At 45.2% G+C, this 56503-nt stretch carries 62 protein-coding genes and 1 riboswitch (1 of these 63 running past the window's edge); of the genes, 28 read left to right on the top strand and 34 right to left on the bottom strand.

What is annotated here, in order from left to right; all coding sequences use genetic code 11:
• From AC50YO_RS07505 to AC50YO_RS07495, 3 genes are all read right to left on the bottom strand, one after another.
• The coding region (locus tag AC50YO_RS07505; RefSeq protein WP_494845331.1) for a Rha family transcriptional regulator at positions 1 to 135 on the bottom strand (135 nt) is incomplete at its 3' end.
• Between the two features lie 29 nt (positions 136 to 164).
• Positions 165 to 473 carry a helix-turn-helix domain-containing protein gene (locus AC50YO_RS07500; protein WP_494845270.1) on the bottom strand — a complete coding sequence of 103 codons (309 nt, stop codon included), beginning with the start codon at positions 471 to 473 and terminating at the stop codon, positions 165 to 167.
• Between the two features lie 138 nt (positions 474 to 611).
• Positions 612 to 830 carry a helix-turn-helix transcriptional regulator gene (locus AC50YO_RS07495; protein ID WP_494845268.1) on the bottom strand — a complete coding sequence of 73 codons (219 nt, stop codon included), beginning with the start codon at positions 828 to 830 and terminating at the stop codon, positions 612 to 614.
• A gap of 94 nt (positions 831 to 924) precedes the next feature.
• On the opposite strand from AC50YO_RS07495, the gene AC50YO_RS07490 reads away from it, so the two are divergent.
• The 4 genes from AC50YO_RS07490 (at position 925) to AC50YO_RS07475 (ending at position 4267) form a co-directional block, all read left to right on the top strand.
• Complete coding sequence (locus tag AC50YO_RS07490; RefSeq protein WP_494845266.1) at positions 925 to 1323, top strand: helix-turn-helix domain-containing protein; 399 nt, start codon at positions 925 to 927, stop codon at positions 1321 to 1323.
• A gap of 23 nt (positions 1324 to 1346) precedes the next feature.
• The gene (locus tag AC50YO_RS07485; RefSeq protein ID WP_494845264.1) at positions 1347 to 1781 is read left to right on the top strand and encodes an ImmA/IrrE family metallo-endopeptidase; all 435 of its coding nucleotides are present in this window, start codon (positions 1347 to 1349) and stop codon (positions 1779 to 1781) included.
• A gap of 52 nt (positions 1782 to 1833) precedes the next feature.
• Positions 1834 to 3027, top strand: coding sequence for a tyrosine-type recombinase/integrase (locus tag AC50YO_RS07480; RefSeq protein WP_494845262.1), 1194 nt, complete (start codon positions 1834 to 1836; stop codon positions 3025 to 3027).
• 637 nt (positions 3028 to 3664) lie between these two features.
• Positions 3665 to 4267, top strand: coding sequence for a DUF4358 domain-containing protein (locus AC50YO_RS07475; protein ID WP_494845260.1), 603 nt, complete (start codon positions 3665 to 3667; stop codon positions 4265 to 4267).
• Between the two features lie 75 nt (positions 4268 to 4342).
• On the opposite strand, the gene AC50YO_RS07470 is transcribed toward AC50YO_RS07475, so the two are convergent.
• From AC50YO_RS07470 to AC50YO_RS07460, 3 genes are all read right to left on the bottom strand, one after another.
• Complete coding sequence (locus AC50YO_RS07470; protein ID WP_494845257.1) at positions 4343 to 5830, bottom strand: cohesin domain-containing protein; 1488 nt, start codon at positions 5828 to 5830, stop codon at positions 4343 to 4345.
• A 215-nt stretch (positions 5831 to 6045) separates the two neighbouring features.
• Complete coding sequence (locus AC50YO_RS07465; RefSeq protein ID WP_494845255.1) at positions 6046 to 6264, bottom strand: hypothetical protein; 219 nt, start codon at positions 6262 to 6264, stop codon at positions 6046 to 6048.
• A gap of 125 nt (positions 6265 to 6389) precedes the next feature.
• Positions 6390 to 6833 (bottom strand): DUF5412 family protein, encoded by a 444-nt coding sequence (locus AC50YO_RS07460; RefSeq protein WP_494845253.1) that lies wholly within the window; start codon positions 6831 to 6833, stop codon positions 6390 to 6392.
• 207 nt (positions 6834 to 7040) lie between these two features.
• On the opposite strand from AC50YO_RS07460, the gene AC50YO_RS07455 reads away from it, so the two are divergent.
• The gene (locus tag AC50YO_RS07455) at positions 7041 to 7271 is read left to right on the top strand and encodes a hypothetical protein (RefSeq protein ID WP_494845249.1); all 231 of its coding nucleotides are present in this window, start codon (positions 7041 to 7043) and stop codon (positions 7269 to 7271) included.
• 132 nt (positions 7272 to 7403) lie between these two features.
• On the opposite strand, the gene AC50YO_RS07450 is transcribed toward AC50YO_RS07455, so the two are convergent.
• Positions 7404 to 7955 (bottom strand): hypothetical protein, encoded by a 552-nt coding sequence (locus AC50YO_RS07450; RefSeq protein ID WP_494845245.1) that lies wholly within the window; start codon positions 7953 to 7955, stop codon positions 7404 to 7406.
• A gap of 187 nt (positions 7956 to 8142) precedes the next feature.
• Here AC50YO_RS07450 and AC50YO_RS07445 point away from each other — a divergent pair, with 187 nt between their 5' ends.
• Positions 8143 to 8481, top strand: a complete 339-nt coding sequence (locus AC50YO_RS07445) for a L,D-transpeptidase (RefSeq protein WP_494845242.1) — start codon at positions 8143 to 8145, stop codon at positions 8479 to 8481.
• Positions 8482 to 8586: 105 nt separating this feature from the next.
• Complete coding sequence (locus AC50YO_RS07440) at positions 8587 to 8745, top strand: hypothetical protein (protein WP_494845238.1); 159 nt, start codon at positions 8587 to 8589, stop codon at positions 8743 to 8745.
• A gap of 46 nt (positions 8746 to 8791) precedes the next feature.
• On the opposite strand, the gene AC50YO_RS07435 is transcribed toward AC50YO_RS07440, so the two are convergent.
• The gene (locus AC50YO_RS07435) at positions 8792 to 9562 is read right to left on the bottom strand and encodes a glucosaminidase domain-containing protein (RefSeq protein WP_494845235.1); all 771 of its coding nucleotides are present in this window, start codon (positions 9560 to 9562) and stop codon (positions 8792 to 8794) included.
• A gap of 12 nt (positions 9563 to 9574) precedes the next feature.
• The gene (locus AC50YO_RS07430; RefSeq protein ID WP_494845233.1) at positions 9575 to 10750 is read right to left on the bottom strand and encodes a glycosyltransferase; all 1176 of its coding nucleotides are present in this window, start codon (positions 10748 to 10750) and stop codon (positions 9575 to 9577) included.
• Positions 10751 to 10990: 240 nt separating this feature from the next.
• Between AC50YO_RS07430 and AC50YO_RS07425 the strand changes: the two genes are divergently transcribed.
• Positions 10991 to 11269, top strand: coding sequence for a hypothetical protein (locus AC50YO_RS07425; RefSeq protein ID WP_494845230.1), 279 nt, complete (start codon positions 10991 to 10993; stop codon positions 11267 to 11269).
• Between the two features lie 177 nt (positions 11270 to 11446).
• Here the strand turns inward: AC50YO_RS07425 and AC50YO_RS07420 are convergent, their stop codons facing one another.
• Genes AC50YO_RS07420 through AC50YO_RS07400 form a run of 5 tightly spaced genes read right to left on the bottom strand, consistent with a single transcriptional unit; the run spans position 11447 to position 15176 of the window.
• Positions 11447 to 12250 carry a TatD family hydrolase gene (locus AC50YO_RS07420; protein ID WP_494845226.1) on the bottom strand — a complete coding sequence of 268 codons (804 nt, stop codon included), beginning with the start codon at positions 12248 to 12250 and terminating at the stop codon, positions 11447 to 11449.
• Between the two features lie 4 nt (positions 12251 to 12254).
• Positions 12255 to 13046: an ABC transporter ATP-binding protein gene (locus AC50YO_RS07415; RefSeq protein WP_494845223.1), complete on the bottom strand. Its 792-nt coding sequence runs from the start codon at positions 13044 to 13046 to the stop codon at positions 12255 to 12257.
• Complete coding sequence (locus AC50YO_RS07410) at positions 13043 to 13825, bottom strand: ABC transporter permease (protein WP_494845220.1); 783 nt, start codon at positions 13823 to 13825, stop codon at positions 13043 to 13045. Before AC50YO_RS07410 ends, AC50YO_RS07415 begins: the two co-directional genes overlap by 4 nt.
• Positions 13815 to 14117 carry an MTH1187 family thiamine-binding protein gene (locus tag AC50YO_RS07405; protein WP_494845217.1) on the bottom strand — a complete coding sequence of 101 codons (303 nt, stop codon included), beginning with the start codon at positions 14115 to 14117 and terminating at the stop codon, positions 13815 to 13817. Before AC50YO_RS07405 ends, AC50YO_RS07410 begins: the two co-directional genes overlap by 11 nt.
• A gap of 27 nt (positions 14118 to 14144) precedes the next feature.
• Complete coding sequence (locus tag AC50YO_RS07400) at positions 14145 to 15176, bottom strand: ABC transporter substrate-binding protein (RefSeq protein ID WP_494845213.1); 1032 nt, start codon at positions 15174 to 15176, stop codon at positions 14145 to 14147.
• Positions 15177 to 15330: 154 nt separating this feature from the next.
• A riboswitch (TPP riboswitch) is annotated at positions 15331 to 15441 on the bottom strand.
• 224 nt (positions 15442 to 15665) lie between these two features.
• Between AC50YO_RS07400 and AC50YO_RS07395 the strand changes: the two genes are divergently transcribed.
• Positions 15666 to 16988 (top strand): glycosyltransferase, encoded by a 1323-nt coding sequence (locus tag AC50YO_RS07395; protein WP_494845211.1) that lies wholly within the window; start codon positions 15666 to 15668, stop codon positions 16986 to 16988.
• A gap of 40 nt (positions 16989 to 17028) precedes the next feature.
• On the opposite strand, the gene AC50YO_RS07390 is transcribed toward AC50YO_RS07395, so the two are convergent.
• Both AC50YO_RS07390 and AC50YO_RS07385 read right to left on the bottom strand, forming a co-directional pair.
• Positions 17029 to 17994, bottom strand: coding sequence for a GDP-mannose 4,6-dehydratase (locus AC50YO_RS07390; RefSeq protein ID WP_494845209.1), 966 nt, complete (start codon positions 17992 to 17994; stop codon positions 17029 to 17031).
• The gene (locus tag AC50YO_RS07385) at positions 17991 to 19031 is read right to left on the bottom strand and encodes a mannose-1-phosphate guanylyltransferase (RefSeq protein WP_494845203.1); all 1041 of its coding nucleotides are present in this window, start codon (positions 19029 to 19031) and stop codon (positions 17991 to 17993) included. Before AC50YO_RS07385 ends, AC50YO_RS07390 begins: the two co-directional genes overlap by 4 nt.
• 368 nt (positions 19032 to 19399) lie before the next feature.
• Between AC50YO_RS07385 and AC50YO_RS07380 the strand changes: the two genes are divergently transcribed.
• Positions 19400 to 19969, top strand: coding sequence for a hypothetical protein (locus AC50YO_RS07380; protein WP_494845200.1), 570 nt, complete (start codon positions 19400 to 19402; stop codon positions 19967 to 19969).
• 70 nt (positions 19970 to 20039) lie between these two features.
• Here the strand turns inward: AC50YO_RS07380 and AC50YO_RS07375 are convergent, their stop codons facing one another.
• From AC50YO_RS07375 to AC50YO_RS07365, 3 genes are read right to left on the bottom strand one after another with little or no spacing between them, the layout of a single operon-like run.
• On the bottom strand, positions 20040 to 21155 hold the full coding sequence (locus tag AC50YO_RS07375) for a GT-D fold domain-containing protein (protein WP_494845196.1): 1116 nt from the start codon (positions 21153 to 21155) through the stop codon (positions 20040 to 20042).
• Positions 21133 to 21855 (bottom strand): glycosyltransferase family 2 protein, encoded by a 723-nt coding sequence (locus AC50YO_RS07370; RefSeq protein ID WP_494845192.1) that lies wholly within the window; start codon positions 21853 to 21855, stop codon positions 21133 to 21135. Before AC50YO_RS07370 ends, AC50YO_RS07375 begins: the two co-directional genes overlap by 23 nt.
• Before the next feature lie 3 nt (positions 21856 to 21858).
• Entirely contained in the window at positions 21859 to 22917 is a 1059-nt protein-coding gene (locus AC50YO_RS07365) for a glycosyltransferase family 2 protein (RefSeq protein ID WP_494845187.1), read from the bottom strand.
• 281 nt (positions 22918 to 23198) lie between these two features.
• Here AC50YO_RS07365 and AC50YO_RS07360 point away from each other — a divergent pair, with 281 nt between their 5' ends.
• The 3 genes from AC50YO_RS07360 (at position 23199) to AC50YO_RS07350 (ending at position 26289) form a co-directional block, all read left to right on the top strand.
• Positions 23199 to 23879, top strand: coding sequence for a class I SAM-dependent methyltransferase (locus tag AC50YO_RS07360; protein ID WP_494845182.1), 681 nt, complete (start codon positions 23199 to 23201; stop codon positions 23877 to 23879).
• On the top strand, positions 23880 to 25010 hold the full coding sequence (locus tag AC50YO_RS07355; RefSeq protein WP_494845179.1) for a glycosyltransferase family 61 protein: 1131 nt from the start codon (positions 23880 to 23882) through the stop codon (positions 25008 to 25010).
• Positions 25011 to 25116: 106 nt separating this feature from the next.
• On the top strand, positions 25117 to 26289 hold the full coding sequence (locus tag AC50YO_RS07350; protein WP_494845175.1) for a glycosyltransferase family 4 protein: 1173 nt from the start codon (positions 25117 to 25119) through the stop codon (positions 26287 to 26289).
• On the opposite strand, the gene AC50YO_RS07345 is transcribed toward AC50YO_RS07350, so the two are convergent.
• Positions 26286 to 28196, bottom strand: a complete 1911-nt coding sequence (locus tag AC50YO_RS07345; RefSeq protein WP_494845170.1) for a DUF4214 domain-containing protein — start codon at positions 28194 to 28196, stop codon at positions 26286 to 26288. The two genes, AC50YO_RS07350 and AC50YO_RS07345, sit on opposite strands and share 4 nt — an antisense overlap.
• A 208-nt stretch (positions 28197 to 28404) precedes the next feature.
• Here AC50YO_RS07345 and AC50YO_RS07340 point away from each other — a divergent pair, with 208 nt between their 5' ends.
• Complete coding sequence (locus AC50YO_RS07340; RefSeq protein ID WP_494845166.1) at positions 28405 to 29070, top strand: acetyltransferase; 666 nt, start codon at positions 28405 to 28407, stop codon at positions 29068 to 29070.
• Between the two features lie 16 nt (positions 29071 to 29086).
• The gene (locus tag AC50YO_RS07335; RefSeq protein WP_494845165.1) at positions 29087 to 30208 is read left to right on the top strand and encodes a DegT/DnrJ/EryC1/StrS family aminotransferase; all 1122 of its coding nucleotides are present in this window, start codon (positions 29087 to 29089) and stop codon (positions 30206 to 30208) included.
• Between the two features lie 593 nt (positions 30209 to 30801).
• On the opposite strand, the gene gmd is transcribed toward AC50YO_RS07335, so the two are convergent.
• Together gmd and AC50YO_RS07325 are read right to left on the bottom strand one after the other, a co-directional pair.
• Positions 30802 to 31917: a GDP-mannose 4,6-dehydratase gene (gene gmd / locus AC50YO_RS07330; RefSeq protein ID WP_494845329.1), complete on the bottom strand. Its 1116-nt coding sequence runs from the start codon at positions 31915 to 31917 to the stop codon at positions 30802 to 30804.
• 112 nt (positions 31918 to 32029) lie between these two features.
• The gene (locus tag AC50YO_RS07325; RefSeq protein WP_494845164.1) at positions 32030 to 32356 is read right to left on the bottom strand and encodes an antibiotic biosynthesis monooxygenase; all 327 of its coding nucleotides are present in this window, start codon (positions 32354 to 32356) and stop codon (positions 32030 to 32032) included.
• A gap of 206 nt (positions 32357 to 32562) precedes the next feature.
• On the opposite strand from AC50YO_RS07325, the gene AC50YO_RS07320 reads away from it, so the two are divergent.
• Positions 32563 to 33084, top strand: coding sequence for a Crp/Fnr family transcriptional regulator (locus AC50YO_RS07320; RefSeq protein ID WP_494845160.1), 522 nt, complete (start codon positions 32563 to 32565; stop codon positions 33082 to 33084).
• Here the strand turns inward: AC50YO_RS07320 and hmpA are convergent.
• The 7 genes from hmpA to AC50YO_RS07285 all read right to left on the bottom strand — a co-directional run bounded on the left by hmpA (position 33051) and on the right by AC50YO_RS07285 (position 41186).
• Positions 33051 to 34265 (bottom strand): NO-inducible flavohemoprotein, encoded by a 1215-nt coding sequence (hmpA, locus tag AC50YO_RS07315; RefSeq protein WP_494845156.1) that lies wholly within the window; start codon positions 34263 to 34265, stop codon positions 33051 to 33053. The genes AC50YO_RS07320 and hmpA overlap by 34 nt on opposite strands.
• 1055 nt (positions 34266 to 35320) lie before the next feature.
• The gene (locus tag AC50YO_RS07310; RefSeq protein WP_494845153.1) at positions 35321 to 35959 is read right to left on the bottom strand and encodes an ABC transporter ATP-binding protein; all 639 of its coding nucleotides are present in this window, start codon (positions 35957 to 35959) and stop codon (positions 35321 to 35323) included.
• Position 35960: 1 nt separating this feature from the next.
• A complete protein-coding gene (locus tag AC50YO_RS07305; protein ID WP_494845148.1) occupies positions 35961 to 36839 on the bottom strand; it encodes a hypothetical protein in 879 nt (292 codons plus the stop codon).
• Positions 36832 to 37596: a hypothetical protein gene (locus AC50YO_RS07300; RefSeq protein ID WP_494845145.1), complete on the bottom strand. Its 765-nt coding sequence runs from the start codon at positions 37594 to 37596 to the stop codon at positions 36832 to 36834. Before AC50YO_RS07300 ends, AC50YO_RS07305 begins: the two co-directional genes overlap by 8 nt.
• A 7-nt stretch (positions 37597 to 37603) precedes the next feature.
• Complete coding sequence (locus AC50YO_RS07295; RefSeq protein WP_494845140.1) at positions 37604 to 38797, bottom strand: hypothetical protein; 1194 nt, start codon at positions 38795 to 38797, stop codon at positions 37604 to 37606.
• A 966-nt stretch (positions 38798 to 39763) separates the two neighbouring features.
• Positions 39764 to 40726 carry a bifunctional riboflavin kinase/FAD synthetase gene (locus AC50YO_RS07290; RefSeq protein ID WP_494845136.1) on the bottom strand — a complete coding sequence of 321 codons (963 nt, stop codon included), beginning with the start codon at positions 40724 to 40726 and terminating at the stop codon, positions 39764 to 39766.
• A 106-nt stretch (positions 40727 to 40832) separates the two neighbouring features.
• A complete protein-coding gene (locus AC50YO_RS07285) occupies positions 40833 to 41186 on the bottom strand; it encodes a HesB/IscA family protein (protein WP_494845132.1) in 354 nt (117 codons plus the stop codon).
• 306 nt (positions 41187 to 41492) lie between these two features.
• Here AC50YO_RS07285 and AC50YO_RS07280 point away from each other — a divergent pair, with 306 nt between their 5' ends.
• The 5 genes from AC50YO_RS07280 to AC50YO_RS07260 all read left to right on the top strand — a co-directional run bounded on the left by AC50YO_RS07280 (position 41493) and on the right by AC50YO_RS07260 (position 44701).
• Positions 41493 to 42125, top strand: coding sequence for a helix-turn-helix transcriptional regulator (locus AC50YO_RS07280; RefSeq protein WP_494845128.1), 633 nt, complete (start codon positions 41493 to 41495; stop codon positions 42123 to 42125).
• A 130-nt stretch (positions 42126 to 42255) separates the two neighbouring features.
• Entirely contained in the window at positions 42256 to 43254 is a 999-nt protein-coding gene (locus AC50YO_RS07275) for an NAD(P)/FAD-dependent oxidoreductase (RefSeq protein WP_494845124.1), read from the top strand.
• 207 nt (positions 43255 to 43461) lie between these two features.
• Positions 43462 to 43626, top strand: a complete 165-nt coding sequence (locus AC50YO_RS07270; protein ID WP_494845118.1) for a pirin-like C-terminal cupin domain-containing protein — start codon at positions 43462 to 43464, stop codon at positions 43624 to 43626.
• A gap of 36 nt (positions 43627 to 43662) precedes the next feature.
• The gene (locus AC50YO_RS07265) at positions 43663 to 44361 is read left to right on the top strand and encodes a pirin family protein (protein ID WP_494845114.1); all 699 of its coding nucleotides are present in this window, start codon (positions 43663 to 43665) and stop codon (positions 44359 to 44361) included.
• A gap of 13 nt (positions 44362 to 44374) precedes the next feature.
• Positions 44375 to 44701, top strand: coding sequence for a hypothetical protein (locus tag AC50YO_RS07260; RefSeq protein WP_494845110.1), 327 nt, complete (start codon positions 44375 to 44377; stop codon positions 44699 to 44701).
• A 159-nt stretch (positions 44702 to 44860) separates the two neighbouring features.
• On the opposite strand, the gene wrbA is transcribed toward AC50YO_RS07260, so the two are convergent.
• Positions 44861 to 45472 (bottom strand): NAD(P)H:quinone oxidoreductase, encoded by a 612-nt coding sequence (wrbA, locus tag AC50YO_RS07255; RefSeq protein WP_494845106.1) that lies wholly within the window; start codon positions 45470 to 45472, stop codon positions 44861 to 44863.
• 178 nt (positions 45473 to 45650) lie between these two features.
• On the opposite strand from wrbA, the gene AC50YO_RS07250 reads away from it, so the two are divergent.
• Both AC50YO_RS07250 and AC50YO_RS07245 read left to right on the top strand, forming a co-directional pair.
• A complete protein-coding gene (locus AC50YO_RS07250) occupies positions 45651 to 46106 on the top strand; it encodes a GNAT family N-acetyltransferase (protein WP_494845102.1) in 456 nt (151 codons plus the stop codon).
• Positions 46107 to 46192: 86 nt separating this feature from the next.
• Positions 46193 to 46702 carry a hypothetical protein gene (locus AC50YO_RS07245; RefSeq protein ID WP_494845098.1) on the top strand — a complete coding sequence of 170 codons (510 nt, stop codon included), beginning with the start codon at positions 46193 to 46195 and terminating at the stop codon, positions 46700 to 46702.
• Between the two features lie 57 nt (positions 46703 to 46759).
• Here AC50YO_RS07245 and AC50YO_RS07240 read toward each other — a convergent pair whose 3' ends face one another.
• The 4 genes from AC50YO_RS07240 to AC50YO_RS07225 form a co-directional block, all read right to left on the bottom strand.
• Positions 46760 to 48340 carry a SagB family peptide dehydrogenase gene (locus AC50YO_RS07240; RefSeq protein WP_494845327.1) on the bottom strand — a complete coding sequence of 527 codons (1581 nt, stop codon included), beginning with the start codon at positions 48338 to 48340 and terminating at the stop codon, positions 46760 to 46762.
• Between the two features lie 74 nt (positions 48341 to 48414).
• The gene (locus AC50YO_RS07235; RefSeq protein ID WP_494845093.1) at positions 48415 to 50355 is read right to left on the bottom strand and encodes a TOMM precursor leader peptide-binding protein; all 1941 of its coding nucleotides are present in this window, start codon (positions 50353 to 50355) and stop codon (positions 48415 to 48417) included.
• Positions 50352 to 52304, bottom strand: a complete 1953-nt coding sequence (locus AC50YO_RS07230; RefSeq protein WP_494845090.1) for a putative thiazole-containing bacteriocin maturation protein — start codon at positions 52302 to 52304, stop codon at positions 50352 to 50354. The genes AC50YO_RS07235 and AC50YO_RS07230 overlap by 4 nt, the downstream gene beginning before the upstream one ends.
• A 175-nt stretch (positions 52305 to 52479) precedes the next feature.
• A complete protein-coding gene (locus tag AC50YO_RS07225) occupies positions 52480 to 52671 on the bottom strand; it encodes a hypothetical protein (RefSeq protein WP_494845325.1) in 192 nt (63 codons plus the stop codon).
• Positions 52672 to 53061: 390 nt separating this feature from the next.
• Between AC50YO_RS07225 and AC50YO_RS07220 the strand changes: the two genes are divergently transcribed.
• From AC50YO_RS07220 to AC50YO_RS07200, 5 genes are all read left to right on the top strand, one after another.
• Positions 53062 to 53493, top strand: coding sequence for a hypothetical protein (locus AC50YO_RS07220; RefSeq protein WP_494845086.1), 432 nt, complete (start codon positions 53062 to 53064; stop codon positions 53491 to 53493).
• Between the two features lie 22 nt (positions 53494 to 53515).
• Entirely contained in the window at positions 53516 to 53845 is a 330-nt protein-coding gene (locus AC50YO_RS07215; RefSeq protein ID WP_494845322.1) for an alpha-helical endospore appendage domain-containing protein, read from the top strand.
• 14 nt (positions 53846 to 53859) lie between these two features.
• Positions 53860 to 54579 (top strand): hypothetical protein, encoded by a 720-nt coding sequence (locus AC50YO_RS07210; protein ID WP_494845082.1) that lies wholly within the window; start codon positions 53860 to 53862, stop codon positions 54577 to 54579.
• Positions 54580 to 54863: 284 nt separating this feature from the next.
• Positions 54864 to 56117 carry a DNA polymerase IV gene (locus AC50YO_RS07205; protein WP_494845079.1) on the top strand — a complete coding sequence of 418 codons (1254 nt, stop codon included), beginning with the start codon at positions 54864 to 54866 and terminating at the stop codon, positions 56115 to 56117.
• A protein-coding gene (locus tag AC50YO_RS07200) for a YhjD family protein (protein ID WP_494845075.1) crosses the window boundary here: on the top strand, positions 56114 to 56503 show its 5' portion. It continues 90 nt past the right edge of the window; 390 of the gene's 480 nt are visible here — the first part of the coding sequence; the start codon lies at positions 56114 to 56116; its stop codon lies off the right edge, out of view. Before AC50YO_RS07205 ends, AC50YO_RS07200 begins: the two co-directional genes overlap by 4 nt.

The raw sequence follows: 56503 nt of genomic DNA, 5'->3' as shown, positions 1-56503 counted from the left end.
GGCGTGTGAAAATTCCTCACTACATTCTAGTCCTCTTATGTCCCTAAGAACCTTATCGTGATCTTTCCCAAACACTTCCGATACTGTTAGACTGTCTGTTACTGCTTGTCCGTTTTCAATGCGCACTAAGTTCATGTTGCTTCATCCTTTCCAATTTTGATTCGTTATTCCCAATTCAAACAATTTACTATTTCCTGCTGAGTCATCCAGCGATCAAGACTTTCCATTCGAAACATTATTCTAGGTTTTTTAGAGTTTACTGACCCTGACCGATAATGAGGAATCTGTTTCTCGCGACATAACACATAGAGCGTATCATCAGAAATTCCAATGTACTCAGCTGCTTCTGAAATTGTAAGACGCCGTTGCGTTAAATCATTTTGTATTTTCAACATGACTTCCGCACTCACTTCTTCAATAAGTTGCTTTTTTATTGCTGCTAGAAAGTCTGTTGATTGTTGGTCAGTATTCATCTGCTTCCTCCTTCTCTTAAATCCGCCCTCTCTATCGGATAAATTAATTATCCAAAATGAGCAAAAAAATATCTGTAATTAGTTGACAGCACAAATTAAATTATCTATAATCAAGAGTAGATAAATTAATTATCGCTTTTATCCAGTTTCAGAGTTTGAAAATAGTTCTGGAAACAAATCTTCAAGTGGTTCTTCAAAATACTTAGAAAGACGGAACATTAAGTCTCTTCCCGGAGTGAATGTTCCATTTTCAATCATTCGCAGATAGACAGTAGATATTCCATTGTCTTTTGCCACAAATGCTTGAGTGCCTTTTTCTTTGCGTAGCTGCTTAAATGTAGTACGTTTATTATTCAAACTCGTTCACCCCCTTTTTGGATAATTTAATTATATCGGATAAAATACTTATCCGTCAATAGGGGTGGATAATTTAATTTTGGAGGAGTTTTAATTGGCTATTGGCAAAGTTTTGACTCGATTAAGAGAACAAAAAGGATTAAGTCAATATGAAATGGCAGAACGTCTCGGGATAAAAAGAGCTCGTTACAACTCATGGGAACAAGATATTGCAAATCCCAGAGCTGATATGCTAAATAAAATCGCTGAATACTTTGGAGTTTCGGTTGACTATCTTTTAGACCGTGACGAAATAAAAAATGATGGTACACCAATTCCTTCATGGGCCACCCCAAAGGACAAGAGAGATTTAAAAAAAATGCTGGAAGAGAAAGAAGAAATAATGTTCGATGGTGTTCCAATTGATAAAGAAGATAGAGAAAAGCTTAAACGTGTAATGGAAGCTATTTTTTGGGATGCAAAACAACAAAACAAACGTAAACCTATAAAATAGAATGGACAACCAGGAGGCGGCTAATGTCGATGGATAAACTTATTCGGCAAATTACAAGGAGGTATAAAACTAACTGCCCGTTCACTATTGCAGATAATTTGGGCATAAAAATAATGTACGCTGATTTAGGAAAGAATACCAACGGTTTTTTTCATCGTCGCTTAAGAAGAAATTTTATAGTTTTGCACAATAAACTCTCCTATCTTCAGCAAAGAGCTACTTGTGGTCATGAATTAGGTCATTATTATTATGATAGAGGTACATCTTACTTTAAACTCGAAAAAAACACCCTTCAACTCCCAGATAAATTTGAACGTCGAGCTAACCGCTTTGCAGCAAAGCTACTTTGTGCTGGGAGTGAAGTTAATCAAGGAGAATCAATTGGTGAGTATTGCATTCGTAATGGTCTGCCTGAATATCTACACGAATATTATGACCCCCCAGTATTCGTTAAGTAATTTTTTTTGCCGTTAAAAAGAACATACGTTCGCGAAAGGGTGATCAATTAGTATGCCAAGTTATCAACAGCGTGGGAAAAATTCATGGTATATGTATGTTGAAGTTGGTACAAATACCAAAGGGAAACGGGAAAGAAAAACGCAAACTGTCCGTATTGATGATCCAATAATATTGAAATCTGAAAAGAAAACAAAAGCTTACCTGGATGAAGAATGGTTAAAGTTCAAAATGCTTGTAGAATCAGGAGAGTATATCAACCCCGACAAAATGAAATTTACAGCATTCATTGAACTCTGGGAGAAAAAATTTGTTGATAAGAATCTTGAAGAAACTACTGCATTTAATTATAAATATCATACTACTAAAAGAATAAGCCCATTTTTCGGAGAAAAACCGATTGATAAAATCAAAACACTAAATCTTGTGAATTTTCTCGATGAGCTTGCTGATGAAGGGGTTGGTTCTGCCACAAGAGTGTATATATTCCGTGTTTTGCGTAGTATTTTTAACAAAGCTTATGAATGGAAAGTAATAAAACAGAACCCCATGGAAGGTGTAAGTAAACCTAAAGATGAACCTAAAGATATAGAAGTTTATAATGAAGAAGAAGTTTCCTTATTACTGAAAGAACTTCAAAATGAAAAAATCAGGATACGAGTAATGGTAACGTTGGCCCTCACTACCGGGATGAGAAGAGCAGAACTACTGGGTCTTGAATGGAAGCATATTGATTTAGAAAATGGCATTATTGATGTTAAACAAACGATACCTATGTTCAAAAACGGTAAACCTGTTATCAAAGGGCCCAAGAAAAAAAGTTCAATACGAAAAATCGTTGTTCCTTCTTCAGTATCTACTGAATTGAAACAGTATCAAACACATATGATGCGAGAACGTTCTAATACAGAAACTCCATGGGAAGGCGGCGACCACTACTTCTTATTTGCCCATGACAATGGGGTGCCTTTTTATCCAAAAACACTCTATGATCAATGGAGAGACTTTATTAGAAAAATTCCTATGTTAAAAAAAATACGCCTCCACGATCTTCGTCATACTTCAGCAACACTATTAATTAACCAAGGCGTTCATGCAAAGATAATATCTAATCGTTTGGGACATTCAAAAATTTCAACCACAATGAATGTCTATGGACATGTAATTGAGTCTGCTGATCGGGCAGCAGCAGAAACTTTTAATAGTTTGTTTGAACAGAAACAGTTTCTTGTTAAGAAGAAATTGTAATATTAAAACGATGACGACTTGATGACAAACTGATGACTAAACCCCTAAGTATCCTCCCCGAATTAACACCACACAAAAAATATATGTTAGTAAATAAGCATATATTTCAGGGCTGTTCATACACTACCCGATAGTTTCAGAAATGTAAAATCACATCTCCCATGAAAAGGAGCCCTAGCGATAGGGCTCCGATTTTTTATGTGAAAATCCTTATAAATCAAGTTTTTTCGGCTGTTATTCAATTTTTAAAACCGTGTATAATCAACAATTGTCGTTCGCAATTTCTAAATTATAATAATGAGAAACTCAAGTATAGTAGCTACTCAAGTTGATTTTTCACCTTGGTCACATGACCCATCCACGACATATGAATCAACTTTGTCTTCTAAGCAAGATTAACGACCTACCCCTCAACAGGCTGTTCCTCGTCCCAAAAAGTAAGTCTGACGTTAACGCTATCCCCTTCATCCTTAGCTTCTACTACTCAACGCCCAGTTCCTTTAATTCAAATTCATTTCTAGTAGGACGTTTAGGCTTCTTTGCCATCAAATTCTCCTACTATACCTAAAAACAAGGAGCAACCTTTTGTCGAATGCTGTCGTCAATAGATAGATTACATCATTAAGGAGAGAATAAAATGTCTCAGCACAGCAAGAAATTCACTCGAATAGCGGCATTTTTAATTGCCTTTTCAATCGTAGCAACAGGCTGCAGCAACGAAGCAAAAGGCAATAATACATCCCCAGACAACTTACAGACGTTGATGCCTAGCGGTACTAATGCTCCAGCAGCTACAATAGCTCCTGAATCAGATGCAACCGCCACCGAGTCCCCTGTATCTGACAAGCCTACAGCCTTTAAGGTCGCTGACATTGTTACTAAGATTAAAGAAGATGTTGAGCTTCCTATGCTATTTGCAATGGAAGGCGATTATCTCAAAGATATGTACGGATTTGATCCGAGCGACCTGTTGTCAGATGGTATTTTCATGGGAGGCATGAGAAATAGTTCGGCAGAACTTACTATCGTCCAACTTAAGTCGGACAAAGATTACGATGCAGTCGAGAAAATATTAACAAATCGCGCGGAAAGAATTAAAAAAACATTCGAATCTTACTTACAGGATCAACATGAACTGGCCAAAAACTATCAAATTATTCGAAATGGGAATTATGTTCTATTATCGATTTCCGATGATCAGACGGGTGTAGCCAAAGCTTTCAACAGTTTTTTCAAATAGCTAAGTTCATTTAAGCTTAGCGCCAACAACCCCCGCCAGCCACAAGGCTAACGGGGGTTGTTCTTTGATTCAGAATTAATTATTTGGTGTATATTCTGTATTGCTCAACATTTGATTAACGATATAGATAAGGTCGTCATTATTAATATCTCCGTCAACCACTTGATCCGCTTCATGTTTTACTGTATCAGTTTCAGATGCCTTTTTGCCAAAGTAAAACCCATCAATGGCCAAGTCAACTAGCGTATACTTTCCCGAGCGGTTTACGTCATCAGGACCTTCAATAGTGATGGTATCTTGCATACATCTATCTTCATCAAGATCGTACTCATCTTCCGTATCTGCGATGCGGCACTTAACCGCGTCCACTGTAGCTGTTCCTTTTGCCTTCGCTTTAAACTTGAGTTTCAGGAAAGGAGTTTCGTCGTTGATTCCGTATTGCTCGCCTTGACTTGCTACGATGAAGCGAATAACACCCTCTTGCGTTGTAGATTCATTATAGACCTTGTAGCCTTCAACTTCCTCAAAACCCAAATAATCAATCAATTTTGGATCGTATTTTATTGTGAAGTCCTCAGCGTAAATTCCTTTCACATTTTTCAGGGAAATGGAGGAAATAAATGTATCATTCACCTTCACTTTATCTTTATCAATAGTAATGTTCAAAATGGATTTTCCATCAATCTTCGCTGATGCTTCGTTCGAATTCCCGCTCTTTCCAGCAGCATTCACTGCCGCTACAACATAATAGTAAGTAACTCCTTGCTCAACATTAGCATCCTCATAAGAAGTGCCCGTAGTTCCATTTGCAATCGTTGTATATGGACCGCCAGCCGTTACTGAGCGTTGCACGTTGTAACTAGCTGCTCCAGCAGCAGAGCCCCAAGTTAATTGTATAGCTTGTTTAACGTTGTCAGCAGTAGCTGTCAGCCCTGTTGGAATTACTGGAACCTCCGCTGGAACATTTCCCGGATCTGCATTTTCAAGATCATAAGGCAAGAAACCGTTTGGTATAGCATGAGTAAATGGAGTCGCTCCAAAATTGGCAGTAGTTACTGAACCATAACTGGTTGCAGAATTACCTACAAACGGAAATATTTTTTCCCCTTGAAGTGCTGATGGCTTTCCAATATTACTACCCAGGGCTACTCCATTCTTATACCACTCAATCGTGTCGTTATCTAAATCTACTGCCACACCAATTACATCTCCAGTGGTATACGTCGGCCCATAGAATTTATAATCCAATCCATTACTTACTCCACCTAAATACCCATAATAAGTATACGCCCGATTTACATTTATATAAGAACCCTCAACATCACCAATTATTCCAATATTAATTGCATTTAGATCTGATGGATTCACAGCTACTTCCCAATACCATTTACCTGTTTCTTTTCCAACGTTCGCTTTTATTCCAGTAATTCCCGATATAAACGTTTTCTTAAGCGAGCCATCGCTCCATGTTACTGGGGTAGCTGCCGCAAAAGCCGATGCAGGCAGCGCCAAAGCCAATAATAAAGCAGTAAATAGAGCCAATGATAATAACTTCTTTTTCAAAATTTTCCCCTCCATTTATGTAATGTAGTAATTTTATAGTTATATTTTAGGTAATAACAGTCTTTTTTTATTGAAATTTTAACATTATTATTAAAGGTTCGGCATTTTAAGTGATACAATCATGAACGACCTAAATCTGACAAACTAATGTCGCGACAGAGCTACCATACTCACAACAAAAAAGCCGCTCAACCGAGCGGCTCATACAATTAACTTTATTCCAGCTCATAAAACCTCACTAGCTTCATTTGTTGCTTGCGCAGCAGGCTAGAGATTTTGTTCAGTTGCTCCATCGCTTTTGCTTTCGTAGCATATTCTCCGACCGTTACACCATTGACTTGAATGACATGAAGGGAAGGTAGCCTCACGTATTGGATGAATTGAAGCTTTATAATAGCGGTTTTATCTTGCGACCGAATATAGATGGTTCTCACCTCCGTCTATCCAATCCATAAGCCCCTCCTATTACCTATTCTAAAATAGAGGTTTCATTCGTTTGACCATCATGAAGACGCAGTCCTGCTATCGCATTTCCAGTAACATGAGATATCCGAGGTCCCTACGCCTGATAACAGTTTTCATATTTTCCTCTTAATAGTAGACTGCGACAAGCTGCTCCTGATTCCTCATAAATATCTGATTTTACATTTAGCTCTATATTTCTATGCTCATTATATTTAGGACTTTCATTCTTAATAGCAAGGATTTCAGAGGATTGCCACTCTAGAGAAAAGTTTTCTTTATGATTGCTTGAATAAATCGTTTTTTTCTTGCCAGAATGGGCTTCTTCAACCTCGACCATATACAAAACACCACCTGCTGCGCCGCCATAAGGGATATAAAAGGCATTTGCCTTATACTTGCCATCCGGGGATTCTAACGGGCCTTTAAATAAAGTGGCCTTATTACCGAGGGCTTCAAAATGATAAAAATATCTATTGTAACCGACTAACAATAGAATGCTGAATGCAAAGAGTAACAAAATAACAGATCTTTTTTTCATAAATCCTCCAATATATCTTATTTATATTACTAAATCTTGACGCCTAAGGCGGCTTATAAGTTGCTTAAATCATCTCGATTGTCCAATATTATTTGTAGAAACTTGTAAACTCTGAACATCAGTAATAGTATATATTTGGGAGGCGATTTTTTTGTTCAAAAGAAACTGTATCATTTTGGTGCTCATCATAACGACCTTGACTGCAGGGTGTTCACAACAGGCATCCGAACCACTAGTTATACCAAGAAAGAAATAGATATTAAAGTTACCGAACAAAGTGGGAATTATAAATATGTCGTTTCAGAAAATGGCGTGGAGCAACTAATAATTCTTGGCTCAGAAAACTATATTAATAAATCGGATGAATATATAACGATTTCTAGAAATAAAAATCTAAACAATAAAATTAAGCAAGCTCTGGAAGTTCAAAAAGCTTAATTCTATTTTCAGCATTGGTGTGCGTTGTCTCATTCCAAACTCTATACCGCCAATTTGCATTTACATAAAAAAGAAGCCGATCGAAAGCGGCTTCTTTTTTATTCTCTTAGAGATTTTATCTATTAAGCAGACCTATTCCGGCAATTTCGTCTTGAATTGACCTCTTACTGCATCAAACGCGGCTTTGATCTGCTCTGACTCTTGATTATCCAGGTATACCCACATAATTTTCCCATCGATGACTAGAACGATAAGCTCTTTTACTTTATCTTCAGAATCAGCTGCTTGGAGCAGAATCAGCTCGCCTTTTCTATCCTCTTTGGCGAATTCTGTCGTCTCAATGACACGGGGATTGAGATAGACTGCCGGCTCCGTCTCCAGCGAAGCTGCCATCTCGAACAGCACCTGTACATCTGGATTCATATTTTTTTGGACAAATTCCTTCTTCTTATCCGGATTCTTTTCTTCAAGATAACCTGTAATATGCGACAAGGCTAATTTTTCATTAGCTGTCAGCTTGTCTGCCGGCTTTGGTTTTGAAGCAACCGTCCCTTTGGGCTGTTCTTCTGTAAGAGCAGCATTCGACGCATTGTTCCCTGCATTAGCCTCTGTCGCATTAGTATCGCCACAGCCTGCCATTAACGCTAAAGACAGCATGCACGTAAATACGATTGATTTCTTCATCTCTCTCTTTGACCCCTCTCTATGTACGGAACTAATTACTATAGACTGTGATTGTGCTTCAAATGTTGCGACGAGCACTGCGATTGAATACAAGCCTAATTAACGCATTTGTATTCACCCGAAGGCTGCGAGTAAGAATATGCTGATGCATAGTCACATTTGACCACAAAGGAGCGGTTCATCAGCCATGCCCTCATATCGCATCATCGTCGATTTATCCGATCGCAGGCTGCACCTGCTTGATGGCAATATCGTCGTCCACAGCTACCCGGTCGGCATCGGAACCATGCTGACTCAGACGCCGCAGGGCGAATACACGATCATCAATAAGCAGGCTAACCCAGGCGGCCCGTTCGGTGCCTTCTGGATGGGCTTATCCAGACCGCATTATGGGATTCACGGGACGAATAATCCCTCCTCTATCGGAGGTATGGTTTCCCACGGCTGTATTCGCATGTACAATGAGGATGTTATTGCCTTATCGCAGCTTGTCCCTGTTGGTACCCGCGTGACCATAAGACAATAATCTCTGCACATTGTAACACTTTATGTCATTTTATCAGCGAAGAGGAAATAACCTTCTTATTATGTGCTTTAAGTTAAGGGCGCAAGGTAAGAGGAGTGAGTGACAATGAAGACATTCGGAAGAGGTTGTTTGTATGTGATAATCGGCATTCTCGTCATACTCGTGCTCGCATTTATTGTGGGGGGTACGATCACGATTCCGTGGTATGTCCTCATTCCACTTATCGTACTCGCCTTCTTGGCTGCCTCGCGCAATAACAGATAGCTTCGCAGGCAATCGGCATTCTTCTGAGCAGAGCAATGCTGATTGCCTACAACAAAGTAACCGTACGTGTTGCCTCTTCCCACACCGCATTTTTATTAAGCCTCGCAGCCAAGTCTCTTACACGTACATAGCCGGTTGCTCCAACTAGCTGCGTTTCTAACGGAATGCCATTGACGGTCACTTCTGTCCCGTTCCAAGCAATAACACCGCCAAGCGCCTCACCTAATGAACGCGCAGCTACCCAGACACTGCCCCCCAAATAGTAGCCCGAAGCCGTGACAAGGCCTTCTTGTATAATAGCAACCTCGCGAGCCCCCTGGAATATGCCTCCTGGAGCAGGCAATCCTGTCATTCGGTCATAGGGCTTCAAAGCACTCTGAATCATGATGGTATTCAGCTTCTTCGCATAGGCTGGATCAGTCGCATAGCCGCAAGCATAGAGCATCTGCGCTTGCGCCTCGGGCGTTTGGGCTAATCTAACCCGATCGTAACGCGAGCGAGCAAATAAGAGATCCTGATCCTTCCAATAGTGATAGACGCTGCTGTATGCGCGGAATGCAGCCTTCATATCCACATTCCTGCCATCAATATGCTCCCAGGTTCCTTTTACGACCGCTTGCCCTTGCCAATAAGCGTTAGCAACACCGGTGCCTACTTTAATGCCTCCGAGATTAAACCAACTATGAATAACACCTCCTGTTTCCAGAATAGCTTGTGCTAGACGAACCGATGGGAATATAGGCGAACCCTCTCGACGTACGAATAGCACTGTTGGAAGCAGCGCCGTTATAAATTGCTGTCTAGTCAGCTTAGCCATCCTCACTCCCCCTTATTTTTTCAATATACGTAAAATTAATTGTCCATACTCCTTTGCTACATCATTCCAGCTCCGCTTTAGAACGACGGACATCTCTTTCTTCTCAGAGCGCAGAACGGCATCATTTGCCTTCCATAGGCGCAGTATCCCCGCTTCCATTTCTGTTATCGAATAAGGATCGAAGTGGATAAAAGCATTCATATTTCGTATAAGCTCGTTCGTAACGGCAATACGTCCAACAGCTACCGGTGTATCCATCGTTAAGGATTCCAATATCGGGAATGGCAGACTGCCTTCGAATAAAGTAGGTACGATTGTGCCTCGCGCATACCTGTACAAGCTGGGCAATTCACTAGAATCCACTCTGCCTAGAAACCGTATCCGATTTCTGCCACTGGACACCCCGAATTTATCAATAGCATTCGCGATGTCACTGCCCATTGGGTGATGGTTCAAATGATCGGTGAAAACTAACTGCAGGTCGGAGTTTTTCCCCTCCTGCGTTTCCATGAATCGCAAAAAAGCAACCGATAGCAAATTGTGATTTTTATGATAGCGAATAGCCGATGGAAACAAGAGATAGGGGCCATTCAGCGTATATTTTTTGCGCAGCAGACTCTCTGGCAGCAGCCCAAAAGACTGAAACTCCTCTACGGGAGCTGCCGGCCTTATAAGAATCGCTTTTTCTTTCTTCAAGCACATTGCGCCATACCCATCATGCTGGCGAATATATTCTGAATTGAATACGACCGCTTCGGCTTTGGCGCACATGCGCGGCGCGAGCTGGTCCAAATGCGCACAGAATTCAGAAGCTCTGCTTCTATAGATTCCGCTCATATTTGCGTGCTTATAGATTAAATCATGCAGGCACAAAATGTACGGCTTCTTCAATTGAAGGGCCGCCTCCAGGCTGACAGAAGGTACAATCCATATATCAACGGCCGCCAATTTGTTCAGCTCCGCCACATTCGAATACACAATAATATTCATATTCCCCTTATCGCGTATGACCAAAGGCAGAAGAACCTTGCGCACCTCCGTGGAATTGTTTGCTTGAACCGCTATATGGACACGGCATGAGAGATTGGACAGCAGTCCTTCAATTAATCGATATAAATATCTGCCGATTCCCTCCTGATCGAATGATATAGAGGCTTGATATCCCCAAAATACGCCAACCGATAGCATAAACGCCCTCCTTTAATCCTCTGCGTGTCTTTATGCATGCGTACTTCCCAAATGTAATAGGCATGGCTGTTACTTGAAGGCCTTCGAAAAGAACGTTTATATACAGCGTATTGCAATTTGGCAAAAAGGTAACGGCTTGCCATAGGCAAGTGTATTTTTTATTTACAAAATAGACGCTATAGAAACTTCCTTCTCTTCTTTCTCTTAATGAAGCGAATAAAAAAAGTTATAATTGGCTTAATGCCAATTACAACTTTAGAATGGCATAACAGGAAGGACGGGAAACAGTTGAAAAAAAGATTCTCAGCTGATAAGGCAGAATGGTCACACACAAGAGAACAGCAGTATCAACAATACTGTTCAGATATCGTATTTCAGTTTGGCGATAAATTGGTTTCGGATGAAGGTACTGTGTTTTTAGAAAAGGACAGCAAGAGAACTGAAATCGTGACCCCTTATAAACCTAATGCTTATTGGTATGAAACATGGGTGCAAATAAAGCTCTTCTACGGCGTTTAGTTTTTATTACTCTCTCCTGCCTCCCACTTAATGCATATTAAAAAAAGCAGATCAAATCAGGATCATCGTTTCCTCCCGATTCGATCTACTTTAGAACCCCCAAGAATACACTAATAAGCAGCATAAATATTCACTTACCGTTGATTCTGACTGCCTTCATTTTCAAATTTGGTTCTATTACAATTCACCATACACTCTGCGCGTATTAGCTAGAAGGGAAGCCCGCACCAGCGTCTCTGGCAGACCTTTTAGCCGCGCGATATGAGCAGCCACATCGCGAATCATCGTCGGCTCCGTCTGCCTTCCTGCATAGGGTCCTTCGAACGGCCACGGTCCATCGGTCTCGACCATAAGCAGGTCCAGAGGATAACGAAGAACAAGAGCTTGAATCTCCGCCTCGTAGGCAATATCAGGCGTAATGGAGACATAATAGCCATTCTTAATCATTCGATTAATCGTCGCCTCGTCTCCTTTGAACCAGTGAAAGTGGGCTCTTCTTACCCCATGACGCTCCAAACTATCGCATGCTTTCGCCGCATCCTCATAGACAGCATGCAGCACCAATGGTCGATCCAGCTCTGCTGCAAGTGCCGCGAATCGTTCCAAAAGTGCGACATAGGGAGCTTCATCAAACTTGTCTCCTTGCTCATCTGCTTCCGTACGAGAATAATAAGGCAGGCCGACTTCACCGATAGCAAAGGCTTCACCAGCCGCATGCTTCTCCCGTATCCAATCAATCAATTGCTCCAGTGCAGCCTGCTCCGGCAATGCTTGCTCCGGGTGAAAGCCGTAGGCAGGATGAACCTTGCCAGGGTATCTCTTCGCCAGATCACGATTCGTCTCACAAGAAGCCTCATCCATGGACACAGCGATCACGGCTTCAATTCCCGCAGCAAAGGAGCGTTCCAGCATGGCGATTCTCTTGCCTTCTTCATAACCGTCTAGATGAATATGAGCATCTATACCAAGGCTCTCTGACATCCGATCACATCCTTTGCGACTGGTGAAGCAGTGCATATATTTTTTGTTTCAGTTCATTGAATTCGGTATTGGTCCATAGCTGCTCTCCCCGCGGTCTGCTGAAAGGAACAACGAACTCCTTTACAATGACAGCTGGAGCCGCGGACAATACGACAATTCGATCAGACAGCAGCAGTGCTTCCTCGATACTGTGGGTAATGAACAGGACTGACCTGCGATTCTCCTCCCAGATCGTCATAAGCCATTGCTGCATATGCTGGCGCGTCAATGCATCCAACGCTCCAAAAGGCTCATCGAGCAGCATCAGTGGCTGCGGGGCAAGAAGCGCCCGCAGGAAAGATACACGCTGCTGCATGCCCCCTGACAACACATGCGGGTATTCATTCGCATAGTCGGCTAAGCCTATACGATTAAGCCAATCATGTGTGAGCTTCTTGGCCTGATCTCGTTGTTGACCGGAGATTTGCAGCGCAAGTTCAATATTCGCAGCGACAGACCGCCATGGGAGCAGCGATGCCTGCTGCGGCATATAAGCGATATGGCCGCTCGTACCGGTCGTTACATTCCCGTTAATTCGCACTTCACCTGCCGTAAGCGGCTCCAGTCCGCCAATAAGCTGGAATAGCGTCGTCTTGCCGCTGCCCGATGGGCCAATGATGGATACGAACTCTCCCTCTTCTACAACGAGCGATATGCCTCCCAAAATTTCCTTCTTCGCGATTCCCTTGCCAAAATCTTTGCGAACATCAATTAACTCCAAAGCGCTATGTGCAGTGGTCTTCGTGATAGAGCTCATGTCTTTTTCCCCTCCTTTGCTGCAGGGCGCCACCGGATAACGAGCCGCTCCACAAGGACGACAATTCCGAACAAGGTTAGACTCAGAGCAACGATAAGGAAGACGGCTGCAAAAACGCGAGTAGGCATAAAGCCTTTAGACGACATGAGCATAAAATAACCAAGCCCTCTCTGCGCGCCGATCCACTCAGCTACTACTGCGCTAAGCACCGCGTAGGAAGCCGCAATTTTGAGGCCAGAAAATAAATGGGTAACGGAGCCGGGCAACTCCAAGCGCCAGAACAGCTGCCATTTGGAGGCCCCGATCATCCTCATATAGTTGCGCAGCGAAGCATCGGTATCTTGCAGACCGGATAAGATCGCAATCGAAATCGGAAAAAAACAGACAAGCCAGACTAGAATCAGCTTAGGCAGTACGCCGTATCCGAGCCAGATAGTAAGCAGCGGGCCTATAGCTACTATTGGCACATTCTGTGACAAGACGAGCAGAGGATAAAGCGCCTTTCGAGCACCTGGGATAAGATGCAGCGAAGCGGCGAGCACAAAGCCCGCCGCAGCACCTCCTAAGAAACCAAACAGCATTAGCTGTACCGTTGCTCCTGTATGTTCCATCAGCCTCGGCCAGATCTGAATCGCTTCTTTTGCGATTGCAAGCGGTGAAGGAAGCTTCCATGCCGGTATGTCTCCCCACACAACAGCTGCCTGCCAAATAACGAGGAGAGCGGCCAAGACGACAGCTGGAGGCCATACGCTGGCAAAATGTTTTCCTTTATTGTCCATCTGGGTATTTCTCCAGCAATCGTCCCATCGAAGCTCCTGCCGTTGGATTATATAAAATTTTCACTTGTGATATAACAGACGGGCAGCCGATCTCTGCCATCGCTTCATTCATGTCCTGAATAATGCCCATTAGCTCGGAGAGATCTCCTTCCATCGTTGTCTCAAGCGGCGCAACCCGATAAGGGACACCTGATGCTTTAATGACTTCAATAGCCTTGTCGACATAAGGATAGACACTCTCACCGCCCGGTGTCGAAGGTATAATCTGAATGCTTACTAGTGCGTTTGCCATCATGATTGCTCCTTTGTTGTCTTATTATTAAGATTGTTTTTCAGGCAAAAATTCATTTGTGAACGCTTTGTCAGCATCCAATTCCTGCTCAAGCAGCTTGTGCTCGAACATCCATTCCGCGTAGTTCTCCCATACCTCCAGCTTCTGCTCGCCCCAGCGGGAAGCATCATCCTGATATTTCGGGCTCAGCCATTTCTGGCTCGCACGCACAAGCTCCGGGTTAAGATCCGGCTCAGCCTTGATCAACACCTCTGCTGCATCCTCCGGATGCTCAATAGCATACTGATAGCCTGCTGCTGCTCCAGCAACGAATGCCTTCACAAGCTCTGGCTGATCCGCAATCATCTTCTCGCTTGTCGTCAGCACTGGCGTATAATAATCCAGCTTGTCACTATAATCGGTCAAATAAACCATGTTCAGCTTCTCGCCCCGCAGCTCGGCCTCTACGCCTGTCCATGCATAATAAATCCAAGCAAAATCAATATCACGCTTAACTGCTGTGAAGAAATCAGCATCGCCAATGCTCATAATGTTCACCTTGGATACATCGGCATTCTCCTCTTGCATCAGCGAGGCAATAACCTCAGCTTCTACTGGGGCTCCCCAGCCGCCATACGTATGGCCTTCAAACTTCTTAGGAGAATCAATTCCCTTATCCAGCGGGGAAGCAAAGCCGGATGTATTATGCTGAATAACTGCTGCCAAGGATACGATAGGCACACCCGCAATGCGAGCCATCGTCAGCGACTCTTGATAGCTCACGCCGAACTCTGCGCTGCCGGACGCCACCATTTTATCTGATCCATCCTGTCCCGGCTGGATAATTTCCACATCAAGTCCTTGCTCCTTGAAGAAGCCTTTATCTCGTGCTACATACAAGCCAGTATGATTCGTATTAGCAGTCCAATCCAGTACGACCTTAACCTTCTTCAACGCTTCTTCCGACGAGCCTGGTTCATTCTTGCTGTTCGCTCCGCAGCCTGCAACGAGCATCGCTATCGCGAGCAAGGCGATCATCGTCCTTCCATTTCTCCATGCCAATAAGCTCTGTCTCTTCATTACGCAACTCTCCTTCTCCACAGTACAATGATGTTATGACGATGCATGAACGGCTCCCTGGATCTCGCATAAGAACAACAAAAAAACGCCCTTCTGATCAGAAGGACGCCAATAATCGGCTGCTGCCGCAAACGTTCTGCATAACTGCAAGCAGACACATTCACGCTTCGATTCCTACGCTGGCATTATCCAGATCAGGTGTAAGGGTCGGAATTATCATTGGAATTCCCTCTCAGCCAGCCTCAACCAGCTCCCCGGAACTATTCAGTTAGGTCAATAGCTATTATTATATCAAATCCCCTCTGAAAAGCTATACATAATTTTCCCGTACCGAATTGACGATCCGAAAAAAAGACAGCTCTGCTTGTAAATCGTAGGCAATCGCCGCTTTTTCATCCTGCGTAGGTTGCTGTCCATCAATCTGTCCGATTCATTGAATAGAATATAGTCGAGTGCATATCCGCTAATAACGAAAGAGGACTGAAGCCATTGGGACAAATAAAAAAAAGAAAAAAGCCTCCTAAGCCCTCTGCAAGAAAACTGCGCCGCAAATTCAAGGCAGGGGGACGGAAAAAAAAGCGTCAGACTATCAAGAAGCTGGCAAGGAGAAAAAAACGCCCCAAACGGCATAAAAAATTGCTGAAACAAAGCAGGTCGAAGAACCGGTCATCCAAGCCGGTCCATTCCAGGCATAAGGAATCCTCTAAGAGCAGCGGCATCAATATCGTCGGCTTCATTCATGCCGAGATGGGCATCGGTGAATCCGCGCGTCTTGCTGCTAGAGCCGTCGAGGCTGCTGATATTCCTTTTGGCATGATGAATTTCCCTTTAACTGTAGCCTCCAGAATGTCAGATATGAGCTGGGCTCACAAAATGATAGCCACACCGAAATATAATACGAATATTTTTCATATGAATGCCGATTATATGACCCCAGCCTTGGAGCACTTCGGCAATGACTTGTTCCACAACCGCTATAATATCGGCTATTGGCACTGGGAGCTGCCTGATTTCCCAGATGAGTATGTCCCTGCCTTCAACCTCGTTCAGGAAGTATGGGTATCCACCCGGTTCGTGTCAGAGTCCATCTCGCTCAAGTCAACCGTCCCTGTCATTACAATTCCTCACGGGGTTGAGGTGACAACAGACCCTGCTATAACCAGAGATACGCTTGGCTTGCCGAATGACCGCTTTCTGTTCATGACGATGTACGATGTACAGAGCTCCACCTTGCGTAAGAACCCGCAAGCCGTTATCGAAGCATTCCAGCAAGCCTTTGACAAGAATGATGCAAGAGTCGGGCTCGTATTGAAAATTAATAATACGAACTTCCGACCGGAGGATCTGATCCCGCTACGTCAGCTCGCTTCAGAACAGCCTAATATTTATTTGATCGACCACGGGCTAGCCAGGCTGGAGGTTAACTCCTTGCTCCAATGTTGTGATTGCTTCGTGTCTCTTCATCGTTCAGAAGGCTTTGGGCTTGGCTTAGCGGAAGCCATGTATTTGGGCAAGCCGGTTATTGGCACCAACTGGTCGGGCAATACCGATTTTATGGACGCCTCGAACTCCTGCCCGGTGAATTATGAGCTTGTCCAGCTTGGACAGGATTGGGGACCGTACAAGAGCTACCAGACTTGGGCCGAGCCAAATGTGGCCCATGCAGCAGAATACATGCGTAAGCTTGTTCATGAACCGGAATGGCGAACAGTCATTGCAGCGAACGGTCAACAGACGATTCATACTCATTTTTCACCGCTGGCCGTCGGACAAAAAATAAAAGCCCGGTTGACCGAGCTTTCCTTGTTATGAATGTGGTCAGACCTTGATACGAAGTAATTTTCCAGCTGTATCAAGGTCTGCTATCCTTAAGCTCCGCTCGCCAATAATTCAATAAATCCTCCATTGTTTGCGCGAATGGAATTTCTGGATGCCAGCCGGTTTTGGCATGAAACTTGGAATAATCACCCACCAGTACCGTAACATCAGAAGGCCGAAGACGTGCTGAATCCTCTTCAATCGTAATAGAGACTGTACTGAAGCTTAGCAGCGTCTCAAGCATTTCTCCAATCTCGCGGCAGCTTCCAGAGGCGATGTTATAGACTTCCCCCGCATCACACTCGCGCAGAGCGAGCCGATACGCTCTCACTACATCTCGTACATCCGTGAAGTCCCGCTTCGCCGCCATATTGCCTACGTACAGAATGGGCGGCTTCAGCCCTCTCTCAATCTCAACAATTTGCTTGGCGAAATTCGAAGTGACGAACTGCTCCCCGCGCCTTGGCCCCGTATGATTAAAGGTTCGCGTACAGACGGTATGAAGCCCATACGACTTATAATATTGATAACCCAAATAGTTTTGGGCAATCTTGCTAACGGCATAAGGGCTGAGCGGCCTAAGAGGATTCGTTTCCTTTATCGGCACCTCATGCGCTTCCACATGGCCATATTCCTCGCTAGAGCATACAATCAATAGCTTGCAGGCCAGACCTGAGCGCCTCACTGCTTCCATCAAATGAATTTGCCCTGACAAATTATTATTCATTGTCTCGACTGGCGACAGCCAGGACTCAGGCACGAAGCTTTGCGCCGCTAAATGATAAATAAGATCAGGTTTCACCTCATTAATAAGCTTTTCCACAGCCGAAGAATCCGTCAACTCACACTCATACAGGCGAAGCGCCGGCAGTAGATGGTGAATGTGCTTCCTTGAGCTGTGGCTGCGAATCGTTCCTATCACCTCATCTTGATGACTGAGCAAATGCTCCGCAAGATGGCTTCCAACAAATCCGGATACTCCTGTAATTAGTGCTTTCATTGTTTTCGATCCTCCTCCCAATCGATGGCTGCGATAGCCTGCTTCACCTTCTGTTCCTCATCTTTGCGGCAAATAAGCAGCCCTTCCTGTGTAGACACGATTATAAGATCTTCCACGCCAATAACGATAATTCGTTGATGCTCTGAATAGATAATACTATTGTGCGTGGAGAACGCATGTATAGGACCGAACTGCAAGTTCCCCTCTTCATTTGTCTTGAAGATTCTCTCCAATGAGGTCCATGTTCCAACATCATCCCAAGTAAACGCAATGGGGATCGTGTAGAGCAGGCTTAGCTTCTCAACAACAGCGTAATCGATTGACAGCTTGGCTAGCTCGCCATAAGCTTGACGGAATGCAGCCCCTTCCAGCTCGAAGATAGACCACATCGTCGGTTGATACTCTCTCATATAGCCCGCAATGGTAGAGGGCTTCCATATGAAAATACCGCTGTTCCAGAACATATTAGAGGATTTAATCAGCAGCTCTGCTTTTTCCTTTGAGGGCTTTTCAATAAACGCTTTGACTTCCCTGATCCGCTGCCCATATTTCACCCCATACTCATCTGCCTCGATATAACCATAACCAGTCTCTGCCCTAGTCGGAACAATTCCCAGAGTAACTACAACTCCGTCATTAACTGCGGCTGTTTCGGCAATCCTCAGCGCTTCCATCAGTTCCTCCGAATCAGGTATATATTGATCAGAGGGTGCTGTGACAATGACCTCATCCATATTCATTCGCAAGAAATAATTCGCCGTTAACGCAATACAAGGTGCCGTATCTCGCTGCTCTGGTTCTACAATAATACGTCTGCTATCCAGCTCTGGAAGCTGCTCCTTTACGATAGGTAAATACATTTCACTAACAGAGACAAATATATCTTCAGCGGGTAAGCAGCTCCGGAATCGTTGGTACGTCTGCTGCAGCATTGTTGCATGCTCAGATGTCAGGGAGAGGAATTGCTTAGGCTTCTCCGTCGTGCTCCTCGGCCAGAATCTCGTCCCCTTGCCTCCTGCCATAATAACTGCCTTCATGCAGGCTCACCTCGAAAAGGTCTTCCTTCTATTAGAACTAATCTCATCATGATCTTAGCCGCAGCTCCTTCCTCCTGTTCATCGTGCTGGTTGATGGGAATGCATACTACCATCTTATGCTTTGATAGAGAGATTCTAATGGACGAATCACCTCTTATACACAAATTCAGGCATATACCAGCGCCCATAAGAGCTGCAAAGATACTGATAAAACTCTCTTTAATGAAGGAATTCCTCAAGAAGCTGTTTTAATCTGCAATCACACTCTCTATTTATAAAATGGACCTTTTTCATAGAGACAGATACCGTCACTCTCTCAGCCTTTCAACATATAATTTAGTATATTAAGCGAAAGGAGAGATTCTCATATGGGTGAAACAGGATTAACAGGACTTACAGGACTTACAGGACTTACTGGGCTTACAGGTGCAACAGGACAAACTGGGCCTACTGGACCTACAGGCGCTACAGGTGCTACTGGATTAACAGGACCTGCTGGACCAGGTTCAGCAACAGTCGGTGCGCAAGGTGCTGTAACCCCAATCCCTACTGCTGGCACAGCAGTATCTGCAGTAACTATTGCTGTCCCTGTCACTGCCACATCGAATCAAGTTATTGTAGAAGGTGTCGTAGATGTTAACATTTCCTTCACAGCTATTCTCGCTGTTGCACTGAATCCGACAATTACAGTCAACTTGCTGCAAGATGGTGCAATCGTCGCAACAACAGCTAGCCAGGATCTGCTTGCTATTACACTGCTTGGACTATTCGCTATCAACAGACCGATTCCAATCACGTACTTCAACGGTGGTCTTGCTGCAGGCACACACACTTACGAGCTTCAAGTTGTTGTCTCTGGCGTAGTTCTTGCTCTCGGTACGACAGCAACAATCACTTACTCATCACTTGCTGCAACAATTGGTACAGTCCCTGCGTAAATCAGTAGCGGCTCCGTCTACAATCGCCCCGCCCTTAACAGGGCGCGGCTACATATTTCCAGCAATACATTTACAGCAACGGCGCCTCGCCCTTCACGATAGAATCTGCCATATGTCCGAAGTCGAGGGCCACAGTGCCAGTTACTCTTGCGAGCTCCTCGGCGATCAATACCGCTGATATGCCTGAAGAGATTAAGGCTACGTCGAAGGCAAAGCTTTGCGCCAGCTGTGTTACTCTCGCTGCATCATTTACACCATGAACGGGAGCAATAATACCAGCTATGGACATGCCATGATTGGCTAATACCGTGGACAGCCTTTCCGCTAGATTGCCTATTAACAATATTCTTCTTCCTTGCAGAAGGCGCAATAAATGACCCGATTGATATAGCCCGTAATTAATGAGCGAATCCGTAAACGCTCTTCCTCTCCAATCTATGCCATACGCAGCGAATACGGCCGCTGCAAGAGGCTGATAGTTGCGTTGGCGCAGCTGAGGCACACCAATAATATCCGCTCGCTTCACAGCTTCAAGCAAGCGATCTCTTGTTGCTAGATCGGGCACCTGAATACCAGCATAAGGCAGGAAGCTGCCTTCCTCCTTAATCTCGCCAATCGTCATTACCGTCTCCTGCGCTAAGGTAAGCAGCTCGCCATCTCCCAGCCTCACAATCGAAAGCGGTGATCTCTCTCCGATAGCCTGAGCGATGCGCTCACTAATCTCATCCGGCGTCAGCAGACGTACAATTCTATCTCCCATAGCAGCGATACCCGCAGCTATAATCTGCTCGGTAGGCGTATCGGGCAGAATATGATGGCCTGGCATCATATTATCAATTATGGCGTCACCGCCCTCGTATCTGCCGAGCAGTATCCCCTTCCTATAGCCGGCCTGGTACTCTTCACTATTGCCTTTGTCCCTTGCAGAGGCCTCACCATCTTTGCTGGCGCCTGCTTCATAGCCCTTGGCGTAACCAGCCGTATGGCCGCTGTCAAAGCCATCGTTATACGTTAATGCTTTCGATTCCGTTAGCGGCTTCTTCTTTAGCAGGCTTCGTCTGCTTCCTATTGCCCTTCTTCTCTGCGGCCTATTCTGTACAGCTGTTCGCCTCTTCTTCATTCGTCTGCGCATATCGGATATCCGCACCTCCTGGCTTTTCCCTTTAAATAAACTGATGCGGGTCAACTTGCCATTTGTCGATGAACTGCTGCCTGTTCCGATCCAGCAATGCTGTAACAGCTTGCCGATCCTGCTGCACAAAGCTCGCACTGCCGTGATGGAAGACAAAAGCATCTCGAACAATGAGAATCTGATAGCCTGCGAGTCTTGCCCGATAGCAATAATCATCATCCTCGAAGTGGCCTGGAGAAAATCGTTCATCCAACCAGCCAATCCGCTCCATGAGCTCGCGGGAGAACAGCATGCAGAAACCAATAACCCGATTCACCGACTCCCACTGCCCATCTGCCTCCAAGCTTAATCTAGCGGCTGCTTCCTCATAGCTGCCTTCCATTGTCATCTGCTGTTTGCCGCTTACATAGTTGGACATTGGTCCGACAATACCAACAGATTGTTTATATTGAAAGGCCCGCAGCAGCTTCCCGAGCCAATCCGTCGTAACCAATACATCATTATTAAGAAGCAGCAGGAAATCCCCTCTTGCCAATCGGAGACCCCAATTGCAGGCAACCGGAAATCCTGTATTCACTGGCTGCGAGATAAATAGAATATGATTGTCACGCAAATAATCAATCGTTCCATCCGTTGAGCCATTGTCCACAATAATAAGCTCATAGGGCTGAGGGGTATTTCTCCGAATGGAGTCCACTGCTTCCCGAAGCAAGCTCAATCCGTTATAAGTGGGGATAATAATGCTCGTCAGCATAAGCTAACTCACTCCCTTCCCGATCTTGTCGCGTACTCTCACATTATCCTTTAAGAGAAGCCGGGGATGCTGCTTGCTAATCATCCATCCGAGCGCTTCGAGATGATCCCCCTTTATCAAGCGGGCCATAGGATTGCTGTCACCTGTATTGCTGCTCCGCAGCCGATTGGACTTGATAACATCCACACTTCCGCCGATTCCGACCTTCAATCCTTCGTAAAGCGCAATAGCGTGCGCCTTGGGAGGAACAGCCAGATTAGCCGGGCCAATCCGTCGAATCGCTTCCCTTGTTAAGGCATGGGGGACTGCTGTCAGTGAATTGAATGACAGATCCCTTCTCTGCAAGGAGCGGTTAAGAAACTCCTTCATCACCGTTACTTCATCCCAAGCCGCAAATTTCCCGATAAAAGGAGACAAATCATTCAGAACAACATCCATCCCTTTATCCGCTTTACTAATAAAAGACAGCAGCTGCTCTGCCGCAAGCGGAATGTCAGCATCGACAAACAAGACGATATCCGAGACCGTGACTTTTGCGCCGATGGCTCTTCCCACATCATGTCCAAGTGCCTCACGATAATGAACAAGCACGGCCCGCTCACTTGCTCTGGCTCTTGCCAAGCTGGCATCCGTTGAGCCATTCACGATGACAACAATCTCGCCAAGCGGCATGCGTTCCAGCTGTCTTACCGCTGCATGAATAGACTTCTCCTCGTTCATAGCCAGCACGACAGCTGCGACTGATTTACCAGTTGGCAGCAGCAGCCAATCAGGTGCGCTCCTATTGGTAGCTGAGAAGTAGCCTTTCATGAATGCCTTCATCAGCGGCAAATAGGATTTGCTCAAGAAGCTATCATTTGACCTATATGTGTTCCATAGCTTCTGAAGATGCTGTTGCTCATCTTGATCTGGACCTAGCGGATATTTCTCCGCAGCTAAGCTGCCTGCTTGCCAAGCAGCCGTCGCGCCATATACTGCTCCTGGCAGCATCTTCCTCGGTCGGCTGCCGCCATGTCTAACAGATTTACGGCGGCGTCTGTTTATTCGGGAAGATCGTTTCACAATTGATTTTGTTGACCGCTGGCTGCTGCGCCTCCTTTTGCTTGCAGGCTTCCTCGCACGTGCCATCCATTCACCCCGCATCTATTGAAATAGTCTATGACAGTTTATGTACACTTCTAGCGGGGGTAACGGCAAGTGTACGGTCAGGCACAAACAGCGTTCAGCCTCTTTTCGTGAAATGTGCCTTTTTCCTTGGCATAATTGCCCCTATCCTATCAACAAGTAGAGACATAGAATAGGTTAGCTCTGTGTATTTTATCTTCCAGATGGAGGTTACTGGCATGCAATGGAAGTTTCACCAGCCGCGATTTGCGGCAGATTACGCCCCCGAGATCCCGAACAACTATATGACCGAGGGTGCTTGGTCGGGTCATCGACATTTTGCCTATGATCTCGTAAGGTTTGCAAAACCACGAACAATCGTGGAGCTGGGCACTTTATATGGCACATCCTTTTTCAGTTTTTGCCAGGCGGTCAAAGACGGTCTGCTGCCAACCCAATGCTTTGCTATAGATACTTGGGTAGGAGATGCTCACACCGGTCAATATGGAAAAGAAAACAAGGACATGTACACAGCTGTACATTCCTTTAACAGTCGTGAATTTTCTGGCATCGGCACCCTGATTAGAAACACCTTCGATCAATCTGTCTCTTACTTTGCAAATAACTCCATCGACTTGCTTCATATTGATGGCTATCACACCTACGAAGCCGTCTTTCATGATCTGATCACATGGCTGCCTAAGGTAGCTGATAACGGCATCATTCTTTTTCATGATACAGCTGTCTATCAGGCAGACTTTGGCGTTCATCTATTATGGGATAAATTGCGGGACTATCCCCGTCTGCAATTCACACACTCCAACGGTCTAGGCGTGCTGTTTCCAAAAGGATGCCCTGATGCTTTCATACCTTTATTGCAGCAGCAAACAAGCTTGGCAGCTTATTATACGAATCGGTAGATGGTTTTTCGTACTAACATTGAAGGAGAGTTGATCGCTTTGTACACGATCCCGAAGGAGTTTTATGCGAAGACGAGCGATTGGATTAAAGCATCTGGAATAGCCCCGGAACTGATACCTTACTTCTATAAAGTGATTCATCCCAAGCAGACGGTTAACCTTCAATCCATAAAAGGACTCGATACACCGCGCTGGGTAACCGAATGCCATTTCGAAGAAGCCTTTACTGCTGTCGTACCGAACGGGCGCGTCGTCACAAGCAATTGTTATGTTGTAACGCCAGATAACAAACGACTTCAGGATGTGGAGCTTGATTGCCCTTTAATTGAATCACAGAAGCTGCCAGAGCCTGAATTTCGTGATGAGACTATTGCTACTCTCGTATGGGGCTGGAATCTTCCATCTATTGGCATTAACACACAAAATATATTCGGTCACTGGTTCTTCGACTTACTGCCTCGGCTTCATCTGCTAGAGCAAAGCGGAATTCCCATTGATAAATATTTAATTGGCAAGCTGTGCTACCCTTTTCATTACGAGTCATTAGAGATGCTGGGCATTCCGCTCAATAAGCTCATTCAAGTAGAGCAGCCAGACTTCCACCTTATGGCCTCTCGGCTCCTCGTTCCTGCCGTACCGCTTATGCTGGGCAAATGTCCGCCTTGGGCTTCGCATTATATTAATCAGCGATTGAAGCATGATCAACAAATAAAGAAAATGCCGGGCTATGAACGCATTTATATTACTCGTGATGATGCCTTGGCTAGATTCGTCGTTAACGAGGATGAGGTCATGCGCTTGCTAGAGAAGAAAGGCTTCCGTAAAATCACCCTTACTCCACTGTCCACCAAGGAGAAAGTAGCCATATTTTCTAGCGCTCGTACAATTGTCGCTCCATTCGGAAGCGGGAGCGCGAACGTTGCCTTTTGCGAGGCAGGCGCGGCCCTCGTAGAGCTTGCTCCACGAACATTCGCAGACAATTATTTTTGGAAGCTATGCAGCTTTGCCAGCGTTCAGTATTACGAAATGGTCTGTGAGGTCGAATCACCTCCCAAAGCCAATGTTGGCGCTGACAACATTATCGTGGACATCAACAAGCTGGAACGCGTGCTTCAACTTCTAGGTATTTAGGTTAGGTTCGCAGTGCCTTTCGCGAACAATCACCTAGCATATTCCAAATTTAGTAGACATATATTGTAGTTATACCAAAATCGACCACTAACAGGAGGGCAATAAGTTGAAGATTCTGATTTGGACCCCGAATTTCTCTATTGGCGGAGGAATGCGTCTGCTTTACAACCTCACAGCAGCAATGGCCAGGCAGTCGGGTGTCGAACATATACGACTCGTAGTAGCGCCCCAATCTATGATGAGAAATATTAGTGAACTGAACGCAATTCGCAATGTAGAAGTCATCCAACATGATAAACTAATTGATCACCCCGACTCCTCTTATCTGCTGGCTAATGTAGATGTTGTCTATTATTACTGGCCTCATACCCATGAATACAAGGCGATTGATCGGCCGACATTATGCACCTTTCACGATACAACCCTATTTGACTTCGCACCTCCATTTTTAGATGGGAAGCAATTAAAGCAGCATTGGACGTTATCCAAAACATGGGTGGATCACGTAACGGCAGTTGCCGTATCCTCACAGCATGTTAAGAATCGTCTTATTATGCATTTTGGCAATCGCAATGCTGCAGCACATGTCATCCCTCATGCCATAACGCCGATTCCTCAGCGGTTCTCACACACGCTTTCTCGCGATATAGCCTTAAGAGTACCGCCGCAATATATTATTTATCCATCGAACACGTCGCCTCATAAAAATCATAATAATCTATTGCTCGCTCTTGCACGCTTTAAAGACAGAAAAAAATACCCGTTAGTCTTAACCGGATATTTAACCGAAACCTTGCGCCAGCCGTTTCCTGATTTTACCCCAGCTCATAGCTGGATTCCTACGCTTATCACGACGATGAAGACCCATCATCTCCAAGTCGATTCGGATCTATACCCTCTCGGATTCGTGAACGATCAGGATATACCTGCTCTAATCAAGAACGCCAAAGCACTCATAATGCCTAGCTTATCCGAGGGCGGCGGCAGTTATCCGGTTGAGGAAGCGCTGCGCCTTGGCACCCCGGTGCTATGCTCCGATATTCCGGTCATGCGGGAGCACCTGTCCCGGCATAGCGCCAAGATTGCCTGGTTCGATCCGCATAATCCAGATTCAATCGTTCAAGCGCTTGATGATGTTTTGCTTAATTACCAAACGTATAAAGAGTCTACAATGAAGGGCATTAATGATCCTACCCAGACATGGGATGACGTTGCCAAACGATACGTTGCGGTACTCAGGGAAACATATTGGCGTTATTATGGCAAGGCTTTGAATTAAAGCCCTGCCATCGCAAAATTCTCGAATATAACCGTGTAATCTCTAGCTACATGCAGCCAGTTCCTTTGCAGAATGCCATCTAATGCTGCTTTCTGTGAAGGAACAACGGCTTTGCCCTGCTCCCACAGCACCCTAATCGCATCCGCCATCTCTAGCTGATCACGTGGATTGAAGGTGGCAAAGCTGCTCATATCGGATATGACCTCCCGCACAATGTCCAGCCTTCCAAAAGCTACTGGCGTCTCCATCAGAAGGGATTCCAATATCGGAAATGGACAGCTTCCCTCGAATAGAGTCGGTACGATCGTGCCTGCTGCATATCGATATAACGAAGGAAGATCTGCAGAAGGCAGACGACCGATGAACAGAATCGACGACTTAATATCAGGATCGCCAATCGCATTCAAAGCCGCACTAATTTCCCGCTGCCGCGGCCGATTATTCAGATCATCCGTAAAGACCAGCTTCAAGCCAGAAGCTCTGCCAACCTCAGTCAATCTAAACCGGTGGAAGGCGTCAATAAGCCTGTCATGATTCTTATGAAGCCTGATCACGGAAGGGAAGGTTAAATACGGACCATGCAGTCGATATTTAAGCCGGAATTGTTCCTCCGCATGAACCCCGAAGGAAGAATATTCCTCGCGAGGTGCTGCAAACCTTACGACAGCTGTCTTATGCAACGGCAATCCAAGGAAGGACAAGCCTTCATGATTTCGGGTAAATTCAGAATCAAATACGACGGCAGCCGCGCTGTTGATCACCTTTTGTGCAACCGTGTGAAGATATTGGTAATGTGCCTGCTCACCTGCATACAAATCAGGAAAGTGCAGATAAACCAAATCATGAAGACATACGATAAACGGCCGATGCAAATACTGGGCCAATGCCATGCCAACATACGGTACGATCCAGACATCCGCAGGGACCGTTCGGTTGACTGTATCCATACTATCCGTCGAATAGATCCGTATGCGGGAAGGATGCAAGGCCAGCAGATTAGAATAGATGCTCATGACTTCTCTGTAATTCGCCTCGGTCGTCGCTACATGCACCGTATAAGACTGCTCCAATGACAACAGCCCTTCTGATAAACGAACGATAAAGCGCCCAATTCCTTCGCCATCCATCGTAATCTGTGAACCGAAGCATAAGAATATGCCGATATGCTGATAACCAGTCCGCAAGTTTCCTACTTCAACCGGGGCAGGCAGCTTCACATCCTCAAGCAGGTTCTGTACCTGCTCTGTCAATAATAGACTTGCGATCCATCCCCGCCTCGTCTGCCCTTGACGCAGTGCCCCCACATAGTCACCAATCTTGGCACCGTCTGGATCACGGTTTGCCAGATGGACGTGAATGCCATGTATGAAATCAAGGTCTGCGGCAGGGTATAGCGTCTGGATCACGTAAGCAGCGGTGTTGCTGTCACCTGATGGTTTTCTGCCAAATACAATTTCTGCTTCGCCGCTTTGAATTAACGAAGCAGCAATTACAGCCCGCGATGTCCCCGTCTCCAGCAGCTTTCTATGCGCAACAAACCCTGCTTGATCCGGCTCTCTTTGCAGAATCTGACGATACAATTCCCACAAGAAATCTTCCGTACTCAGCTTAAATACAGGCTGCAGCCATTGAATAATTCGACTGCCCGGCGAGAGGCTTTGTCTGAACACGGCATTATCCGCTTTTAATCGCGCTATATCCAAGGCGTCGGACTTTTCCGTCTTCATACGTCCGCCCTTGCCTCTCTTTCTCGCCCGCACCGATTTCTTTCCGCGCAATCGTCTTCCCTTGCCTTTTCTTCTTGACAGCTTCCTCGGCTTTGCATGTTTGCGACGTTTACTGCGTGCTTGTCGATTGCGCGAGCTGCGCTTAACCGAACCTTTTCTGCGGTTTCCTTTGCGTTTCATACCCAGCCTCCAATCCTCTTCTTCCTAGTTAGAGTATTGTCACGGTGAGAAAAAGCAACGGCTGAAGCCCTTGCTGCTTAGTGATTTCAACCATTTTTCATAAAATAGACAGCAGTCTAGCAAATTTTGAAGCAAATTTATTCCTAATGAATATACATAGAGTAACTGCTCTGATCTTTCATTCCTGTTGTCAAAGGAGCCGATTGACTTGCTGCATACTCACTCCATTCCGAACAAAACGGTCATTATTGGAGCAGGTGGACACGCGAAAGTGATTCTTGATATGCTGCGCTCCGATCCGCATGTGGAAATTATCGGCTGTATCGGCAACGAGCCAGGCACTTCCGTGCTGGGCGTTCCTGTCATCGGCGGTGATGATAAGCTAGCGATGCTGAAGGAAGAGGGCGTAAGCCATGCTTTTGTCGCTATCGGCAATAATGCCAAGCGCCGTGACCTTGCCATTCACGCACAGAGTATGGGCTTCGAGCTTATTAATGCTATCAGCTCTCATGCTTATATCGCCCCTAGCGTCATTCTTGGCAAGGGCATTGCCATTATGGCGGGCAGTATCATCCAGCCTCATACACAAATTTGCTCCTATGCGATTGTGAATACGAAGGCCAGCGTTGATCATGATGGCTACATTGGCGAGGCTTGTCATATTGCTCCCGGATGTACGCTATCCGGCGGCGTTAGAGTAGGCGATACAAGCTTCCTCGGTACAGGTACCGTCGTCATTGATGGGAGACAAATTGGGGAAGGGTGCATGATCGGTGCGGGAGCCGTAGTTACCCGGAATATACCTGATCATGTGCTTGCTGTAGGCGTACCTGCTGCCATCAAGTCTGCATGGCCAGCCAAAGAACGAACGTAACTCGGAGGGAGGCATAATGTTGAAAGACAGATTTTATCCGGTTGCCGTTCCCGTTCTAAACGGAAATGAGAAAAAATATGTGTTGGACTGTCTCGATTCAACTTGGATATCTTCTACAGGAAAATATATTACCGCCTTTGAAGAGGCATTTGCCGCCTATTGCGGCACTAGATTTGCTATTTCTTGCAGCAACGGCACTACAGCGCTTCATCTGGCGCTGCTGGCGCATGGTGTCGGTCCAGGCGATGAAATTATCGTCCCCACACTCACCTTCATCGCTACAGCCAATGCCGTCGTTTATTGCGGTGCCAAGCCTGTCTTTGTCGATTGTGAGGAAGATACATGGAATATGAATCCTGAGCTTCTGGAAAGTGTAATTACACCTCGGACGAAGGGCATCATCCCTGTCCATGTGTACGGCCACCCCGCAGATATGGATGCTATTCAAGAGGTTGCTGATAAGCATGGACTATTCGTTCTTGAGGACGCCGCTGAAGCACTCGGAGCAGAATACAAAGGACGCAGAACGGGTTCGTTAGGGCATACAGCAACCTTCAGCCTATTCGGCAATAAGATTATTACGACTGGGGAAGGCGGTATGATTACGACGAATGATGAGGATCTGGCTAGAACGATGCGTACGCTGCGAGGGCAAGGCATTGATCCTGTTCGTAAATATTGGTTCCCTGTTGTCGGCTATAACTATCGTCTAACGAACCTGCAGGCTGCTGTTGGCTGCGCACAGCTTGAGAACGTCGAATGGCATGTGAGCGAACGAATCAGGGCAGCATCGCTCTACTATGAGCAATTAAAAAATGACAGCTCCATTACACTGCCTGTTCAGAAGCCTTGGGCTAAAAATGTGTATTGGATGTTCAGCGCCGTCATGCATGATTATAATGAAGCGGAGCGCAATCAGCTTATGCTGCTGCTCAAGCAGGATGGTATCGAGACAAGGCCATTCTTCTACCCGATGCATGTGCTTCCACCCTACAAGGATCTTCAGCCCAAAGAACAATTCCCTGTCGCCAACCGAATTTCGGCACAAGGAATTAACGTCCCAACTTACGGAGGCATCACGGAAGAGGATGTTCAGTATATTAGCAGTCGGCTTAAAGAGCGCTTGCGCGACGTATAGCTAAGCCAAGGCAAGCTTTTGAGGGGCTGTCCGACAAGCAGTCCAGTCCATTGCCATGACTTGATCAAAAAATGGATAAATGGCGGTGCATGGAGATTATTCCTGCACCGCCATTTCTGGCTTCTAGCGTCTTCTTGAGCAATACCTCCGTACTTCGCATATGGTGGATGACACCTCTATTTGGCAACAAATCATTCACTCCAGCCAGTTACAGTCACCAATTCAATTTACTTAAATAACGTTTCTTCAACTGCGAGCTCCCTCACCATTGTGTGAAGCTAGCCTCATTCGAATGGCCGGTGTACCCTTCAGATATGAGTTGTATGAGGCTAGCCTCATAGCTCAGGAGGGGAGCCTCCCGAGGTATGAGCTTTACCTCATACATTCAAGCTAATCTCCCCAACTGCCATAATTATAAGTGCTTTCCCTCACATCTACGTGAGTTAACCTCATAGGAGTTCGCCTGCCCCTCCCGCTCCCTAATTCAAACGTTTGGAACAGCGCCATTTTTATTTTGCTTTTCAATACCAAAAAAGGTGATACAGGAATTATTCCTGTATCACCTTTTGGTGCTTAGCACTCGTGAATTGCTATTATTCTGCATCCAGACTGATTTGATAGCCCAGCTTGCGAAGATCAACGACTCGCCTTATCTCCTCCAGATCCCCTGCTACCATTTCCTTAACCAGATCCGCTAAGCTGCTTGCCGGCTGCCAGCCGAGCTGCTCTCTTGCCTTGGTCGAATCGCCTAGCAATAGATCCACCTCAGAAGGACGATAGAAGCGAGGATCTACCTGAACGATTGTACTTCCTGCTGGGAGTTGATACGCAGAATCACTGCAAGACACGACGTAGCCATACTCCTCGGCTCCCTCTCCGTGAAAAGCCACCTCAATACCTACCTCCGCAAAAGCCAGCCGTACGAATTCCCGCACTGCCGTCGTTGTTCCCGTAGCGATGACGTAATCCTCTGCCGTATCCTGCTGCAAAATGCGCCACATGGCCTCGACATAATCCCTTGCGTGACCCCAATCCCGCTGTGCCGACAGATTGCCAAGCGCGATGGTGTCTTGTAAGCCGGAAGCAATTCTAGCCACCGCTCTGGTGATCTTCCGAGTAACGAATGTTTCCCCTCGAACAGGGCTCTCATGGTTGAACAAAATACCGTTACAGGCATACATGCCATAGGCTTCCCGATAATTAACGGTAATCCAATAACCATATAGCTTCGCAACAGCATAAGGGCTTCTTGGATAGAATGGCGTCGTCTCACTCTGTGGCACAGCCTGCACAAGTCCGTACAGCTCCGAGGTTGAGGCTTGATAGATGCGCGTCTTCTCCGACAAGCCAAGCAATCTTATGGCTTCGAGCAGGCGAAGCGTGCCGATTCCATCGGCATTCGCCGTGTACTCTGGTGCATCGAAGCTAACATGCACATGACTCATAGCCGCCAAATTGTATATTTCATCTGGTTGAATCTGCTGAACTAAACGGACTAGGTTCGTTGAATCCGTCAAGTCGCCGTAATGAAGAAATAATGTCAGTTCCGAGGCGTTCGCCGTTTCAACAAGCCGATCAATTCTTCCGGTATTTGCTAGCGAGCTTCGGCGGCGAAGTCCGTGCACAATATAGCCCTTGGCCAATAGCAGCTCGGCAAGATACATGCCATCCTGCCCAGTAATCCCTGTTATAAAGGCGACCTTCTGCATGATTCCCTCCGTCGTATTCATCATATTGGATTGACTGTATCACTCCAATATATTATGAATCTAGCAGCGAGCCGGTATTGGACAGAACACTATTTTTACACGCAGAACCTGATTATTTGCTTGCTTTTCCTTGCTTAATATTATCGACCTCGTACATATTCACGTTCGTGCTAATAATATACCCAGGCGCTTCTTGCCCGCGTTTTTCGCGATGGCCTTGAATATGGGCATCACTTTTCTCCCAATTTTTCCAAGCATCGAGCGACTCCCAACGGATCATTACCATAACCTCTTCGTTGTCCTTGTTGTTCTTATTCACCATTACGCTATAATCAACGAGGCCCTCCATCTCATGAAGCGGGCTGTTTCCACTGAAACGCTCGACAACCTTCTCGGCATTTCCTTTCTCTACAAGGATCGTTCTAGTTTGAATAAGCATATCTTGCACCTCCATAAAATTTACAATCCTATACATCTTTTTAAATGATAACATTAATCATTATCAAAATCTATTCCATTCTAAAACAGCTGCGGACATTCACTATCTAGATGCGAATTTCCTCCTGCGCTATGCTATAATCGACAAAAAGCGAAGCATCTGATTAATCCAGATGTTTCGCTATTATACTGGAGGCCCTTGCCCATATGATCATCCATAAAGGAGAGACGCTGTTCCGACAAGGTGAAACGGGACCGCTCTACCATCTAAGCAGCGGCTTGCTGAAGATCGTGCGTCTGCATGAAGACGGACATCAGCTTCTCGTTAATATCATTACGCCGGGCGAGACGATTCCCCATCACTCACTCATTAGCCCAGCCCCTTATTACGGTACAGCCATTGCCCTTATTACTAGTAAGATCGACATCCTGCCGGCAGCAGAATGGTATGAGAAGCTGGAACATCATCCGGACCTGTTCCGCCCCCTAGCTCTTCAACTGCAAGACAAGCTGCGGATGATGCAGCAGCGAATTGACCAGCTTACGGAGCTGACCCCCGCAGATAAGCTGCTCAAGGTGCAGCGATGGTTCCAGACTTATATCGGAACTGCTGAGCTTACCGAAATTCTAACGCAGGATGAAATCGGACAATTCATCGGAATGCGCCGAGAGACCGTTAATCGACTGTTACGTGCTCAGAGGGCAGCCGCCGGACCGAAAAATTCATAATGCACATCCTGCTCAGGTACGCCCCATTCCTTCAACGCATTGTTAATAGTCCGCATAAACGCCAGAGGACCGCAGAAGTAGAAGGCTGCTTCCTTCGTTCCTGCTATGCTTTTTAGCCATTCCAAGTCCATATAGCCTTCTTTGTGGAAAGCATTCCCTGCATAATCTTGTTCCGTCGGCTCTTTATAGCACCAGTAAACCGACAGCTTATCATGCTGCTTAGCAAGATCCTCTACTTCCTTGCGCATCGCATGCACATGTCCATTGCGTGCTGCGTGAATAAACGTTACTTTTCTGTCTCCGTTGGTCTCCATTAGCGTATGAAGCATACTAACCATCGGGGTAAGCCCCACTCCGCCGCTTAACAGGACTACTGGTTTATTTTCCTCATGATTTAAGATGAAATCCCCTGCTGGTGCAGACAGCCATACAACGTCACCTTCTGTCACATGCTCATGCAAATAGACAGATACTTTGCCCGCTGGACGTCCTTCTGCTGCATCCTCTCGTTTAACAGAGATTCGATAATAAGCTTTATCCGGCGAATCCGATAGGCTGTACTGTCGCAAATGTGTATAGCGTTCTCCCGGAATATTAACCTTAATGGTAATATATTGACCCGGCACAAATTGCGCTAGTTCGCCTCCATCCTGAGGGACGAGATAGAAGGATGTGATGACATCTCCCTCGGCTGCTTTTTTCTTAACCAAGAATGGCCGAAAATCAGACCATCCGCCTGCTTGTTGTTCTGCATCTTTATACATTTCTGCTTCTATTTGAATGAACACGTCAGCGATAACACCATACGCTTGCCCCCATGCCTCAAGAATCTCATCCGTTGCAGCATCGCCGAGCGTATCCTTTATTGCCGCCAGCAAATATTGTCCGACAATCGGATAATGCTCGGCCTTGACCCCCAAGCTGCGATGCTTGTGAGCAATCTGCTTGACGACCGGCATAATATTCTCCAGTCGATCAATATGAAGCGCTGCCGCATAGACTGCATTCGCCAGAGCCGCTTGCTGTCTCCCCTGTTTCTGGTTGGCATGGTTGAATATATGGAGCAGATCAGGATAATCGGTGAACAATGTTTCGTAGAAGCGCTTGGTAATAGTTGTTCCATGTACTTCCAGTACAGGTACTGTAGATTTAATGACTGCTATCGTATGTGCGTTTAGCATCGTAATCGCCTCGTTTCTAATATTCGATATGCCCTTAGTATACGTAAGGCGCTTCTCTTAACCTGTGATTACAATCACAGTAAAAGGCAACGATTTGTGTCTGGGAAGAACCTTTCATGCTCCTCTATATATTCCGAATGCAGTCAGAGATTATTCAGGCCCGCGTTATGTTTGATTTGTCCATATCATCATTTTGTTTTTGAAGAAAATTATTACGCGTGCTGCTTTATAGGATCACATATCTGCTGATGCATGATATCGTACTATGGTTTGTTCCTTTTATAGTTACGATATCGAGAAATTGCTCTTGGCAAATTTGAAATCCCTATAAATAGACTGCCAATAATGGGGAGTATATCTAAAAAAGACGGTCTATGATCGCCATCTCCCTCAGGTCCGGTCCGCGGCTGTTCAGCATCCCAGTAACCATAAATAAGTGCTCCCGATGAAAAAACGATTATAAAGATACACAGTGCCAGATAAAATACATACCGATTCAAATTACCACTCCTCTAACGTCATATACCCATCATAAATCATAATATATACTTTGACACATAACCCTTCACGTTGTATTTATCAAATTCATTATTCAAAGTTCAGATTGCCGTCGTCCAGTTTTTTTCATTATATAATAGAATTGTACATAATGTGTTCCGATGATAATCATCCCGTGTTGGCATTGTTTTGGAACAACTGATTATCAAATATCAACATAGAGCTCAATTTACTTTAATACAAATTCCGATAAAACAAAAAAGTATTTGATCTATCCAGATCAAATACTTTACTTAAGAATATTTGGAAATGGATATATCCCTTTGCAAGGTTTTAATCCCAATCTAAGATATCCTCCTTCTATGTTACTACAACAAATCATTTAACCATTCCTTTATTTTAGCCAAAGCGTTTGCCTTTGAAATCATAAAATCTCCTTTTAATAATATTACCTATTCAGATTTCACGATTTCAACAGCAACTGTAAGGAGAAACATCCTGCAAAACATAATTAAAATTTCTCAGACAGCACGTATCCGAAATCCTGTGTTATCTATTTACTTAACAGGTGTTAATACGCCTCCATCCATTTCACAAACGGTATCACACAACACCTCAATATCCTCCGCATAATGAGAGGACAAAATAATGGTAATGCCTTCTTGCTTTAATCCTCTTAACATTTCACGGATTTCTAAAACCCCTTGCTTGTCCAAACCATTCATTGGTTCATCAAGAATTAGTAGCTTCGGTTTTTCCATAATGGCTTGTGCAATACCAAGCCGATGACGCATGCCTAGCGAATACTTCCTTACCTGCTTTTTACTCTTGGGATCAAGACCTACACGCGCCAGGGTTTCACGAATAGCATCATCCGATATTCTACGCCTTATAGAAGCAAGCAGCTTCAGATTTTTGAACCCGCTGAGTGAGCCAATGAAGCCAGGTTCTTCAATGATAATGCCAATATCCTGAGCTGCCGCAGGTTCCACAGGATGGCCATTGACTAGAATACTACCGGAATTAAGCTGCATGAAACCGCAGATGCATTTGAAAAGAACAGTTTTTCCAGATCCATTCCGTCCGATTACTCCATGAATTCGGCCGGTTTCAAACTTCACAGACACTTGATTTAAAGCAGTCGTTTCCTTAAAGCTCTTTACTGCTTCTGATACTTCTACCATATAGGTTCCCATATCAATATCCCCTTATTTGAATATTCATATCTTTTTTACAAAACACAATTATAGAAATAATACTCATAAGCACAATCGCCCCCAACAAGCAGGCTACTGCATATATGGGTGTAGGCATTGAGCCCGAATCGGACCAATCCAAAAAAAACATACTTGCCCAACTAATCGGCGACAGGAAATAAATCACATTTCCAAAAGAAAGCTTACCTACATAAACGGCAAAGTATGCGATACCAGTGAATACACCAGCTACTATTAATCCGCTCATTTTACCAATTACAATATTAAAACTGAAAATAAGAACACCTATGAATACAGTAACAAGCCAAAACAACCCAAAGCTTATCAGCGTTGCTTCGATGGCCGAAAAGAGGCTAATTACCGGATCTCCGATAACTGCGAAATTAGTTATACCGTACTTGTCAGTACTACCTGGATCAAAGGCTAATGTCTTTAAAACAGCCCCCCATTCTGTAGCAAACTTCAAGTTCGGAATTAATACAATCATAGACATAAGTACAAAAAATGCAGTATAGACAAATCCCGCCAATACAATGTAAAGGAGCTGACCCGTTATCCAGTTTCGACGGCTTGTTCTAATGATTACGAACGGGGCATATTTATCCGCGAACGGAGCATCACAAAACAATAATGCCGTCAGGCCTCCATAAATGGGAAACATAACAGGAGTGGTTAGTAAGTATGGAAATACCCAAGGTGTTACAGCAACACCTACAGCGGAAGCATAATCCGAAATCCAAGTAAAGACCCATATCGAGTATGCCATTATGACAGCTGCAAGCGTGTAAATACGAGGAGTTACAGGCCACTTTGTAAAATTGACTCTAGCAGAAAGCCATATCGTTTTCAGATCAATCAAACTGCTTCCTCCTTCGTATTTGTACTAATGTCCCATATCCCATCATGAGACACAATATCATGACTGTCCCCAGCTTGAACATCACTGCGGCTATCGGAGATCCTGGATCGTACACTCCTTCAACAATTGTACCTAATTTCAAAAATTGCGGTATATCCCACGAACTGGTCATTCGAAGTAAAACAAAATAAAGTACCGTGGGAGCTGCCATTGCTGTAAAACGATTGGGAATATAGGTTGAAATCCATAGCGCCGCTACCGCAAATAGAGCAGAGGATAGTGACAAATGAGCAGCAGAGTAAACAAGGTAGCGAAACGGCATTCCTGCTTCCAACAATATTGTATACGCATCACCACTAGTAATCCGGGTAAAGAACGGCAATTTGATTAACAATAACATTGCATACAAAAGAATACCTATAAATGTCGCCAATGTACCAGAGAGAGCGCTCACTAAAACCTTAATTGTTGCATAATTACGTACTCCCGAACGAATGATCCAAAAGCTGGCGGCACGTTCCTCCCATTCAGAAGCAAAGGTCAGTGCAAACGGAATGAGTGGTAATATGCCTACAATCAAAATAATATTCCCGCCTCCTCTTAACATCACCACGGACAACACATCAGATAGGGGGCTAATCTTACCGACAGAAGTCAGAAACAGTACTAATGTAACACCACAGCTGCTTGCAACAAAACTTACAGAAAAAATAGCTCGACTGATACTTATTGCAAAAAGGGATAAAAAGAGTTTCATTTAACCATCACCTCATACCGGACAACTTTTCACCTGTCATAGCATTTACGACATATTGACTATAGTTGTCATATGGAAACTTCGCTTGGCTTTGGGAATCTACAAATATATTGGGCTTGGCAATAGCAAATACCCATGCTGGAATTAATTCATAAGCATTTTCTGCTGGAATTGATACATAGCATAGCTCTGCAGACGTGATTCTTGTCCCCTTTTCCAATATTAGTTCTGTATATTCCTTGAGTAGAACCTGTAAAGCATCCGCAACTCCGATGAGTGTCTCTTTCGTCCCAGCCTTTGCATTTACAACATCATACATACCGGTAACTTGAATATTAGTCAAACCGTCCTTGGTATAGTTAGCGTTAATTATTGGATACTTCATGAAGTTTCCTGAAGCTCCCGTTGCTGTTCCTTTTCCCCATTGCCACTGTACGTTGATTATAGGAATCTCATCTATCAACTGCCGAAAGTGAAATAAGTAACCTTCGTCCTCCTCAGACCAAGTGAGCTTTTCAGCTACTTCTCTATCAGGATGGTTCCTAACATACCATTCATAATGTTTTCTGATGGTCTCTAAATCTTTAGAGTATGCTTCTGCAACCTCAAGCTTTGGTAAACCGATACCATATAATTCTTTTTCAATCGCCACAAGTGTATCCTCATAACTCTTAAAAGATAAGTCCGTAAAAGAAGCGTAACCGCTTCTTGAATCGCTTCCAAGCATTTGCTCAGTCAAGCTCGGTGGTCCTACCTCATTCGATATAAGAGATGGCTTTGGCGTGGACCCTATTTTTTCTACAACATAATATAGGCCCCCGTTTACATCATTCTCAATCCCAAATTCTTTTCCACCATCAAGCACAGTAAGGTATTCTTTAATGGACTTACTTTCGGTTTGAAACTGCGGCCCCAATGCCTGAGTTTTTTTAGCAATAATGTCATTGCGCAACAACCCCTCAGCAACGACATCTGGGTTCAGTTCCAGAAAAATTGTAGTATACTTTTTGGCGGAGGCTACAGATTTGACCTTGGCTGGATCAAACGAGACTTCAAGGGTTTCGGGTAGTTTCACAGTTTGCAGGAACTGCTCCAAGTTCAGGTTGTTGTTTGACGGCTTGCTATCTTTAGGCGATCCCATACAAGCAGAAACAGACAGCAACATTATGCTGCTGAACAACATGATGATAATTTTTCGCATAGCTGGTCATATCTCCCTCACACGCAGTTTTATCATACAAAATGCAGGTGGCGAGCACACCTGAATTTTGTATATTTAGTTTAATTATGTCATTTTTTTGAGTATTATGTACAAGATATTATTCAGGAAGCCTTTCTAAAAGCAATAAGTAAAATGCCAAGCACACAGGATAATAAGTACCGAAGAGCCTGGATTGGATAACTGCGTCTACAACAGGTTCCCGAAATTTTACTTATGTTAGCGGCTACGGTGGAGTTGGTAATCAATATGCTTTAACTGGCTATCCGGCTGACTATAATTTTTCTAATTATTCAGTATCTAGAACTTGGTCTCCGACACTATGGTCTTGAACAATAGATAAGATCGTGTTATAAGTCATACTATAAAAAGAAACATATATCCTTCGTTGAATGCTTTCATCCAGTAAAGAAAACTCGGGTGATATGAATTGAACAAGATCATCATTTGAATTTTTTATTAAATTAATCCTCCTATTGCTATTAATAAGTTAAGTGAATCATACCGCTGGTAGGATCAATTGCATCAAGGAATTATGACCCAAAAAAGACCTCAGTTTACAATTAATACTACAATAACACATTTTATTACTTTTTAGCGTCGAAAAATGTCGTTATATAAATAGTTCAAAACTACCGTTTTTGTGTCTCGGGTAACTCCAATCTTTATAATTAAAGATAACAATACTACTAAGGTATAATCATCATTTATTAGGCATCTGAAATAAAGCTATGTTATGCAACTCTCATACCTGAAATAAAGAGGCTGATAAAAAAAGGGTGCGTTACATCCCCCCGTATCATTCAGGCGAATCTTATTGCAAAATCTCAAAAAAAAGATGGACAAGCGTAATAACGCTATTCCATCTATTGGGTATGAGGCTCTATAGTTTAGGCATCACGCTTTTAATATAAAACTCTCCAGTCAGCTCAAACCGCATAGTATCTGCTATTTCAACGTCCGCTCTATCGGCATCCCCAGCCATTCCCGCGCATTGCGTTCATCCCTATGCATTTGCTCAATCAGAGCATCGGTTGACTCGAACCGAATTTCATTCCTCATCCTTTCAATAAAGGATACAGCGATTTCCTGATTATACAAATCACCGCTGAAATCCATTACGTGAGCTTCGATTAGATAGCTGCTGCCTCCTACCGTCGGCCGATATCCCGCACTGATCAAGCAATTTCGATAAGCAATGAGATGGTCTGACGGATCAGAGATTTGTACCGATCCAATATAGACCCCCACCCCTGGAATCACGTAATCTTCCGTGATCTTGAGATTCGCTGTGGGGAAGCCGAAGGTTCGTCCAAGCTGATTGCCTGTTACGACTGTCCCACACACGCTATAATCTCTACCTAATAGCTGTCGAGCCTCGCGTACCTTCCCTGCGGCGACTAGCTCACGAATATATGTGCTGCTTATTTTCCCGCCGTTCATCCTCACCAGAGGAACACTCGTTACTTGAATTCCAACTGCTGCGCATAATTGCTTAAGAAGCACAACGTCCGAGGCTCTTCCTTTTCCAAAGCTGAATTCTTCCCCGATTACAATCCGCTTTACATTCAATTGTGTGAGATGGTCCTTTACAAAAGCTTCAGGCGTAATCTGCGCATTCTCTTGCGTCCAATTAACTTCATACACAAGCTGTACGCCCTGCCGCTCGAATTGCCGCTTCCTTTCCTCGAACGGTGTTATAAAAAGGTTAAATTCATCATTCTTATCGATTACCGAACGCGGATGCTGTGAAAAAGTAAGCACAGCCAGCTTATCGCTTCCTGTTAACAACTGGCGAGCCTCATAGAAGAGATGCTGATGCCCAATATGCATACCGTCGAAATTTCCAATGCAGAGCACGATAGGCTCATCGTTTTTTGGAGGTGCGCTGTTTATTTGTACGTATTGCATCATAATCGCCTCTTAGTAATTGTAATCATTGCCTGTTCCAACTCTATTCCATATGCAAATGCCGTTTACCATCTATCTATTGTGCCCCCTCTGCAAGCATTAGCGCCTAACATTTATTTGCCTTGCCCCGATAATCGGCTGTACGGAAGCTGCTTCCGCAACCGCATGTTGCACGTGCATTAGGATTCTCAATCGTAAACCCATTGCTCATCGCCAGCTCCTGGAAATCAATGCTGACACCCGCGATGTACCGCTCGCTTTCCTGATCAATAACAACCTGAATCCCTTCCATATCCAAGATGCGATCCGTATTCTGCAATTCCGACTCAAACGCCAAATGATACGATAGTCCGCTGCATCCGCCATCCTTAACGCCTACTCGCAGAAACGATTCCGGTGTATCACTTTCTGCCATCATCTCGCTAATCTTAAACTGTGCTCTCTCACTGATTGTAATCATCCACTGAACAACTCCATCCCTGTCATGATCGTCTTATTTCACTTTATTTAATATAGTAAACTTTAATATATAATAATTATGATAATGATCTTTTTGTTTGTCAATAAGCATTCTAATACTAATCACAGCGCACTTTATAAACGTATGTATTGACTATGTTTATCGACTAGGCTACACTAATTTTAGATTGTTATAATAGCCAATAATGAAAGCGGAAGTGAAAGGTTCTCCTTTTCTTCCGCTATTCCTATTCCTTGCGCATTTATATCTATTACTAATCATATAACGATAGGGTGGTGGAACAACATGAAGGATGATTTGGATATGTCTACCCGTGAAAAAATTATGATGCTGATCAAAACAAACGGAGAAGCCAGCACCAAATTGTTAACTGAACAGCTTGGCATTACCTTAATGGCTGTTCGCCGTCATCTGCTTGCATTAGAACGAGATCATTTAATTGCTTCCAAAACCGTTCGTCAGCCTATGGGTCGTCCAACCGCTGTCTATCATTTGACCAAGCAGGCGGAGGATCATTTCCCCAAAAAATATCATACGGTCGCTCTTGATCTTCTGGCGGAGCTTGAAGGCGAGGCCGGGGAAGATATGGTTAACCATTTATTTGATCTTCGCAAAAAGTCTCTTTTTAATAAATTTGAAGGACAGCTGCAAGGAAAAGATCTTGAGGGGAAAGTTGCCGCTCTCTCCGATATCCAGAACGAGAATGGCTACATGGCCCAGTGGGAGAAAGAATCCGACGACGCTTATCTATTGACCGAATATAATTGCCCTATATCACAAGTCGCCAGCAAATATAACCACGCTTGCACCTGTGAGCTAAGTCTATTCGAATCCTTGCTGGATGCAGACGTAGAACGAACCGATTGCCTGACCAAGGGCGGCAAAAAATGTGTCTATCGGATTAGAAAAAAAAATTAACAACGATGCTTCTCATTGCAGCCAATGGATGAGAAGCCTTTTATTTATATCCCTTTGACGGCAATCTTTCTCATGCTATAATACTATATATACTTGTATATAAAATATACTTAAATAAGGAGCTACAATCATGACTAATCTATCGTCCGATGAATTCGTGGACATGATAATAATCGGTGGAGGGCCAGCGGGCATGTTCGCGGCGTTCTATGCCGGCATGCGCCAGGCAAGCGCTAAAATAATCGACAGTATGCCAGCGCTAGGCGGGCAGCTTACAGCGTTATATCCAGAAAAATATATTTATGATGTAGCTGGCTTTCCTAAAGTGACTGCCCAACAGCTTGTCAATAATTTGCAAGAGCAGCTGGATCACTTCCCTGTCCAAGTTGCTTTAGAAGAAAAAGTGCTTGAGGTCAATAAAATAGCCGAGCATCATTTTCAGATTGTTACAGACAAAGGCACTCATTATAGCAGAGCCGTTATTATAACCGCAGGCGTTGGCGCCTTTGAACCGAGACGCTTGGAGCTGCCTGAGGCTCCGCGCTTTGAACATAAGAATCTGCATTATTTCATCAAAGATCTGAACACTTTTGCCGGGCAAAAGGTCGTTGTCTGCGGAGGCGGCGATTCTGCGGTCGACTGGGCTCTTATGCTGGAGCCGATCGCCGAGCAAGTTACGCTTATTCACCGGAGAGACAAGTTCCGTGCGCATGAGCACAGCGTGGATAATCTTATGCGCTCCACCGTGCAGGTCGTTACGCCTGTGGATATTCAACAGCTGCATGGCGATCAAGAGCTTAACAAAATAACCGTAGCCCATAGCAAGACTGGAGAAACACAGGAACTTGCTTGTGACTCCCTCATCGTCAACTATGGGTTCGTCTCTTCACTCGGTCCGATAGCACAATGGGGAATTGAGATTAAAGATAATTCCATCGTCGTTGACACCCGTATGGAGACGAATATACCTGGCATTTTTGCTGCCGGTGACATTACGACTTATCCAGGCAAGCTCAAACTAATTGCGGTTGGCTTCGGCGAAGCCCCTACTGCCATCAACAATGCCAAGGTATATATTGATCCGAATGCTAAGCTGTCGCCGGGTCATAGCAGTAATCTCAAGCTTTAAATAATTGTTTATTTACGAACAGATCGGGAGAGCATCACGCTGTCCCGATCCCCATTACGCTATTAACTTGACAAAGTAAAGCCTGTCATATATCTTTAATTAAAGATTATTAAATTTGAGATATATGACGCACGGAAATCCTATCCTTATTGCTGTGCACACATCATTAGACAAAGGGGTCTACGCAGATGACAACATTACGAGCAATTGAGGGTATTTTTCACCAATGACACGCTCGTTATTGTATTAAGCGGTGAGCCCATCAATGAGCCCATTTATCAGCATGGCCCCTTCGTAATGAACAGTGAGGAAGAAATTATTGAAGCATTCCATGATTTCCAGTCAGGCAAAATGGGCAGCACCGCGTTCTAATCTTTTCGAAACAAACCATACCAAGGAGGAATTATTATGATACAAGTCTATCCCGCAGATTCCAGGTACTCCGTTGATCATGGCTGGATTCGCAGCCGACCAAGCTTCTCCTTCGGAGAATATCAGGATGACGCCAATAGAAGCTTCGGAGTCATGCGTGTCTGTAACGACGATTATCTTGCAGCCAGTCATGGCCTCGGTGCCCATCCCCACAGCGATATGGAGATCGTCTCCATTGTTCTGGAAGGCCAAATTCGCCATGAAGACAATCTGGGCAATGTCGAGGTTACTTCCTACGGGCAGGTTCAACGAATGACTACGGGGACGGGAATTATTCATGCGGAGTACAATGCCTCTAAGACCGACGACCTCTCCCTTCTTCAATTGTGGTTCATGCCAAGGGAAAAAGGGCTTACTCCCTCTTACGAAACAAGCAGCTATAATACAGAGAGCATGGTTAATGCGCTGCTTCCAGTCGTCTCTCACCGTTCTTCCGAACAGGTAGCTCTTATTCAGCAAGACATGATGATTTATTTGAGCAAGCTAGACAAAGGACAAGAGCTATCCTTCACACAAGAGGAGGGCCGCCGTATTTTCCTATTCCTAATTGAAGGCGAGCTCACTGCGAACGAGACAACCCTTAACCAAAGAGATACCGCCAGAATCGAAGCTGTATCCGAGCTTACACTTGTTGCACAAGAATCAGCATTCTTCATGCTAATTGATCTGCCCTAAGGAGGAAGAACCGATGAAAGAAATATTTATCGTCAAGCATTCGGTAGGCGGCAAAATTTTTATTGATACAGGTAAGCAGATGATAGATTACAAATTTGAGCAAATAAAGGACCACTGGACCTTTACCATTTCAACCCCTAGGAATGAATCAATCGAAGAGCTTCTCCTATGGAAGCATGAGCTGAATGTTTTTATTTTTCATGAATTTGATGATCAGCCAACAACAAAAACATGGTACTACGTCAAAGACGGGCTAGTGAATTACGAGGAAGAGAACCAGCAATTAACCATCCTAGCGGAAGCAAAAATCGAATATGTTCCCGATCAGTTTCTGAACTGATCGAGAACCGCGGTGAACGGAGCCTTTTGCTGTCCCACTATATGTTTAAGCAGTCCAAATAAAAAGGGATGAGCAGCAATAACAGCTGCTCTATCCCTTTTTTATTCGTTGCTTTCGTATAGTAAGGCTATCCTCTCGTTTGGAACAGCCTCTTTCCCCTTATTTCTTTCCTTGCTTCACTAATCCTGCTACGCTCACCGTGCGCTTCGCTTGATGCTTGACAGCCGCTTGAACATCTTCGATCATCTTCCCATCCTGCCCGACAGTCACGCTTGTCCCATACGGATTCCCGCCAGCAGCGAAGGTTACAGGATCGGTATAACCGGGTGCGGCAACAATGGCCCCCCAGTGGTACATCGTGGTATACAAGGACAGTATAGTCGCCTCTTGCCCGCCATGCGGATTTTGCGCCGAGGACATGGCACTGACAACCTTATTGACCAGTTTCCCATTAAACCATAGGCCGCCTGTCGTGTCTAAGAACTGCTTCATTTGAGCTGGCATATTGCCAAAGCGTGTCGGCACGCTGAATATAATAGCATCCGCCCATTCCAGATCCTCTAATTTCACTTCTGGCACATCTTTTGTTGCCTCTACATGTGCTTTCCATCCCGGATTAGAATCAATGGCAGCTTGCGGTGCCGTTTCCGCCACTTTGAATAGCTTTACATCAGCACCTGCTTCTTTCGCACCTTCAGCAGCCCATTGGGACAATTGATAATTCGTTCCTCCAGAACTATAATAAATAATCGCTGTTTTTACGTTAGACATTGTTGTCATCTCCTTTTCCGATCACATGTCAATCTATAGTTATGCCTGCCGGTGTCCATCTCATCCAGCAACAAGCTGATACGTATTTCAATACCCTTTTCACTCCTGCATGAAACCCGAACAGTCATGAAAAACTAACAGCTATTACTACACAAATGAACGGAAAAGAGGAATAGGAATGAGCCTTCATCTTAGTGAAGCAAACGCCGATAATTGGCGCTCCATTGCTGCTTTATCCGTCTCGGAGCAGCAGCAGCAGTTTATAGAAAGCAATGCTTTTTCCTTAGCGGAATGCTTATTCGAGCACAATGCCATATCCCTTGGATTATATGACGGGCATACTCTAGTCGGCTATGCCATGTACGGATGGCCTGATTCTATCCGTAGAACCGCTTGGCTAGACCGCTTCATGATTGATTATCGCTTTCAAGGAAAGGGCTATGCCAAGCGTTTTCTCCCTCTCCTCATTTCATATATTCAGCAGCAATATGATTGCAACACCCTTTATTTGAGCCTCCATCCTGACAATAGCGGTGCTCAGAAATTATATGAGCAGTTTGGCTTTCGCTTAAATGGGGACATTGACGATGAAGGTCCAGTCGTTGGAGTGGTAATGGAATTGCAGCTTCGTTAACCAAAGATTGCAGCCCATTTTATAGGGATATGTGCCCTTTTTTCATTCAAAGCATATTGTAGAGTATGTTAAAAAGGAGGCACATCATGACCTACAATCAATCTTATATGCCACAATCGGCTGTTATGCCCGAGTATTACCAACAAATACAGCAAACCAGCCCAAATCAAGAACATGAAAATTCAAAGCCTACAACGGTGAATGAGCAGCCGTCTGCTCATCCCGCTTATCATTGCTGTGTGGACTTTAGTCAAATGCACCATCACTTTCCTCATCATATGCACGACTTTCATCACATGCATGATTACTTTCCGATGCATGACTTCCACCACATGCATTACTACCATCCGATGATGGATAGCTTCCATCCGATGATGCATGACATGTGGGATGATCATATGTACTACGATCACCCGCATCATCACCATGGATGGGAGTTCGCAACACTGGATTATCACCATGCTTGGTTTCATCCGATAATGCACCATATGCATCATCATCCACATCATCACCCGCACCATTTCTGCTTCCCGGTCACATGCCATCCAACTGGTGAATTGCATAAGAAGGCATCCGCTGAACAGACTTCAGATTAAAAGGATAAAGGGCAGATTGAATGGAATCATTCAATCTGCCCTTTATCTTAAACGCAATTATTGCACTAAGCTTCCCTCTAGCCGTGGACGGCTCCGACATGGGCCGATGGGGATTTGAATTAGACTTGTGTGTCCGCGCGGCGCCAAGTCATACAGCTCATCCATGGAACTAACGTCAAATCCCAGCAGCGGACGTCCTTTCATTCCGGATGCGCCAGCAGCAAGCAGCAAGCGCTGAATCAGCATGCCCGTCTCCATTTGTTGAATCCGATAGCCCCGATAACCAAGCTCGTCATGTAGATGTCCCCGATCACCCGCTACATGAAAGTTCAGCGGCACCTGGAATAAATTCACGTTATCCAATGACAACCCGTACTGAAGCCATGGCCTCTGATCGCCGGCCCGAGCAAGCTGCAATGCATGCGCCGCAGCATCATAATAATAGGCGCCATTATGAATTCCTTCAACGCCATAAAAGCAGCCATATAGCTTTACGCGAGGCACTAGGCTCTGTATCGAACCATCTAGATCATTTCGATAAGAATAAGAATCCATAATCTCTTGCAGCAGTGCCGCTACCTCCGACTGACTCACTGCTTCCAGCACAAATTCATTTTCTGGCGAGTAACGCTGTCTGCATACCTCTGCTAAATCATAGGCCAGTCTATTTACTTGAGGCAAATAATGATTCTGATATGGATAAGCCAATCCTTGCTCCCTTTTCAGATATTTAAATAAATGAGCGGAATCCATTAGGGAGGCTTCATTCAGCTTAGTCAGCATCGGATAGTCCGACACTTTTTTCGAACGCATATAAAGCTCGTGCTTAATCATCGGAAGCTGACTGCATAATTGTACGGATGACATCCGATTGTTATTGCTAGTATCATGGTGAAACCATTCCATGCTAGCATCTGTTGCCAGCGGAATGACAGCATATACACTTTCCTCTGCCTCTGCCAAGCCCAGCAAATGATTGATAGCACGGTCAAGATATTGAAAGTACACGCCCGTCTCAAAGTCAAAGCACTTCGCAACCTCAAGCAACTGTCCTATTAACAAGCCTGCGTCCAGTCCCTGCAAACGATATGAGAAATTATTATATTTATAAAAGTTTTTCCAAAACAACGTCGATACAAAAGCAACTGCGAAGCAGCCTGCTACGTTGCAGCGATTGCCCAAGGCCTTGCCTACATAAGAATCAAATTGACCTTCACGCAATAAAACCAAACGATGATGAGCCGCATCATAATGATAAATGCCGTCAGGCAATTCCTCCAGCTTCAAATACATATAAATTTCACTCGGATACAGCCCTCCGCCTGAAGGAACAAACCTTCTGCAAAGCTGTACGGAGCTTTCCCATGCCTCTCCCGTATTGCTCGCAATAGCAGCTTGACTCAGCTGTGACAGACCAAAGGTGTACCATAAAAAATGCCCGATGTCCCGAAGTGTCGGCTTCCCTTGCTCCCGTTTGCCCGTTAGCTTTAGCGGAACATCGGAAGCGAGAGGGAAGGCTTGCAGATGACGATATAGCTTATATGGCAGAGGCGCGTTCTCCCAATCTACTTCCACGTCTTGCGGTTTAGCTTTGTCAGGCTCGTATTGCAGCTGGTGCAAAAATGCCTTCAGACTCATTTCCTTCAGACGCATTGGTCCCTCCTCCTAAGTCTCCACCACATGAAAAAGCAACCTGTACGAGAGCCCATGACTTATGGAAACGGATGCGGATAACCATTGAGTTGTTCTTGCTTAAGCGGCTCCTTCACGTAGCCCAGCTCTGCTGGTATCCGCAGCACTCGCTCTAGGCCCGTCAAGCGGACAAGGTGTTGGCCGAATGTCATAGGAAGCATGCCGGGAATGAGCACCTTCACACAATGAAGCCCATTTCTCAGCGTTTCTGGCGTTGTTTGATTAACAACGATTACCTCCAAATTCAGCTCTCTGAACGTTTGGAGCAACATCTGTAATTCATCCGTTAAATCGGCATGCGGCGTTCTCGATTTAAAAGCTTCTTTAAATGAGAGAGCTGGCCGACCATTATGAAGCAGGAAATTCAGCCTTTCTTCTGCTTCCTTCAAGCCGTACAGCATGGAGTGATCCTCCATTTGCCGCACGAGAAAAGGATCATGAAGCATTTGCTCATAGAGGTCGCGGTTCGCCTCCAGCTTTTCGTTAAACCCAAGCAGCATGCCCGCAATCTCATGAATGGCCCCTTTTGCCGCCCTCACAGGATCAAGATGCGCCCCCGCAGCGCAAATCATATTGATGCCCTGATCCATTCTATTTTTGGCAAGCACCCACACGCTAGGAATGCCGTGCTCCATCGTCGAAGCGAATACATGCACCTCATAGCCAAGCACATCACGCAATCGCTCCACCATTAAATTCATTTCCAAATCACCTGAGGAATACGGATCTATAGGAACAAGCGGCAGCTGGGCGTACCACGTCATAAGAAAAGAATCCCGTTCTACAACCTCCAATATGCCGTAAAATATGGCTTCCTCCAGGCTTCCTCCCAAAGCACATCCATTGGAGGTTTCATATACAAAGCCGTGACCGCAGCCGGAGCTGTAATAAGCGAGCAGCTCTGGCACGAGGATAGGCCTCTCCTGCAAGAACGAATATCCCCACACCCAATCGATTTCCCTGCTTGGATCAAATGGTTGGAACGGAAAGCCCGGCTGTTCATACTGCGCCTTGTCATGTATGCCTACGCGAGAAGGGTCTAGCGCCAGCTCTGTCAAATGGGCGAAACTGTCATGAACCGCTGTCCGCTTTCCCCGCGGCGATATGCCGCAATAACGTTCCAGCCCCTCCAAGATCGCTGTCATTTCGCTGTCGGCAAAGGAATGGGTACGCCCTGCGCAACCTTCATCTCCTGAGAACATCGGCAGAATGATGCTGGCATCTGCAAATGGCGACACAAGATCAATCATTTTCCCAATCAAGAAACCACTGCGATTATCCAAATAATCATTGGAAAGCGCGGCCTGCAGCTCCACCATCGAACGAGTACGGTAGCTGTTTTCACTAATTTTCGGGCTCGCATGCAGCTTTATTCGCGCAGCTATGGCAGAGTCATCCGGTATTTCCCCGCATATTGTACACAGCGGATCTGGCAAATAAAAATGAGCCGAGCTATTAAGCGTTTGCAAATGCGTCAGCTTCATGTGATTCTCAAGATGAGCAGTGTTTCCGATAAGAAAGTTGTGGACATCTGCCGCAATAAGATGAGCCATATGCCATAGTCCGTTGCGTGAAGACCAGCTATCAGAGAACACTTCTCCATGCATGAACAAGTGCTGCAGCTCCCACATGTCCCTCCGATCATTTCCAGCCATCAAACGACGCAAATCCGCACATTGTGAACAGCCTGCCCTACCGGGGACAACAAGCGGACCAATGACGCCTTCACCAAATGCAACAAATCCGCGCAGCCACGGAATACCGACTTGCTTGAATAGTTCCTCCGCTATCAGATGGGAAGCTGAATCGCAGCCGTCGCTAAGGACGAGCGCAAGATCAGCCTTGGCTGGCAGCCCGGAAGCCATTCCCTGCACCCTTACAAGCTCGCAGCTTGCAGACAATATATCATTTACGCAGTCCGCAAGCTGACCTGTGCCGATAACCGCCACAATCGCGCTCATTCCTCAGCCTCCTCTCGAAGCGAAATGCCATATACTCCCGCCAGCCCTTGTTTCAGAAAAGGCTCGGAGGTTACGTCAAATACGAGCAGCCGCTTATGGATGCCATTCAATTGCTGCACAGCAATCCGCCAAACCTCGCGATGCTCGAATGGATCGCAAGCAGGGATCGGAATATCGTCCATTGCAGATTCTTTTACATTTACATACAATGAAGCTGCATCATGTCCCTTCACCGTCAATTGCCTGTTTTGCGCATCAAGCAGGGCTTCCATTAGCACGCTCCGTAGTGCCCGAGTTATATTGAGATCAGCTGCGTCATACCAGCGGTCATTTGCTTGCAGCCACACCGTTGGAAAACCTAATACGCACTCGCCCAGCCCGAACTTAAGCGCTCCTTGCATCGTAGTTAAAGCATTTATATAGTACCGGCATCGTCCATCCTCTACATGACTCAGCTTCACCAGCGTGATAGACGGTGTGTGAGCCTCGTATCGTTTTGACCGTACATCCATTAAATACTTTTGCAAAGCGCGGCAGACACCCTCTTCGAACGTCTCACCGGCACCTACGCTTATAATCTCACCGAATGCCTGAACGTCAGCTCTGCCAAATTCCTCACTCCCCCGATTGGTTTGCACATTCACGATGCGTGACACATAAGCTTCGATTCCGATAAGGCCCGCTTCCCTTCGTGCCTCTTCATGCGTATAGCCATTGCATATCCTGTCAGGAAGAAGCCGCGCAGGACCAACTGACAGGGGATCAACAGACTGAATGCGGCACTGCGACAGTGGAAGCTGGCGCAGTTCTCCCTCCTCCCAGATATGGAAGATACCTGTTGCCATTGAGGTTAGCTGACTGAAGAAAGGCAGCAATTCACTTGGAGCCCCTTTCTCTGAATCCGTTCCTGCTTGCCAATCAACCTTTTCCATCTTCTCCATGAATCGTTGATTATCCACTAACGGATGGGGAAGAAACGAATGCCACTGCCCTTCTAGCGTCTCTAAATTAAGCAGAAACAGCTTATTATTTTTATCTGGTGTTGTTACTTCTGCTGCTGTTTTCAACCATTCGAAGGCGATGACGTTAGCGAGCAGCGATTCTGCAATAGGTGAAGCAGTGTGAACCTCTGAATCCTTATAGATCGCAGAATGATGGACTCTGCGCCATACAGATTCCCAATCCCCCTCCGAACTGGAATAGGACAGCGGAGCCGCGAGACCAGCCTGCCCAAAAATAACAGCCGGCAGCAGTGCCTTGTTTTTGTGACGGCAGATTTCATTAAGCAATCTTAGCTCAGGCTCTCCTCCCTGCTCCGATACGAATAATACCGCAGCATATGGCTCGACAATCGAAGACCAATCAGCTTCCCCCTCCTTCGGCAAGCTGATCTCGTCCACCCTGACCTCCGAATCCAACGTGCGATAATGCTGCTCCAGCTCCAATATCCGCTCTTGATTCGCCTTTTCCGAGTGCAGGCTTAGCCAGTGGAATTGCGGCAAACCAGACTCGAGCAATGATTTGACAAGTGAAACCAAAAAAGTGCCAGCTCCAATAACAAGCACGCTGGACTGACGATATAATTGGAAACGGTATGCGCCTGACCCTTCCAAGCTGTCCAAAAACGCGATTTGAGAATCATATCTCTTAACAATGCTCTCTTGCAGCTGATGGGGACGATCCTGGCTTACATCTTGGACATAACCGTTCGCATACAATACCTTTGCAATCTCATAGACATGATTAAGATATTGTTCCGTCAAGCCGTCGGTCAAATCATGCATCGTATGCTCACCATTAAATACAGGCATTAATTTTTCAATCCATTGCGCAATCGTACTGCCTTCCATTCGAAATGAACCAATATTGTTGCGGAAATAAACGCTTCCGTCTGAGCTCGGGAGAAAAAAAGTATCTCCTCTCACTTTAAGGCGCGTAGAAGGATCCAAATTTCATTCCTCCTTATTATGAAATTCAACTTTCTTGTCGTAACTTGCGTTCCTCTACAAAGGTATGTACGTCTATTTGTCCGTCATGCCAGCATATGCATAGAAAGACACCCCAGCATCCCACACGGTTTGCAGAAGTGTCTTTCGCTTTTATTGATAGGCTATAGCTAGCTTTTTAACGGCAACGGGCACAGCCAGCGCAGCGTGCGCAACCGGCGCAGCGGGCACAGCCTCCACATCTCGCGCAGCCGCCGCAGCCCCCACAGCCGCCGCATGAACAAAACCCGATACAAAATCCGATACAAAATCCAATACAAAGGCGAGCATTATTAGGGTCCACTGGGCCTTGACCCGCATTCGGCGTCATGCCGCTCGCTTTAAACGCATCCATATTGAGATTTTGAAGATCATTTTTAAATTCATTCATCGTAGTATCCTCCGTTATATGTTCATGTGATGATCATCGGCACTCTTCAAAAATGAAAAGGAGAACAGCCCAAACTGGCTCTATGCCGATAAAAGTTCATGCCATATACGTATGAGAAAAGCTCCGCTAGTGTTACTAATCCATTCACCCATTAATTTTGGAATAAAGGACAATATTCCTTAGTATCCTTGGGTATACAGCAAAAGGAGGTGTGCGGCTTGTATGCTTGCATGATAGGCAGCTTTCGGTCTCCATTAAAAAAGAACCGTATGTAATGCCTTAATGCAGCATATCTTGTAAAAAGCTTAAATCAAGGAAGAAGTGATTATTTTGACGATGGATCAAAAGCGGGCTCTTGCTGATGCACAACGATTGCGAGCAAATTTTCTCAGCTCTGTCATGCCAAATTTGCTTCAAACGATTCAAGCCGATACCCGAGACATTCATAGTCAATGTAATACGCTTAAACCTGTCCTCCCCTCGACTGTGACAAGCCCGGATTCCTGCGAAGAGACGACCAATACTTCTCTATCGGAAGCGGAACAGGGCGCTATACAATTAACTATTGCTGTACAGCCAGAGCTGCTTGGTTTACTGGATGAGCTTATTCACATGAATTTGGCTGTAGATCGAGAGAGCGCTGCTCAGGTCATGCTCCAATTGGGCAGCAAAATGAGTAAAGAAGTCATCCACGCTCACTTCGATTTAAGAGAGAAGCTACAGGAGATACGAGACCATCTTTACAGTGAAATAAAAGCCTAGATAGGAGCGATGAACCTTGAGTATGCCTAATCTCCCACATATCAGACCCGACATTCACCTCAAAAGACATGATGTGCTGAACCTTCTTTTATCTTCAATCGCATTAGAAGAAATGGGCTTGTCCCACATTATTAATGCTGAAGGAGAAAAACTGCAAAAGATCATTCAATCAGAGGACAGCAGCTTAAAAGACCTGTTGGAAATCAATGAAAGTGTAGAGCGTATGATGCGTATCGTTATTAAGAATCAGATGCTTTTGCAGTTCAAAATAGAGGATGTCATTAAGCTGGAAAAAACCTCCTACAACGAAGATATGATCGACGATATTCTCGACAATATTCACGAAGAGTAAGTGAGGTAGTCGATATGAACCTCCAATCATCCGGTAGCCCGGAATGGTCTACAATTGTTATTTGGATAACAAAAGAGGAGCTATCCTTGTCCAGGCTGATGCTATTCCGCATCCGTGCAACCGGCAACACCATGGACCAGGATGCTTCTTCTTCTTTGAAATCTATGGTGAAGACGTTAGCATACGGCCTCATGTCACAGAGGCTTGTATTTGATCGTCTCACCATAATTTCAGACAACTTTGTTATTCAAAGCAATGAAATAGATGCCATTATTCTGGAGTCTATCGCGATCTTTCACCAAGTTATAACCGAATTCCTGACAGTAACAGATACGCATATGAGAACATTTCATTCAATTAATAATAATTGCCAATTGTTGTTGACAGAGCTTCTGGGTACAGCATGGGCACTGCTCGAAAGCTACGATACCGTTAGATTCCGCTATGCAGCCATGTGCATGCATGCTGAAACGTCAAAGCTAATAAGCAGCTCTGAACCAGCATGGCTCGGACTGCTAATCTCTTCTATTAATCTTTGCCATCAAATACTTCTCAGACATGCAGCTTCCTCGTTGGAGGCTTTTTCCTACATTCATAAGATTAGAAGCTTTGTTCAAAACGCTACACTTGAATCCCGCCGATTCCCACTGGCGTCTGACACCGAAGAAAGCAAGGGGCGGATGACAGCCCAAATCAATAACTCACGTACAAAGCCTTCTATATTCATGAAATAAACAAGCCCTTTAATGAACCCCAGCATTAGCCCCCTTCTCCTACCTTACTTGCGAATAACGTTCATCCCCTTCTGCCCTTCATGAAAAACATTCCCCCTTGAATTCATATCCCGCCTCTTCCCATCTCTGCATCTGCATCCCTGCAGCTCCAATCCTAAGAAGCCTCGTTCCTTCCTCTTGCCCGCAACCACTGTCTAAAATTACCTCCCTTCATTTCTTGCATAGAGAACATACATTCGGTATATAATATGAATACGAACATACTTTCGCATCGAGGTGGGAACATGGAGCGTGTGATTATGCTCATTGACTGTCAATCCTTCTATGCTTCTGTCGAGAAAGCGGCTCATCCCGAGTATCGGGATAGACCAGTTGCTGTGGGAGACCCTGAAAGGCGAAATGGCATTGTGCTTGCCGCATGCCCAATTGCGAAGTCTCGCGGTGTGACGACAGCATCACGAGTCGGCGAGGCGCTCGCAAGATGCCCAGAGCTGGTTGTTATCCGGCCCAGAATGCATACCTATATTCAAGTGTCGCTCTTAATTACTCAAATCTTTGAATCTTATACCGATCTAGTCGAGCCTTACAGCATTGATGAGCAGTTTCTGGATGTGACAGGCTCACTCACTTATTTCGGATCTCCTCAGCAAATGGCTGCAAAGATTCAGAACCATATTCTTCTATCCACAGGCGTCTGGACGAGAGTAGGTATTGGTCCTACCAAGATTCTCGCCAAGATGGCGACTGATAACTATGCCAAGCAAATGCCGGAAGGCATATTTGAGCTTTCCTTTGACAAGCTGGAGTCAACGCTATGGACACTTCCTGTACATCATATGTTCATGGTGGCTTCCGCTATGACCCGCCATTTCACTCGAATGGGACTGTTCTGTATTGGCGATATTGCCCGCATGGATCTCGGTGAGTTTAAGCGGCGGATGCGGCGTGAGATGGGCAAGCAAAGTGATATACAGGCCGGGTATTACTGGCAGACTGCGCGGGGGATTGATCCGAGCCCTGTTGTGGCTGGCATACGGCATCAGCTCAAATCAGTCAGTCATGGCAAAGCGCTGCGCTGGAATTTGTACCGCAGGCTTCAAGATATCGAGATCGTCCTGCTTGAGCTGGTCGTGGAGGTGTGTCAGCGTACTAGAAAACATCATTATATGGGGTCCGTCGTTTCGGTCTCTGCCGTGGAGACAGACGGCGAGCGTTCATCGGGGTTTAGCCGGCAGACAACGCTGCTACAGCCGACCTCCCTAACCCATGAAGTTGCCGACGCTGCACATAAGCTGTTCACCAAGCATTGGAATGGGCTGCCGCTCAGTAACCTGAGTGTTTCCTTGTCCCAATTAACGGACGATAGCATTATTCAACTCACCCTTTTCGATGATCGTTCCCTCGCTTATCAGAAAGAGCGTGTGATTGATGGAATCAAGAATCGGTACGGGAGCCACGCCATTATACGAGCCTCTTCGCTAATGAACGCCGGCGTAGCACTGGAAAGAGCCGAACAAATTGGAGGGCACTACAAATGAGCAAGCTTGATGGCAATGAACGCTGGAAGTCCAAAATGCTATTAACCGAACATGCTGAGCAGTACGAAGAGCAGCATCATCCCCAAGAGAGCAAGATTATTACTACCGAAGAACGCAGAATGATACGTGACTATATTTTACTGCCGTATATGGAAACGATGGTTCAGAAAAGCATAGTTGACGTTGAATATTCAACCAACATTCTCAAACGACTATATCTTCTGGCCGGTCAGAAGATTCTGGAGCAGATCGTGAAGGACCTGTACAAATTAAGGCGCGAGCTTAAAAAAAGAAATATCCGAATTACGCTCGAGGAGCAATCCGAGCTGATTGTCTATCATCGTTATCATTGCCGGGGATACGAGGAGCGATTCGGCATGACCCGC

This window comes from Paenibacillus sp. J22P59 (genome assembly GCF_059383895.1).
Note: the sequence above shows the minus strand (reverse complement) of the source record. Positions and strands in the feature narration are given on the sequence as shown.

What these genes read in the sequence shown, in the direction of transcription:
- AC50YO_RS07360 (WP_494845182.1), top strand. Translation starts at nt 23,199, where the DNA reads ATGCAATGGAAGTTTCACCAGCCGCGATTTGCGGCAGATTACGCCCCC.
- AC50YO_RS07280 (WP_494845128.1), top strand. Translation starts at nt 41,493, where the DNA reads ATGAAGGATGATTTGGATATGTCTACCCGTGAAAAAATTATGATGCTG.
- AC50YO_RS07390 (WP_494845209.1), bottom strand. Translation starts at nt 17,994, where the DNA reads ATGAAAGCACTAATTACAGGAGTATCCGGATTTGTTGGAAGCCATCTT.
- hmpA (WP_494845156.1), bottom strand. Translation starts at nt 34,265, where the DNA reads ATGCTAAACGCACATACGATAGCAGTCATTAAATCTACAGTACCTGTA.
- AC50YO_RS07385 (WP_494845203.1), bottom strand. Translation starts at nt 19,031, where the DNA reads ATGAAGGCAGTTATTATGGCAGGAGGCAAGGGGACGAGATTCTGGCCG.
- AC50YO_RS07460 (WP_494845253.1), bottom strand. Translation starts at nt 6,833, where the DNA reads ATGAAAAAAAGATCTGTTATTTTGTTACTCTTTGCATTCAGCATTCTA.
- AC50YO_RS07500 (WP_494845270.1), bottom strand. Translation starts at nt 473, where the DNA reads ATGAATACTGACCAACAATCAACAGACTTTCTAGCAGCAATAAAAAAG.
- AC50YO_RS07435 (WP_494845235.1), bottom strand. Translation starts at nt 9,562, where the DNA reads ATGGCTAAGCTGACTAGACAGCAATTTATAACGGCGCTGCTTCCAACA.
- AC50YO_RS07445 (WP_494845242.1), top strand. Translation starts at nt 8,143, where the DNA reads ATGCCCTCATATCGCATCATCGTCGATTTATCCGATCGCAGGCTGCAC.
- gmd (WP_494845329.1), bottom strand. Translation starts at nt 31,917, where the DNA reads ATGCAGAAGGTCGCCTTTATAACAGGGATTACTGGGCAGGATGGCATG.
- AC50YO_RS07300 (WP_494845145.1), bottom strand. Translation starts at nt 37,596, where the DNA reads ATGAAACTCTTTTTATCCCTTTTTGCAATAAGTATCAGTCGAGCTATT.
- AC50YO_RS07480 (WP_494845262.1), top strand. Translation starts at nt 1,834, where the DNA reads ATGCCAAGTTATCAACAGCGTGGGAAAAATTCATGGTATATGTATGTT.
- AC50YO_RS07295 (WP_494845140.1), bottom strand. Translation starts at nt 38,797, where the DNA reads ATGCGAAAAATTATCATCATGTTGTTCAGCAGCATAATGTTGCTGTCT.
- AC50YO_RS07425 (WP_494845230.1), top strand. Translation starts at nt 10,991, where the DNA reads ATGCCAATTACAACTTTAGAATGGCATAACAGGAAGGACGGGAAACAG.
- AC50YO_RS07310 (WP_494845153.1), bottom strand. Translation starts at nt 35,959, where the DNA reads ATGGGAACCTATATGGTAGAAGTATCAGAAGCAGTAAAGAGCTTTAAG.
- AC50YO_RS07345 (WP_494845170.1), bottom strand. Translation starts at nt 28,196, where the DNA reads ATGAAACGCAAAGGAAACCGCAGAAAAGGTTCGGTTAAGCGCAGCTCG.
- AC50YO_RS07415 (WP_494845223.1), bottom strand. Translation starts at nt 13,046, where the DNA reads ATGAGCTCTATCACGAAGACCACTGCACATAGCGCTTTGGAGTTAATT.
- AC50YO_RS07325 (WP_494845164.1), bottom strand. Translation starts at nt 32,356, where the DNA reads ATGCTTATTCAAACTAGAACGATCCTTGTAGAGAAAGGAAATGCCGAG.
- AC50YO_RS07250 (WP_494845102.1), top strand. Translation starts at nt 45,651, where the DNA reads ATGAGCCTTCATCTTAGTGAAGCAAACGCCGATAATTGGCGCTCCATT.
- AC50YO_RS07285 (WP_494845132.1), bottom strand. Translation starts at nt 41,186, where the DNA reads ATGATTACAATCAGTGAGAGAGCACAGTTTAAGATTAGCGAGATGATG.
- AC50YO_RS07215 (WP_494845322.1), top strand. Translation starts at nt 53,516, where the DNA reads ATGCCTAATCTCCCACATATCAGACCCGACATTCACCTCAAAAGACAT.
- AC50YO_RS07370 (WP_494845192.1), bottom strand. Translation starts at nt 21,855, where the DNA reads ATGCTGACGAGCATTATTATCCCCACTTATAACGGATTGAGCTTGCTT.
- AC50YO_RS07245 (WP_494845098.1), top strand. Translation starts at nt 46,193, where the DNA reads ATGACCTACAATCAATCTTATATGCCACAATCGGCTGTTATGCCCGAG.
- AC50YO_RS07205 (WP_494845079.1), top strand. Translation starts at nt 54,864, where the DNA reads ATGGAGCGTGTGATTATGCTCATTGACTGTCAATCCTTCTATGCTTCT.
- AC50YO_RS07440 (WP_494845238.1), top strand. Translation starts at nt 8,587, where the DNA reads ATGAAGACATTCGGAAGAGGTTGTTTGTATGTGATAATCGGCATTCTC.
- AC50YO_RS07265 (WP_494845114.1), top strand. Translation starts at nt 43,663, where the DNA reads ATGATACAAGTCTATCCCGCAGATTCCAGGTACTCCGTTGATCATGGC.
- AC50YO_RS07235 (WP_494845093.1), bottom strand. Translation starts at nt 50,355, where the DNA reads ATGAGCGCGATTGTGGCGGTTATCGGCACAGGTCAGCTTGCGGACTGC.
- AC50YO_RS07405 (WP_494845217.1), bottom strand. Translation starts at nt 14,117, where the DNA reads ATGGCAAACGCACTAGTAAGCATTCAGATTATACCTTCGACACCGGGC.
- AC50YO_RS07290 (WP_494845136.1), bottom strand. Translation starts at nt 40,726, where the DNA reads ATGCAATACGTACAAATAAACAGCGCACCTCCAAAAAACGATGAGCCT.
- AC50YO_RS07210 (WP_494845082.1), top strand. Translation starts at nt 53,860, where the DNA reads ATGAACCTCCAATCATCCGGTAGCCCGGAATGGTCTACAATTGTTATT.
- AC50YO_RS07450 (WP_494845245.1), bottom strand. Translation starts at nt 7,955, where the DNA reads ATGAAGAAATCAATCGTATTTACGTGCATGCTGTCTTTAGCGTTAATG.
- AC50YO_RS07275 (WP_494845124.1), top strand. Translation starts at nt 42,256, where the DNA reads ATGACTAATCTATCGTCCGATGAATTCGTGGACATGATAATAATCGGT.
- AC50YO_RS07475 (WP_494845260.1), top strand. Translation starts at nt 3,665, where the DNA reads ATGTCTCAGCACAGCAAGAAATTCACTCGAATAGCGGCATTTTTAATT.
- AC50YO_RS07260 (WP_494845110.1), top strand. Translation starts at nt 44,375, where the DNA reads ATGAAAGAAATATTTATCGTCAAGCATTCGGTAGGCGGCAAAATTTTT.
- AC50YO_RS07420 (WP_494845226.1), bottom strand. Translation starts at nt 12,250, where the DNA reads ATGTCAGAGAGCCTTGGTATAGATGCTCATATTCATCTAGACGGTTAT.
- AC50YO_RS07485 (WP_494845264.1), top strand. Translation starts at nt 1,347, where the DNA reads ATGTCGATGGATAAACTTATTCGGCAAATTACAAGGAGGTATAAAACT.
- AC50YO_RS07380 (WP_494845200.1), top strand. Translation starts at nt 19,400, where the DNA reads ATGGGTGAAACAGGATTAACAGGACTTACAGGACTTACAGGACTTACT.
- AC50YO_RS07320 (WP_494845160.1), top strand. Translation starts at nt 32,563, where the DNA reads ATGATCATCCATAAAGGAGAGACGCTGTTCCGACAAGGTGAAACGGGA.
- AC50YO_RS07430 (WP_494845233.1), bottom strand. Translation starts at nt 10,750, where the DNA reads ATGCTATCGGTTGGCGTATTTTGGGGATATCAAGCCTCTATATCATTC.
- AC50YO_RS07225 (WP_494845325.1), bottom strand. Translation starts at nt 52,671, where the DNA reads ATGACGCCGAATGCGGGTCAAGGCCCAGTGGACCCTAATAATGCTCGC.
- AC50YO_RS07240 (WP_494845327.1), bottom strand. Translation starts at nt 48,340, where the DNA reads ATGAGTCTGAAGGCATTTTTGCACCAGCTGCAATACGAGCCTGACAAA.
- AC50YO_RS07400 (WP_494845213.1), bottom strand. Translation starts at nt 15,176, where the DNA reads ATGAAGAGACAGAGCTTATTGGCATGGAGAAATGGAAGGACGATGATC.
- wrbA (WP_494845106.1), bottom strand. Translation starts at nt 45,472, where the DNA reads ATGTCTAACGTAAAAACAGCGATTATTTATTATAGTTCTGGAGGAACG.
- AC50YO_RS07410 (WP_494845220.1), bottom strand. Translation starts at nt 13,825, where the DNA reads ATGGACAATAAAGGAAAACATTTTGCCAGCGTATGGCCTCCAGCTGTC.
- AC50YO_RS07355 (WP_494845179.1), top strand. Translation starts at nt 23,880, where the DNA reads ATGGTTTTTCGTACTAACATTGAAGGAGAGTTGATCGCTTTGTACACG.
- AC50YO_RS07335 (WP_494845165.1), top strand. Translation starts at nt 29,087, where the DNA reads ATGTTGAAAGACAGATTTTATCCGGTTGCCGTTCCCGTTCTAAACGGA.